Genomic DNA, 47,965 nt, shown 5'->3' with positions numbered 1-47,965 from the left:
TTTTACTTTGCAACAGAACCGAAAATAATCTCTTCAATTTATTTTTATATGAATCCTGTGACTCAATGATTGTAATATCTAAAGATTTCAGTTCATCATAGACAATGTTCTTTTCAACATTTTTTATAGCAAATTGATTAAATAAATTCTCTAATTTCTCCCGTTTGATTTCACTACCATAGATTATATTATCATTGATATAGTCAATGAATAATGACAAATTATCACTCATAACAGTCCCAACCCCTTTATTTTGATAGACTAATTATCTTCATCATTGTAAAACAAATTACACCCTTTAAATTTAACTCAACTTAAATATCGACAAATTAAAAAACAATAAAATTACTTGAATATTATTCATAATATATTAACAACTTTATTATACTGCTCTTTATATATAAAATCATTAATAATTAAACAAGCCTTAAAATATTTAACTTTTTTGTGATTATTACACATTATCTTATCTGCTCTTTATCACCATAAAAATAGAAAAAACAAGATTCCTAAAGAATATAGGAATCTTGTTTCAGACTGTGGACAAACTGATTTTTTATCAGTTAGCTTATTTAGAAAGTTTTATTTAAATTACAGTTTCTATTTTTATTAGATCACAATTTTATTTTAGCTCTTGTTCAAGTAATCATTTTTCGCCAAAAACTTTATACTGAATAGCTTCTACATTAAATACTTTGTCAATGAGATCATCTACATCTTTAAATTCAGAATAATTTGCATATGGATCTATAAAATAAAATTGTGGTTCTTTACCAGAAACATTAAATATTCTTAATATTAAATATTTCTGCTTATATTCTTTCATAGCAAACATTTCATTTAGCGACATAAAAAATGGTTCCTCAATACTAGAAGATGTAGATGTTTTAATTTCAATAAATTTTTCTACAGCTTTATCTGTATTTGTTGGATCAAAAGCTACTAAATCATAGCCATGACCGTGTTGAGAGCCTGGATTATCATTTAAAATATTCCTAAACTGTTCTTTCTTATCTTCGTCTATTTTATTATCAATTAGCTCATTAAAGTAATTTAGCGCTAATTTTTCTCCAACTTTACCGGTTAATTTATTCTCTTTATTTGATTTTTCAATTTCTGAATCATTTTTAGTAGTCTTTGATACACCTTTTTTATATTTTGGAATTATTCCTTTAGGTGCTTCCACTTCCTTGAGTGTCTTATCTTTTTGTGCTGTTCTAATTTCTTCAATTTCGCTGTCTTCCTGTATTTCGTCTATGCTATTGACCAAGCTATCATAGGATGTTTTTGTAACTTTTGAAGCTAATTCATTAAATAGTTCTAAAAATTTCTTTAAATCCTCTAGCATATCTTCTTCTGTGAATCCTTCATTCAAATCATAATATTTGAATCTTATTGATCCATGAGAATATCCTGATGGATAATCATTTTTTAAATCATAAGATGAATCTTTATTTTCTGCGTAATAAAATCTTCCAGTATTAAATTCATTTGATGTAATATATTTATTGAGTTCGGAAGATAAAGTTAATGCTCTTTGTTTTGCAGCATTTTTATCCCGCGGAAACATATCACTTATCTTTGACCATCCTTGATTCAAAGATAAGTGATATGCCTTCTCCTTCCGGATGAAAAAGATATACCAAATAATATCCATCCTTTGTTTCTTTTGTTATATTCTCATCATATATTGAAATCCAAGGAACTTTACTATAGTTCCCAGTAGCAACCTTCCCTACAACTGAATATTTATCTTCTTTTATATGCACTTTTAACTGCTTGGGTAACTTATCATGGACTAAAGTTTTATATAGATCACCTTTATCCCAATCAGATTTTTTAACTACATTATTGGTACGTTTCTCTTTAATTAATTTAAGGACCTGCATAAAGTTGTCTATCATTTGAAATTCCCTCCTATTATAAAATATATTATGTCTCATTTTCTTCAATATGTACTTATTTATATTTTACCGTAATTTACTATATTTAGTTGCAGAAAGAATTTTCTCAAAGCTAGAACTTTGCTTCACTATAAGTATTCAGTATAAAGAATATTTCGCTATTATTTACTTGAAATGAAAGACTGCGGAGGCTAACTATGTCAAAAATCATGAACCTCATTACTTATGATAAGCTTCTTAAAAACATAACAGCAATTCACATAAACCTCATATGTTCTGATACATTCAAAATCCCTTTATGAAGCGGCTGAAAAAACCGCATCATTTATGATATGCTTCACAAAAACATAACAGCAATTCTCATAAACCTCATACGTTCCGATACGTTCAAAATACCTTTAAGAAGCGGCTGAAAAAACCGCATCATTTATGATATGCTTCCCCTTATCAGTTATTTTGCTAAAAATTTTATGTTTCTCTGTTACCTTTATCATCAAGTATGATATTGAAACAACATATCATCATTTGATACTCGTATATATAAGAAATAAATAGCAATAAGTACATGCTTGCATGAATCTAGTAAACATCATGTATTCCTTTGAATAAGCTAATTGATATGAAATTATTACTATCTTAAACTAATAAATTCAAAAACACGGCAAAGCTAGAATTTGTACTAACTTTACCGTGTTTTTAGTACTGAAATACATAATGTTTTTCAGCACTTATTGAGGTCCTTGATAAATCACACTTCTTTAATAACATCTTTTTATTTATTAATTGTCTTTCTGTAAGATTCAATTTCATTTGTGAATCTAGCGGTATATTCAAAGTCATCAATATCCTTTGAATAAATTAAATTTCCATATAATTTATTAAAGATTAATACTTTACCAAATAATTTTAATAAACTGTTTGGTAATTTAATACTCATACTTTTCTTATTTTGCAATTCTCTCATTTTAAAAATTGCATGATTCGTATTTAAGTAATCATTGTTTTGAGGATGTAATATACCTGAACCTTCATTCTCAATAAGTTCATTAATATAAATCTCAAGATTTTCAATATATATGCTACTTCTTTGATTATCAATCCGAGGATATAGAGGTAAAATTTTAGATATTTTGATTAACTTACTAAAATTACCTGGTGCTGATTCACCATAAATCATTGGTGGTCTTAAAACAGCTACCTTAAATTCATTTGATTGAATTTCACGTAACATTTCTTCTGCACGTAGTTTTGATATTCCATAAGAAGTTGTCGGTTTAGTTAAAGTGTTATTATCTATAATAACTTGTTTACCTACTTCGCCATCAAGTCCAAATACTGACATTGTACTAAAGAATATAAACTGATTTACGCCTTCGGTTTTAGCTTTTTCAGCTAGCTCTTTAGTTAAATGGTAATTTACATTCATATAATCTACCATAGTAACATTTGGGTTATTATTGTGTACAATTGCTGCTAAATGTATAACGACGTTATATTTACTAAAATCTAATGCTTTCCACTGATTATCTCTAACATTAATTTGATCAACAACATGACCTTGTGCTTTTAAATAATCATTTATACGATTCCCAACATATCCATTCTTACCAGTGATTAAAATTGTTTTTCCCATTAATGTTTCACACCTTCAGATGTTATCGTGTTTCTAATCGTTTTGTATATAATAAACATATCTAAAATGAAAGTTTGGTTTTCAACGTAATATTTATCATATTGAACTTTTTGATCATCTGTAATATCATCTCTACCCATAACTTGCGCTAAACCTGTTAAACCTGGCTTTACCGTATGCACATTTTCATTTGTTCTTTTAGCAATCAAATCATATTGATTATATAAAGCTGGTCTTGGACCAACTACAGACATATCACCTTTAATAATATTAAATAATTGAGGCAATTCATCGATTGAAGTTCTTCTAATAAAACGTCCTGATTTAGTAATATACATATTTGCATCAATTTTATCAGTTGCTACATCTGGTGTTTCAATTTTCATAGATCTAAATTTATAAATATTAAAAATTTTATTATCTATACCAGGTCGTTTTTGTTTGAAAACGATTGGACCTTTAGATTCTAGTTTAATTGCTATAGATGTAAAGATTAATATTGGTGAAAAAATAAAAACTGCAAATAAAGAACTAGTAAAATCAAATAATTTTTTCAATTTTCCACCTCATTTGTACTTATTAAATATTTTTAATTGCTTCTTAATAACAAGTTCTTCATTATAGATAGAATGAGCTCTTTCAAAACTAAATTCTTTATAATCATTTAATAATTTAGGATTATTTGACAGAATTTCTATATATTTTGCTATTGCTTGGCTATCATTAATATCAAATAGATAACCATTTTTGCCATGTAACACTTCTTCCCTTGAACCTCTAATATTGGTTGCTAATATTGCATTTTTCATAGCCATCCCCTCAATAATAGATCTTGGCATTCCTTCTCTATATGATGGCAAACAGAACACATCGCTCATAAACAAATGTTCATTAATATTTTTAATGTGTCCTGTAAAAATTATATTTTTATTTGCTTTGTATTTTTCAAGTTTGTTTACTGTCTCAGTATCTCTTTCACCTTCAGGTAAACCACCGATAACTATAAATTTTACATTTTCAGTTTGTAAAAATTTATAACTATCTAAAAAATCTAGTATACCTTTTTCTTTCACTAATCTACCTATAAATGTGACTACAAGATCGTCTTCACTCAATCCATATTTTTTTCTTAAGTTTATGTTACTCTGTTTTTTAAATTTGCTGTAATTAAACTTATTAGTAATGTCTATACCATTGCTAATATGAACAAAATTATCACTGTTTTTCTTAGATAAAAACTTTCCTGATTTTGCAACTTCAAAATCTTCTTCACTTTGTGTGAATATATAATCCGTGCAGAATTTCCCTACATACTTCTCAATTTTATAAAAAAAATTATACTGCTTATTTGACATACCTTCGTGAAAATAAAAACCATGTGCCGTGTAAATTATTACTGGAACTTTAGCTATTTTAGCAGCAATTCTTCCTAAGACAGAAGCTACAGGAGTATGCACATGCACTATTGTCGGTTTGATGTTTCTAAATAATTTCACTAGTGAGATTATCGATTTCAAGTTATTAATTAGACTAATTTTTCTATCAATTTTAACCTCATGAAAATAAAAATCATTATCTATTAATTCATTATAATAAGGACCTTTATTTGATACACAATGAGTTTCAATCCCTTTATTTTGAGTAGCTTTAATTAAGGGCTTTAGCAAAGTTTCTAAAGTTACATCGACCGCCACTACTTGAACAATCTTCATATTATAATCTCCAAATAGTTTGATTTACTTTTAAATCATTATCTTTAATTAGTCCTTTTATATCAATTATAATACCATTGTCATTTAATAAATTTAAATATTCATTTTTATTTTCAACATAATCATTATGTGAAACTGCAAATATTAGTGCATCAGATTTTGTCATTTCATTTTTATCTATTAAATCAATATCGTATAATATTTTTGCAGTTGCTTTATCTGCTTCTACATCATTAACTTTAACACTCATCCCATACTCTTCTAGTTCTCTAATGATATCAATAACTTTAGTATTTCTTAAATCAGGACAGTTCTCTTTGAATGTTAAGCCTAATAAGTTAATCGTCATACCTTGAACTTCGATACCTTTTTTCAATAATTCTTTAATAATATTAGCTGCTACATGTTTAGCCATATTATCATTGATACGTCTTCCAGCTAATATTACTTCTGGATGATGTCCTAGTTCTTGTGCTTTATAAGTTAAGTAATATGGATCTACACCTATACAATGTCCGCCAACTAATCCAGGCTTGAAGTTTAAGAAGTTCCATTTTGTGCTTGAAGCTTCTAATACTTCTGTAGTATCAATTCCAACTTTATTAAATATAATTGCGATTTCATTCATTAATGCAATATTTACATCACGTTGTGTATTTTCAATAACCTTTGCAGCTTCTGCTACTTTGATTGATGACGCTTTATGAACTCCAGCTTTAATTGCCATACTGTATACTTCAGCAACTACATCTAACACCTCTGGCGTTTGACCAGAAACAACTTTTGTAATAGTTTCAAATGTATGTACTTTATCTCCTGGATTAATACGCTCAGGTGAATAGCCAACAAAGAAATCTTTTCCACTAGTTAAACCAGAGAATTTTTCAAGTACTGGTACACAATCTTCTTCTGTTGCGCCAGGATATACAGTTGATTCATACACTACTATAGTATCTTTTGTTAAAGCTTTACCAACTGTTTCGCTAGCTTTGATCAACGGAGTTAAATCAGGTTGATTATTTTTATTAATTGGCGTAGGCACTGCTACAATAATAAAATCAGCTTTACTTAATTCTTCAGGTTCATTAGTAAACTTAATATTACTTTTCTTTAAATCTTCATCATTCACTTCATTCGTGCGATCATAACCATTTTTCAATTCATTAATTCTTGTTTCATTAATATCAAACCCCACAACTTGTTGTTGCTTCCCGAAAGCAACAGCTACAGGTAACCCTACATAACCCAATCCAACTACAGCTATTTTTCTATTCATGTCATAATCTCCCTTAAACTATATTATTAATAGTAAATCTTGTCTTCCCGCCCGAAGTTTTAGCAATTGAATCTACATATTTAAATTTAAATTTAGTATTTTCTCCAAAGCGAATTTTTAATTTTGAAACCAATAATTTTTCTAATTTTTCTTTATTAATCTCTCCTTCAGTAACAAGATATATATCAACTTCATCACTTTTATTTTGTACAAATTGAGAGTATTTTATTGAAGGCCCTGCATCTCTTATTACAGTAGATAAATTAACGTTAGTAACTATCCCTCTTTCATTCGAAATTAAAAAATCATTATTTCTTCCAATAATTCTTTTGATTTTTATATCTTTTTGTGAATAATTATTCGGTAATTTCTCATACAATTCAACAGAATCTCCAATTTTATATCTAAATAATGGCGTTGTTGTTGTATAAAACCCTGTTACAATTAATTCATAAATATTTCCTTGAATATGTTCTAATTCAAATACTCCCGTTTATCGTTCTTCTTATTATATATATTCCTTGTCAGAAATCTTTTTTTTTTATTTTTTCTAATCTCACTAAGCTTTTCATATATTCCCTTATAAATCCCTTTATAAAAAAGCTTCCTCACTATCTTTTTTATTTTGAAACCCGTATTATAGCCTCCATAATTTTTGAGTACTTCTCAATTCATTATTATTGACTATTCCTTTGACATCAAAAATAACACCATCTTCTTTGGCAAATTTCAAATACTCTTGCTTATTATCTATATATTCTTTATGTGATACTGTAAATAACACTACATCAGCTTTTCTTAACTCACTTTTATCTTTTAAATTTAAGTTAAATAATTTCTCAGCTTCATTTTTATCCGCTTCAACATCATTCACTGTTACATTTAATCCATATTCCTTTAATTCTTCAATGATGTGAATAACTTTTGTATTTCGTAGGTCTGGACAATTTTCTTTAAATGTAAGACCTAACACATTGACTGATGCGCCTTGTACTTCTAAACCTTGTTTCAATAACTCTTTAATTACATTAGAAGCAATATGTTTAGCCATATTATCATTTATTCTTCTACCTGCTAAGATTACTTCAGGATGGTGACCAACTTCTTGGGCTTTATGTGTTAAATAATATGGATCTATACCAATACAATGCCCACCTACTAAGCCAGGTTTAAAATTCAAAAAGTTCCATTTTGTTCCTGAAGCTTTTAACACCTCGTTAGTATCTATATCTAATTTATCAAAAATAATTGCTAATTCATTCATTAGGGCAATATTTACATCACGTTGTGTGTTTTCAATGACTTTTGCTGCTTCTGCTACTTTAATAGAAGATGCTTTATGAACTCCCGCTGTGACTACTGAACTATATACGTCTGCGACTATTTCTAATACTTCAAGCGTTTGGCCAGATACAACCTTAGTAATGGTTTCAAAAGTATGCACCTTATCCCCAGGATTAATTCTTTCAGGTGAGTAACCAACAAAAAAATCTTTACCACAAACGAGTCCAGAATATTTTTCTAATACAGGTACACATTCTTCTTCTGTTGCGCCAGGATAAACTGTAGATTCATATACAACTATTGTGTCTGGAGTAATTACCTTTCCAACAGTTTCACTGGCTTTTAATAATGGTAATAAATCAGGTTTATTATGCTTATCGATTGGTGTTGGCACAGCTATAATAATAAAATCAGCCTTTTTCAAATCTTCTGCATTTGAAGTATATTCCATATTCGTGTTTTTTAATTTATCTTCTGTTACTTCATTTGTTCTATCATAATTATTTTTTAATTCTTGAATTCGTGATTCATTAATATCAAATCCGATTACTTTATGTTTATTCCCAAAAGTCACAGCTACTGGTAAACCTACATAACCTAAACCTACAACTGCAATATTTCTATTCATTTTCTTATCCCCCTACTTAATGTTATTAATTGCAAATCTTTTTTTTCCACCAGATGTTGATGGTATCTTACTAACAAATTCAAAATGGAAATTAGTACTTGTACCAAACCTGAATTCCAACTCATATTTTAATTTTTTTATAATATTATTTTTATCCGCATCATTACTAATTACTAAATACACAATAATATTATCAATTTCATTCTGTACAAATTGCGATTCAATAACATCATTCTCAACAAATCTTATTGCTGTTGACAAATTCACATTAGTTACAATTCCTTTTTCTCTAGACTGTAAAAAATCGTTATTACGACCGATAATTCTTTTGATTTTTATATCTTTTTGTTGATAATTTACAGGAAGCTCATTTTCTAATTCTACTGAATCTCCGATTTTATACCTCAATAATGGTGTAGTAGTAGTATAAAAACCTGTCACTATTAATTCATAGATATTACCATGAATTTTTTTAAACTCAAACACTCCAGTTGCTACATTAATTTCTAGTTCATCTTCTTTGTTTTCTGTAATAAAAGGTGCTCCTTCAGAAGAAGCATATTGATTACGCACTGGACAATTAAAAGCTTTTTCAATATCATCCCTCATTAAATCAGTTAAAGTTTCTGCACTAGGAAAAATAGCAATTGGTGTGAAATTTAATTCTATATTGTTATCTAAAATATATTTCGCAATCCTATGAATAACTGTAGTATATCCATCCAAAGTTTCAGGCTGAAATTTGTTTAATTTTTTAATGTAGTATTTAAGATTTTCACCATCAGCATGATAAGCAGATATCATTAATTGATTCAGTGGTTTATTATATCGCCAAAATACTTTCTTTTTTTGTTTAATTGGTACAATTTTTCTGCCACCTACACTAACTCTTTTCATACCTTTATAAACCCCATGTTGTTCTTTAAAGTAGTCAAGATAAGCTATTTTTCTAGACATATCATATGCATTAGTATAAAAAACCATACTTTTACCTGTCGAACCACCAGTACCCATTTTTATAAGTTTATTTTTCTTTTTAGTAATAATATTATCAACATTTTTTCTAATATCATCTTTCGTAATTTCAGGTAATTGGTTTATATTTGCCACAGTGATTTTTTTATCGCTTAGATTATTTTTTTTAATTATTTCAGAATAAAATTCACTATTTTTTTGATATAATTATAAAATTCTTCAAATCTTTGATTTTGAAGTTCAAATAAATCATTACACTCTCTAAGTCTCTTTATTTCTTCAAAATAATGTTTAGTATATCTTTGTTTCATGAATATTTTACCCTTTATTGAAACCATTAAATTTTGGAAAATTATTGGTGAATGATTATATATATAATTAAGCATTTTTATTTATTCCTTTCGCTAAATAAAAATTATTTATTATTTTTTTATAATTAAGCAGTGCTTTTTCTCTTTCTATTTGAATGTTTTTCAGGTTGTAACCTGAAATATTTTTTTTGTTTTCTAAAGTGTTTTTTTTTCGATATTGCTTAGACAAAATAGATCTTTTAATTAGTTTTGTTAATTTAACTACGTCTTTTGGTTTAAACAAATATTCTTTATTAACACTATCCGAATTACCACCAGCTTTAGACGCTAATGTAGGCACTCCATTTCCTATTGCTTCCACAATTGCACGAGAATGTCCCTCTGTTAAGCTTGGTTGAATATACAAATCTAGATTTCTAAACCAGTTATTTAACTCTGTCTTGTCATAAATTTTACCTTTAAAAATAACATTATTTTCAATATTGTATTTTTTAGCCATTTCCATAAATTTCTTACTGGGCCCATCACCCACAAACTCTAATTCAATGTTATAACCTTCATTCACCAAATTACTTACTGCTTTTATAGCTACGTTATGTCCTTTATAATCAACAAATGTGGATCCAATAAGTCCAATTTTAATATTATTCCCTATATCTAAATTCTTATTAAATTTTTCTACAGATTGTACGTTTGAAATTCCTTTAAACTCTTCGCCATTACACGGATATTTATTACTCAAATATTTCTTAGTCACATAAATCGCTATGCTAGCATTTTTCACTGCATTTTTTTGTAAATATTCCATAGGTAACGATAAAATTTTCCCAAATATTGATCCATGAAACCAATATGCGTCAAATGCTGCACCAACTACTTCCACCATATAAGGTTTATTGAGTTTTTTACATATTAGAGCTGCAATAAATCCTAAAACACTTGGTAGTCTAATTAAAACACCATCACTTTTCTTGATAGAAATTGTAAGGGTTTCAATTATTTCCTTATGTTTAAAAATTAGAGATTTAGGTGATTTATAGCTATCTATTGTTTCGAAATTCACTTTTTCTCCATTCGATTTATTAATAATTTCCCCATTATCTACATTTTTCACTCTTGAATTTATGAGCATTTTATCAAAAATTGTTAAATATCGATTCCAAATTTTGTGAGAGAAACCTATTGAGTAATAATTATCTTTATATTTTTCAACTGGGAAATCATGTACAAAGAGTAATTGCATATTAAAACACCCTTTTTCTTCATTTTTTATAATATTCTAAGTACCAATCAACAAATTTATTTACACCATCTTGAATTGTAGTTTCTGGTTTAAAATCAATATCTCTAAACAAGTCATCTACATTTGCATAAGTTTCAGGTACATCTCCTGGTTGTAAATCCATGTAGTTTTTCCTAGCTTCTTTGCCTAATTTATTCTCTATAGCCTCTACAAATTCCATCAATCTAACTGGACTGTTGTTCCCAATATTGTAGACTTTATATGGTGCATATGAGGTACCAGGGTCGGGATCTGCCCCTGACCATTCTTTATTAGGTGACGCTGGTTTCTTAACAAGCCTACTAATTGCTTCAACAATATCATCCACGTAAGTAAAGTCTCTCATCATATTTCCGTGATTATAGACGTCTATAACTTCATCATTTACGATTGCTTTTGTAAATTTAAATAGCGCCATATCTGGTCTCCCCCATGGACCATATACTGTAAAAAATCTCAATCCTGTTGTGGGTAAATTGTATAAATGACTATATGTATGTGCCATTAACTCATTTGATTTTTTAGTTGCTGCATATAAACTTAACGGATGATCAATATTATCCGAAGTGCTAAATGGTTTAGAAGTATTTGCACCATAAACCGAACTAGATGAAGCATAAATTAAATTTTGAATATTAAAATGTCTACTGCATTCTAAAATGTTCATAAAACCTACAATATTAGAATCAATATACGCCCTTGGATTGTCAATACTGTATCTAACACCAGCTTGAGCCGCTAAATTAACTACTACTTCTGGTTGTTCATCTCCAAATACTTTAGATAAATCGTCATAATTTTCTAATTTCAACTTATAAAAAGTGAAATTCACTTTGCCTATTGATTTTAATCTATCTTCTTTCAAAGAAACTGAATAATAATCATTTATGCTATCTACGCCTATAACTTGATGCCCTTGTTTAATTAATTTTTTCGCAAGATGTGACCCAATAAAACCTGCTGCACCTGTGATTAAAATTTTCATGAAAATCGATCCCTTCATCTATAAATTTTTACTCATATAAATTTCTTTTAATTTTTGTGTAGTCATATTGATATCAAAAACATTAGAATCATTAAAACTAATATGCTTTTTCCTAGAAATTAGCTTTTCGATAGTAGAGGCCCAAGTTTTTGGATTTAATTCTAATTCAAATGAAGAGTCTTTAAAATATTGATTGACTTCAGAATTTTCTTTTATATTCGAAGATATAACGATACAATTGTGAAGATGCGCTTCTATCAATCCTCCTGGTAATCCCTCTAATTCACTAGGAAATAAAAAATACTCACTTGTTTTTAAATAATCTAATGGATTATTTACTTCTCCAATAACCTTAATATTTTTATTTAAATCCCTTTCATTTGCTATATTCAAAAATTTTTTTCCATAATCAGTTTCAATATTGCCAACAAAAGTAATTTCAATGTTAGTATTGTATTCTTTTTTTAAAATTTCTATTACATCTAACAAAAACCATTGATTCTTAGTATGAATAAACCTACCGACATAAATAAAACTATTTTCTTCTTTTTCAAAATTTTTGCTTAAATTACTTATTTCAAATCCATTGTAAATAGTTTTATGTTTTTTTGGAAAAAGTTTCATTGAAATTAAATTCCTATTTGCTATATCACTTACATATAAGATTTTCGTACTAAAGATTTCTATAATGGTTTTCAGTACTTTATTTCTAGCTTTTCTTATTTTACTATATTGTTCTTTACTATCTTTGGAAGTTCTAAAGTGTGTTATTCTATTTCTTACTTTTGATGAAAAAGAAAGTAACTGAATCAATCCACTCATAAAAAGTATATGACTATGTACAACATCTATATTTTTCTTTTTCAATAACTTTATAAACTTGAAAGGAAAACTAAATTTTTTAATATCTAAATAATGCACCGTAATACCCATAGACTCTAATTCATCATCTAATTCGCCCTTTTTCCCTGATGTAGCACATACATGAAACTCAAACTCCCTATTTAATAGTTTCATTGTATCCATAGTTCTTAATTCTGCACCGCCACGATTCATTCTGCTAAATATATGCATAACTTTAATCATTAATTATACCTGTTCTCTTTGAATTTATTTAATAAATACATTTTCTTTTCATTGTAATTAAGTTTTTTTGTATAATCCGCGTTTTTTAATATTTTAGTTTCATAGTCCTCTATACTTTTAATTTTTTTGGCAGGATTACCACCAATAATTACATTATCAGGCACATCTTTTGTTACCACACTCCCAGCGCCTACTACAACATTATTTCCTATTGTTATTCCTGGTAAAATTATTGAATTAATACCTATGAAAACATTATTACCGATAAATATTCTATGAAAATTATCTATCTCAGGATATTCTTTTCTAAAAATCCATACCCCGCCATCATGGGTAGCAAATTTTACACCACTAGTTATTGTTACATGATTTCCTATTTGAATCAGATAAGGTTCAGATCCAAATGTTGATTTATCAACACTTAAAAACCTACAGTCATCTCCAACTTGTACGCCCAATTTCCTTATTTCACCTTCAGACAGATTCTTTTTAATTAACTTTAAAAATAATTTTTTCATTATTTACCACCTCTAAATATTCTTTTGTAAAAATAGTAATAGCTTATTAAAGCAACGAATTGTGAAATAGTAATAGTTAAAGCAGCACCTAATAATGAATATTTTGGTATTAATAAGAAACTCAATATCAAAATACAAAATAATAGTATTAGAGAAATTTTGTAATTCACATTATACTTTCCAGTAGCTATTATAGTTGTCCCTAAAAAAATACCACTGAGTATAAAAAGCAAACCAAAAGAAAGAATGATTAATATTGTATTATTCTCACCATATTCTTTCCCAAATAACAATGATAACAATGCCTCACCTAAAAACAAACTCAATATTACCGAGCACATACCAATAACAATTCCAATAAAAACCATTTTTCTAGTTAACTTTTCAAACTCAATTTTATTTTCATCTTTATATAATTTTCTTAGTTTGGGTAAAAAAACTTGACTGATTGAATTTGCAAATAACCCACCAATTATCAGAACATACGCAATTGTAGAAAATATACCTAATGTATATTTCCCAAATAGATTTTCTAATACTATTCTAGGAATTCCTGTATTTAATGATCCTAACGCACTTGAAAAAGCAAGAGGTATTGCAAGAATAAAGATCTCCTTAAACTTTGCAATGTTATTATTATAGTGTAGCTTTATATTGTAATACTTACTTAGATACCATCTATCGATAATAGCAAATGAGGATATACAGGATATTACTAAAAATAAAAGTGCCATATTCAAGTTGTGTGAAAAAGAATATATAATATAAAAGAAAATTAAACTTAGTATATTATAAATACCCATTGAAATTCCGAGTAATTTGAGATTCTCATTTTTTTGATATATTCCATAAGGTACTTCTTTCATATTTTCAAATAATTTTATTAACGATACTATTAATATAGTAGTTAAGTCACCATTTCCTAATACATAAACAAAAATTGCAACAAATATTAAAGTAATAATATTTAATGAAAAAATTGCTGATATATATTCATTTGGACTATATTTATCATTCGTAACAATTACAGACCTTATTTTCAGGGATACAAATAAAAAAATGGGAGCAGTTATAACTAAAGCATAATTATAACGTCCTACATCCTCAGGTGTTCCTAATCTAACTATTACTAGTAAAATTAAAAATTTGCATAATGCAGACAGTATATTAGCAACAAACATATAATTAAAATTTTTAACCAATTCAATCAGCCTTCATTTCTTTTTTTATATAACTATCTATAAACAGTAGTATAATCACTATTACAATGATAATTAATATGTATGCAGGTACGAATGAAAATGCGTTTCTTATATTATTAATTAATACACTTACAATTGCAGTAGCCATTGATAGCATTTCAAAAGATTTAAAATTTGTAAATTTCCAAAGTAAAAGCACTAATAATACCATTACAATCAATACTCCAACAATTGCTCCGTTGTAATATGCTTCTGCTATTACATTAAAACCCATACCTGGTAATCTATACCTAAAACCGTAACCAACCATTTCATAGTTTACAGGTTGTAACCCAGGTATAATATATGAAAATATATTTTGAATAGGTGCTAAGTAACTTTTGCCATAAACTATACTTTCCCCTCCATCGATCCACCTAGTTACATAACCTAAAGGGCGCAGTGTGTAACCTATTTCAACAAGTGAAGAAAACCAATTTATATCAATCTTTTCAATCGAGCTACTATCCATATTTCTAAAGACTTTAATAAATGGTATTACAAAAAACAATGTAAAAACAATTGTAATTATCATCCACCATTTAATTTTATAATTCCTTACTATTAACACTCCAAGTGCAGATAGAATTGGATAAAATACTTCTCCCCTATTTCCGGTCATTAAAAAAAGTAACACCTGGGGAGTTAATATAATTACTAGATATTTGATATGTGTTTTTTTTACATTAGAAAATGCAAATGCAATCCCAATTGAAAAAAAGAATAAACCGTAAGTATACATTGGTAATTCTTGAATACTACTTACATAATCTCCATAAGTATTAATTGCTAATCGACCAGTTAGAATATAAAAAAGAAATTGTATAGTAAATCCAATGATAAATAATATTCCTGTGTAGTAGAATAAGTTATTTCCTTTACTTTTTATATCCACCTTTATACTAGGAGTTTTTTTGCTAAAAACACTAATAAAATTACTTAAAATTGTAAAAGTTAATATCGCGAAGGTAGCAATGCTAAACAAATTAGATGTATTTATATGGTACCAAGATAAATCACCATGATACTCCACTAAAGGATTGACTAAAAATATATTTGTTACAAACACACCAAAATTAGTTAAAAATAAATATACTAAATAAACTAATAAAAAGCCTTTTCTTTTTTTGTAAAGTAAATACACAGTCGTAACTATAGTTATACATAATGAAATTGTAACAACCCTAAAACCTATCAAGTTATTTAAATAACCGATAAATGTAAATATACTAAATAATACTGTAACAAAATTTATAATTAAAATTGCTTTATCCTTTAGTTTCATTTTAAAACCCCAATATACATATTTATATTTATCTATTTGCTATCTTTAAGAGTTTCTCTTTTGAAAAATTACTTATTAAATCTCCCACAATTAAATCAATTTCCGCTTTGGTATAGAAATCAACCTTGCCTCTATAAATTTTTTCATATACCTGCTGCGGATGAATTTCATTTTTATTTAATAATTCTTCATATAATTTTTCTCCTGGTCTAACCCCTGAAAATTCAATACCAATATCTTCTTCTTTTTTACCGCTCAACCGTATTAAATTCTTAGCTAAATCAATTATTTTAACTGGTTTGCCCATGTCTAGAACGAATACCTCGCCACCTCGTGCCAACGCCCCGGCCTGTAATACAAGTCTTGATGCTTCTGGTATTGTCATGAAATATCTTGTCATTTCTGGGTGAGTTACTGTTACCGGACCGCCTGCTTCAATTTGATTTTTAAATAGAGGTATGACCGATCCTCTTGATCCAAGCACATTTCCAAATCTTACTGCTACAAAACTTGTCTTAGAATTCTCTTCATTTAAACTTTGTATTACCATTTCAGCAATGCGTTTTGTTGCTCCCATTACATTAGGTGGATTTACAGCTTTATCTGTCGAAATCATTACAAACTTACTTACTTCTACTTCTTTTGCAGACTCAGCTGTATTTTTAGTACCTAAAATATTATTTCTAATAGCTTCATGAGGATTGTATTCCATTAATGGTACATGCTTATGTGCTGCAGCATGATAAACAGCATATGGCTTAAATTCATTCATGACTTCTAAAATACGTGTTTTATTTTGTACATCAGCGATAACAGGAACAAATTCAATTCCATCTCCATGAGTTTTGCTTAATTCTTGATGAATTAAATAAATACTGTTCTCTCCATGTCCTAACAAAATAATTTTTTGAGGATCAAATTTACTTACTTGTCTACAAATTTCTGAACCTATTGATCCTCCCGCCCCCGTGACCAATATTGTTTTATTCGTTAATTCTCTTGAAATTAATGCCATGTCTAGTTCAACTGGATCTCTTCCAAGTAAATCTTCTACTTCTACTTTTTTCAAATTATTAACTTCTAATTCTCCAGATAATACATCTTCTATATTAGGCATTTTAAATAATTCAACGCCCTCAATATTACATATTTTATTAATTTCATTTAATCTTTTTTGGCTTAATGTCGGTATAGCAATAATAATCTTTTTTATTCTAAATTTTTTTACTAGTTCCGGTATATCTTCAACATACCCTTGAACTTTAACACCTTCAGTAATAGTCATTTTTTGTTTGTTTTTATCGTCATCAACAGCTAAAACTGGTTGCATACGCATATCTTGACTTCTTAACATTTGACGAATTAACACAGATCCGCCTTGTCCAGCCCCTACTACTAATGTGGCTTTTTTTTCTACAGCGTTACCAATAAAATACCTTCTATAAACCCGCCAAAACAATCTAGAACCACCAATCAATAGCAAATGCATCATCCACGTTATAAAATATAACCTTAGAAATGGACTTTCACTTGTAATTAATGAAACTAATAAAAGCGTTACCACTATTGAACTTGTAACCGCTTTTAAAACTGACATCAATTCACTTACACTTGCATACTCCCACGCTCGATGATACAAATTAAATACATATGCGAATATGTGATGTGATATTAACAATATAACAGATGATAATACTAATAAATCTATTGAATATCCTTTAAAATATGGTTCTAATATTGCATATCCTAAAAATACTGAAAATGTAACAATAAGCGAATCTATAATAATTAATATTAAAAATCGCAATTTCGCAGAAATACTTGTCACTTTTAATCCCCTCATTCATTTTTTCTATAAAAGACCAAACCATTTTTTCTGCTTATAATCTTGAGTTGGTATCTGTTTGGAAATTCTTTCATCTGTTAAAACTAACTCTCCGTTTTTTAAATAACTTTTTAATTCCTCATAATAAGCTTTTAACTTTCTATCATTAAACAACTGTTTTAGCATAAAAGGTCGATTTGTTGCACTATGTGCATCTGAAGCAATAAAATGTATTAAATTACTATCTATCATTTTTAATGATAATTTTCTTACGTTATTCCCAAAATCTCCCAATAATGAAGAAGCCGTAATCTGACTTAATGCACCACCATTTATTAATTCAAATAGTAAATCTAAATTTTGAACTATCGTTTTATTCCGTTCTGGATGCGCAATAATTGGAATATATCCCATTGTTTGTAACTCATAGAATAATTGAGTGGTATAATAAGGAATCTCATTGCTTGGAAATTCTATTAACAAATACCTAGATTCATTAATTCCTTCAATCTCTTTATTTTTTATACCTTCTATAATTTGATCCGTTATACGAATCTCTTGTCCAACATATAAATGAAGTCCTAATTTTTTTATTTCCGGGTTATTTTTCAATTCATTTAATTTTATTTTTACTTTTTCAATATCATTACTATATCTCTTATGAAGATGGTGAGGTGTTGCAACTATATCTGTTACATTTTCACTTTGTGCTTGTTTAAGCAACTCAATTGCTTCATTAATGCTTTTTGGTCCATCATCCACATCAACTAAAATATGATTATGTATATCAACCATTCTTAATCTTCTCCATAGTAGTAATAATAGCTAGAATTTTTATCAATTGGCATTTTATTTAAAACTGCACCTAATAATTTACCATCGGCTTTAGTCAGTAAATCTTTCGCTTTCTTAACTTCATTCTTATTATTTTTTTCAGTATCTATGACAAGCACACAATTTTTTACTATTCGCGCATATACTTGAGCATCCGTTACTGTATTAATCGGAGGTGTGTCCATCACAATGAAGTCATAATGATCCAAAAGTTTATTAAATATAGTTTCAAATTTGCTAGAAGCAATTAATTCTGAGGGATTAGGTGGTGTTGGTCCTGCTGTTAAAACGGTTAAATTCTCTACTTTAGTTTCTTTAATTGACTCACTATATGTAGTTTTATTAATAATTAAATTAGATAGTCCACTATTATTAGGCAAATCAAAGATATAATGTTGTGTAGGCTTTCTCATATCTCCATCTATAATTAATGTTTTGTAACCTGCCTGTGCATATGTTGCTGCAATGTTTGCGGAGAGTATGGACTTCCCAGATGTGGGTTTTTCAGAAGTTATCAACAAGCTTTTTATTTCATTTTCAGCATTTGAAAACATGATATTTGATCGAATACCTCTAAATTTTTCACTTATCGTCGATTTTGGTTTTTCATGAACATATAGTGGTAATATAGTACTTTTCTTTTTTGCCATAGATAAAACCTTCCTTAATTAAATTTTTGGATTGAACCCAGTATAGGTATCTCCAATTCGTTTTCAACATCTTCTTCTGTTTTAATACGTTTATCGAACATTTCTTTTATAAAAATTATTAATAATGCGATAACCAATCCTATTACTAAACCAACAACTAAATTAACCATAGATTTTGGTGCAACTTGAGTTCCTGTATTATCCGCTGTAGATAAAACAGAAACATTATCAACATTCATAATATCAGGCACTTCATCACTAAATACTGCTGCTATTTTATTAGCAATTTTTTCTGAATTAGTAGCACTTTTACTTTCGACATCAATATTTAATACTTGAGACTCTGCTTGGTTGGTAACTGTTAACATACTAGATATCTCACTGCTAGAATATTTATCATCTAATTCTTTAGAAACTTTATCTAGAATACGTGGACTTTTAACTATATCTGAATATGTATTTACTAGTTGAATATTACTTTGAACTTCTTGTGCCATCATTTGTGAGTCATTTTCTTTTTGATTCACTAATATTTGAGTAGAAGCTTGGTATTTTACATCTAAAAAGAAAAAAGAAATTATTGCACTAATTAGCAGACCTAAAAGTGGTAATATTATTAATAATTTCATGTTTTTTCTTAATTTTCCTAATAATTTAGATAAATCAATTGTATTTTCCATATAATCCTCCTATTTTCTTTTATTTCTTTCAATTATATATAATTCTCCCTATATTTTACAATCCCTTTTAAACTTTTTACTTATAAATGTTTATTTTATATCAAAAGGCTGTGCGACAAATAATTTAACTATACTTTCCTCAATTATTACTTCATATCTTTAAAGATTTCAAAAATTATATAAGTATACTAGTCTACTTTATGCTGTGAATCGATTTGTTTATTGTGTATCACTATTTTCATTTTATTAATGTCTTTGATACAAATCTCATCATACATTCGTTAAATTAATTGAAAACTAAACATTTTATAGTAAATCGATATAGATATTAAGGTTTTTGATTGTCTTAGAATTTGTATTTAATGCTCGTGCGACGATTGATATGTTAGTTATTATTTAATAATTTTCATTAATTTCAAAGTGATAGAAATACTTTAATAACTTACTTCGTTTATTTGAATGATATTTTATGATTAAAAATTTTAAGATATTGATAAAAATAATGGTTTAATTTTGATGCATATAATAGAGAGCAGTCAAAAATATCATACATAAAATACATATTTTTCACTTTTATCTTGTTCAAGCTTATAACTTTCTGATTTATAAACGTATTTAATTCTTTGGGTGTACTTATCCATATTTTGCTTTCGTACAAGAATTTTCTGATATCGTCGATATCATTTTTTTATATCGTTCTTGGGCTTGTTTCAAATTCTCTGGTGATTTTTTGTTGACGCCTTTATTTTGTAGTAGCCGATGGTATATTGTTAGTATTCGGAATGCACGATTCAATATATCACCTCCTTTAAGTTATATATTACAAAATAGATTTGTCACAATAAGTCAATCCTTCATATATTTAATATAATTTGTAAAAAATATTTTACAGATAAAGCATTTATATGAAAGGAGTTTGTAAATAATGAAAAGTGACAAATACAGCTTTACTTCTACTTATGTTAAGTAAGTTATCAAAATAGATGTATTCTAGTTTCGTTAGAAAAAATATAAATTAAATAGAGCCTTTCCTACCTCTCAAGATAGGAAAGACTCTATTTTTAATAATTATTCTTTAATTTCTACAGGTTTACCAAAGTAATTTTCTATAATTCTTGTTAAATCTTTACCGAGTGGCCCTTTAATTGTGAAAGTTCTTTTAAAGTAAGATCCTAAAATTCCTAGACCTGCTGCTGCAAGTAGAAGACTACCTCCGGACATAGCAGTTAATCCTATTAAGGTTCCTAATGCAGCTTTACCCATTTGTTTAAAAGGTTTTTTATCAAAAATAACTGTTAAGCCTATGATATTAGGTGTTCCTGTTTCTCCAACAATAATTAAATAATTACTTTTATGACTCTTAAAATGATAAGTTGTTATCTGTGCATTATTTTTAAATACTTTTAATAGTTCACGCTCATGGCTATTCGATTTTTCAAGAATCTCTTCTTCTTTAAGAACTTCGGTTTCTTTACTAAATGTATATTTTTTATTTAAAGCAAGTGTTTTTAGTTCATTTTCAAAATCATTTAAAGATTTCGCTTCATAATATGCAAATTCCATTTATTTCACTCCCTGTTATTTTTCCCATTTGTTCGTTTCGTGATTATAAGTGAATCCTCTCTCTTGTAATAAGGATTTAGCCGCAATATAAGTATCATACTCCCCATCATCTTTCTTCTGTATCTCATATATTTCCATTAAGTCTTGGTTAGAGCTATCACTTAAAGCGTCTCTCATCAAACCTCTATCGCCTGTTGTTTCCCAAATCGCACCGATGGCTGCGCCAACGGTCGCAACTGAATAATATGCTGCTGCACCGACAGCTTTCCCAATTCCTTTGCCTAACGTTTTTATTATGTTACTCATAATCTCCATTCTTTTCATAATTATTAATTTTATTTATAAAGCGTTATGTTTGGTCTTGAACCAGTTGTTTTAAAAAGAATTGAATTACTATATAACTATTTTAATTTATTTTGAAAAGCTTGTATACTTAAATTTAATATAAAAATATTTCACAAGTTTTATTTTTTTAATTTGTTACGCTTTCAAAATCCATTTTTGACGTGCTTTCGGGTTAAGGGGATGCATGATTTCATTGGTTGCTGGGTTAATCAGTTGTTTCAATTTCTTTTTATGTGGTTTCAACATCTCTAATACTTCATTGACACGTGCTTCAACAACGGGCTTTTTAGCGTAAGCACCCCAAGCTAATATTACTTCATCCGATTCTTTCACTGCTTTCATAATTTGAATATCTGTATGCTTATCATAGGCATCTAAATGTTTGATATTGATATGTGTTGTAATATTAGAATATAGATTCACAAAATTGATGGAACCAAATGCTTCCATTTCTGAAAGTTTGTTCATAATGAGCTGAGTTGTTAGGTCGATGTTGAGAATGCCATCATAATGCGGATACATCGTGATTATCGTAATCGTTTGTTTTTCACTATCCCAGGTTTTCTTAAGTAAATAGCGATGTTGTTGCTCATCACTGAATATGGCTTCAGTTTCTAATGTGTTTTTTATTGTTTTCATGTAATATTCACTCCTCTAGTATTCTTCTGGTAGTAACATAACGTAATAAGAAAGGTCTACATCATCTTCTCGGATAATGTAGACCTTATTCATAATGATAGCTTTTGAATAATTAGCTTTATGAGTTTTGACGTACTCAGGACGTTCTTGCTTGTGTTTTATATATAATTGATTATTGTGCATGTTGAACTGGAAGACATGAAAGTAATCTATTTCTTCTAGTTCTTTGGACTGTTCGTTTTCACGTTGCGCTACAATTTGCCATAATTGTTTTTGTAAGGAGATAGGTAAGTTTTGGGCAATACCACGAGTAATATATCTATTCATAAGCGTTTTCCTTTCGTTCTGATTCTTTCATCCAAGTAATGATTTCACTTAGGATAGTGATTGCTAATTGTGTTAATTTGATATATTTATGCATTTTATTGTCCTCCTGTTAGTAAGTATCGTTGATCCAAAAGGGTCATGACTGTGTTGTGTAGATATAAGAAATCCATATCGTGATTTTCATCGATATAGCCGATGGCTATGAGCTGTTTCTGATAGTAGAGAATGAATGGGTAGATATTACTTTCGTGAAGTGTATCAGAGTAGTAGGTATAGGTTTGAAGTATTTTATTACTGAGTGGCCCAAGCCTTACATATTGGTCAGGTAGGATATCATCAGCGATTTCCTCGATAGATTCACATTCCCACTTTTCATTCTTTGGTAGGTTGAATAAATTGGTTATATAGTGTTTGAGTTGTAGTTCTAATGTCATTGTTATGACCTCCTAATGTATTTGGTTGATGTATACATGTGATACATCATTTAGATAATATATATTTGATTTTTATTTCATTTCTCTCACTTTTGTCACTAAGAACTAAGTGGTAAAAGTGGTAATTTGGTCGATGAAATAATTGTTTCGACCGTCTATTTCGAATTGGAATTTGGGCATAAAAAAAGACCCCCAATCTTTTTTCAAAGATTGAGGGATAAGACTTTCGTCAATTTTATACCTTACAAGTTTTACTTGTTTATCTGTCGTAATTTCAATTGAATCAATTAACATTTTCATAAGTTGATTTTTAGCTTCGGGTGTAGCCTTTCTTAAGTACACGCTGAATCGTGTTATCATCAAAATGAGTCGTCCTTTTAATTTATCAAAATTGGGTATTTCATCCTGTGATTGATTTGCTTGTTGCGCTTCTTTAATTTGTTGATCTAATACTTCTAACTGTTGATTCATTTGACTTTGTTTATCTTTTAACATTTCGCTATCCATTTGATCATCTAAGAACAATTCTAACAATCGTTCTTGTTGTGTTTTAAGCTTAGCTTTTTGTTTTTCTAAACTATCAATGTCATATTTTATTTCTGTTTGTTTACTATGCTTTTGTTTCAGTTCTTCTATCACATTTGACGCAATCTGCTTAATAACATCAGGTTGTGAAAGAATACGATTCAAATGAACATTGATTACGCGTTCGACGACTTCAGCATTAATCGCATTACTATGACAGGCAGAACTTCCTGAGCGATTGAATAATGAACAAATGTAATAGCGTTTGATTGTCCGTTCTTTCGACTTTTTCGTTTTATAATAAGTCCGTCGGCATACCATATTATTGCCGCACTCTGGACATTTAATGAGCCCACGAAGATAGAAATCTCCACCAATAGGTCTGCCCGGTTTAAAACTTTTAGAAGCTAATTTTTCATGCACTTGGTCAAATACTTCTTCACTTATAATGGCTTCATGTTTACCTTTGACCAATATCACATCATTTTTATCACTTTTGCCACTTCTTCGCTGTACAGCCCAGTTTTGATGGTTATTGAATCTGACATAGCCTTTATAGACTGGATTATTCAAAATGTATTTAACACCATACACTGAAAATGGCTTTTGATTAATAGTACGATACCCCTTTTGATTAAGTACAGTTGTAATGGCTTTGAGGCCTTTATTATGATTCAAATATAAATCGAAAATTTCACGTACAATATTAGCTTCATTTTCATCGATAACCAAATCATTTTTCTGAGTAAGTGGATTAAGTGATAACTTATAGCCTAGCACTCTGCCTGTAATAGCCTCTCCACTACGTGCTTTGGCATTCATCGACATTTTGACGTTACTGATCAGTGTTGAACGCTCAATTGACCCTATTAACCCAAACATTGTAACGAGTACTTCTCCAGAAGCATTGGATGTATCAATATTCTCAGAAATCGATTTATAACCTACGCCATGTTCTTTGAATTCATGAATGATATTAAAAACGTCTCTCATTGATCGTGAGATACGATTCAATTTCCAACTTAACACCATTTCGATTTTATTATCCTTAACATCTTGTAATAGACGTTTCATTGCTGGTCGACCTTCAATATTTTTACCTGATATACCAGAATCGATATAAGTTTCATAGTCATAACCTGGATAGTTGTTCACAACCTCTTTGATGAGTACTTGTTCTTGTTCATGGATTGAGTACCCATGCTCCGACTGCTCTGACGTACTAACGCGTGAATAAAGTGCAATTTTACCCTTCATATCATACCGCTCCTTTTATTAGATTATTGCTACAGACCATCGGTCTTGTAACATCATATGGATAATATATATTTATAATTTCGTTTCATTTTTATCACTTTTACCACTTAATCATATGAGTACTACAGGCAACTGCCTGTAGTACGTAATTAGATTACTTACCTTTATTGATACGTTCTTCTATGATAGGCACAAGCACTTCTACAAATGCTTCAATTTGTTCATTATTCATCGTCAAAGTCCTCCCAATCAAAGTCCAAATTCTCTTCATCTAATGTCTCATCGTCTGTTATATTTTCATTTTTATCTAATGAAATAATATTATCTTTTTTCGAAATATCATGAATCTCTTTTTTATCGGCTTCTTTCCAACCTAAATCAATCCAATAATCGTAGCCATTGTATAGTTTGGTTTGAGTATCAAAGTTTGCTTGAATTAACTGTTTAATAACCTGAGAACTCACCTTTATTTCTTCATTAATAACTTTATTTAACTCGGATACTTTGATTCGTGATCCTGGTTTGATTTCTATAAGTTTTCTGAGTAAATTAATACACGCTTTCTGATGTGCAATACTTGCTGATTTACTAGAAACAAATTCATATCCAAAATTTAACCAATCATGAGAAATTTCAGTAACACGACTATTTTCAAGATATTCGATATCTGCTTCTACAATTTTTTGATACACATACATCAAGTAAAGAAAGATTTCTTTCTTCTCACTCATGAGTTTATCAATTAATGAAGTATCCGCTTTTTCAACATAATATTCACATGGAATAACATTAATTCGACGCTCCAAAGCTTTCGCATGTTCAGCAGGAAAATTAAGTACCGCATTTGTACCAAAAACAAGTTTCAAATCCAAAGTGACCTCCACTTGAGTTTTTCCTTTACGATCAACATGCATTGATTCTACAGATAATAACTTTTTGAAGTCATTTACAGTCTTTTCTTGAATCCTAGATTTTCCAATTTCATGACTTGCCATTAGACTTTTGTCAATTAAACTTTCTTTGTCAAAGCGACCTTCAAGCTCATTAAGTGCCTTAGACACAATATCTTTACTATAGAAAAATGATTTAACTAGTTCAATATATACAGATTTACCATTCTTAGCTCCACCGTATAATATGAGACCTCGACGGTATTTAGTATCAGCTGTAAGTAACACTGCTGTATGTTGAAAAAGAAAGTATTGTAAATCATCGTCATAATTCGCAAGTTCTAACATATATTGATTGAAATGTTTGGGTATCTGGTCAGTAATCTCATCATTTTTATCTAACGCTAAATTTAATCGCGTTTTTGGAAAAATGTCGATTGAATTTTTAACGACTTTGAATGTATTAAGATCGAACATATTTTCACCACAACCAATATAGTGCTCGTTCTCGACAAGTTCTTCTACATCTGTTGATTTTTGCAGACCTTCAACCACATTATTCAGTGCACTTTGCGTAGGCGTATAACCGATTAACAGTACTTGTATCATTTTTGATACAAATCCTTTTAACTCGTCTTCACTTAGCTTTTGCCAACCGTTAATTTTGAATATATACAGTTCCGAATTGAAGCGTTTGATATGAAAAACTTTTATCATCATGTCTATTAATATTGTGTCACTTGGTTTCTTCTTAATACCGAAATAGCTATAGATGTTAGGTCGATAATCCGTATCTTTTGGGATATTAAGTCGTAACTGATCGATAAGTTCGTTATACACTGTTTCACCTTGTACCGTTTCTTCTATTTCATCATCATTGCCAATACTCATGGTTAGGATAGCAATCAGACCTTGACGGTCGACTGCCTCCTTAGCCACACTTATTATTGTTGTTAACATTTCGAATATATGTTTCATTATAATATGCCTCCAGTTTCATTTAATGGTGCTACATCGTGTACATAATAATTACCGTTATATTGACCAATAAAGATTAAATGCTTTCGGTCAATGTAAGGTTCATATGTTTTGTGACCCACGCTATAGTTGCTATGACGTTTAAGCCAATCATGAATTGACAACTGATTAGCGTTCGGTTTTGTTGGAATATTACGATTCGCATATACAATCTGATTGTTCACTTCAATTTCATACGTGAATTGGTGCTTTATTTCACCTGAGAAATCTGTTTGGATCACAGAATGTAACGTAGCTACATATATATTATTTTCTTTGATTGGTGTACTACTTGGGATGTGTAGGCTTTGTCCTCTATCATTATTCATGGTCTACGCCTCCTATTTCTTCCACTGTCACATGTGCAAATTCACCATTGAACAACTGGTTAGCCGTATCTTTCATTAACTGACCCACATTTTGTGCAATTTCTTCGTCTTCACATTCAATCATAATCGCATCGTGTATCGGCACTATAATCTTGAACGTTTTTTGTTCGCATTGTGCTCTGTACACTTCCAATAGAATGTGTTTGAAAATATAACTCGCTACAGTTTGTACATAAAATGCCATAATACTGCTACCTTGAAATGCGCTCATATCATGTTCAATGCCGTAGGGCATAGGCATGGTTTTATGCTCTTCGATTTGTTTCTTAAGTTCAATGACTTTTGTAAATTGGCTGACCGCATCCAACCATTGCACTTCACTTACATAATGTTTCAACTTGAATTTGGGGCTATCGAAGTTGCCGCCAAATAGAAACGAACCAATAAATGCACGTTTAACGAACTTTTTCTCCTTTTTGGACAGTGATAAATCTTCTAATAATGCGTCATATAAACCTTCTTTATGATTCAAATAGTCAATCAGTTTAGAATCTTGCGTCATGTATCCAACAACTGAAGGGTCAAATGACTTGAAATCGATTGTATACACCTTCTTAAATTTTGAAGGTAAAATCGTATGTTGGACTGCTTTAGGTAAGCCTTGAAGATTAAAATTTTTAGTTGTAATTCGATGTGTTCGTGTACCAATCAACGATAATTGCGTATATAATCGATTCGAACCATTTAATGCCTGTTCTAACCTATCAAATAGGTTTTCGATCTTATCAGAATGTTCATCAGTCTTGGCTCTTTCAAGCATTGTTGCTTTGATATCGGGTAATTTATCGATATTAAGCGTAATAGGTTCTGATTCAATCTCTTCCTTTAATGATTCCAATCTTTGATGTACTTCCACGTATTGGTCTAACTTAGCTTTTTCATCAGCTAAAAGTGCATTATATTGTTGATCAAGCTGCTGACTGAATTGTTGCTGCAATTGTTGAACATAAGTTTGGTTAGATGATTTGTCCATTAACCATTGTTGTGCTTTATTGCTTAGAGCCTGCGACATTATTTTATGTCTTGTCTCCATTTGAATCTTCTCCTTTATGGTTGAAAGTGGCGCGCTCACATCAACTGAAATTTTTATTTGTCTTGGCCTCGACAATGTTTAATTTAGCAAATCTAGTTAAAAAAATATCTGAGTATCTGAAAAAAAAGCAAAAATAAAAAACCCAACAACCACTGTTATAACAACGGTTGTTGGGTTGGAAAAATAATTTTACTGCTTCCATTTCTCTTAATTCACATATAAATGAATCTATTTTGTTTTCGATAAAAATTTGGGTTGTCTAATCGCCCTTCTAAAATTTTCCACTAGAGGGTCTACTATAAAATTACCAAAGTGAAAATCAGATCCTTCTACCTTTGACAATACATTCAAAGTTTGTGTTACGAAATAACTGCCTTGCTCCATTATTTCATTTCTTACGACCATTTGGGCATTTGAATAATTCAACTGCACTGCATCAGTGCTTATATATCTGTCAATTTTAATAATTGCATTATGTACATCTTCGATAGCATACCTTATAAAATCATCATTAATCTTATTTATATATGTTGGGTTTATGCTGTATTTCATCAATTCACTTTCTAGGTTCTCTAAATCAAATTTGGCTTGTAAAAAGTAGTTTAAATAGTTCGGCTGTTTATTAGCATCTTCTAAATTCGCCTCGATCGTTTTGATTTTCTTAATAATGTTGCTTTGATTTTCAATATTTAAAGTATCATTTTTGTAATATAAAACATTGTATTTTGGGATATCTCGATTCAGTTTGACATTACTCCAAAACTGATACTTTTTATAAAAAGATAATATATCCCATTTACGGTTGGTTTTTATCAATTCATGATCAATAAGCTTGGATATATTCTTAATGGATTCTTTATGGATATTTTTTCTGAATTTACTTTTCTTATCTAGACTTTCTTTAAATTTACCATCAGCTCTTTGTGAACGTTTCAACATATCTGCAATCAACCAATCAAGTTTAATATGTTCTGTTTCATCATAGTCCCATTCATCTTTAATTAGGCTAGCAACAGGCAATTGACTCTCCTCGTATAAAAGATGATTCAATTCATAATCATTTTTTGGATTCCTATCTTCTCTTATCGCTTTTATATACGTTTCCAATTCATTTTTTTCCTCAATTTGGTTCATTCTTTGTTCTTTTGCCATAAATTGAAAAATCGTTTCATCTATAGATTTTAATACCTCATTTTGTAGTTCAATTCTTTTATGTAATGATAATGTTGACATATATTGGTATAGCTCTTGTTCTTTTTTATTAATGGATTCACCTACACTTAGCCATACTTTAGTATTTTGATACACATCTTTCATATGTATATGTGAAACTAATCTCTTGTATTGAATTTCATTAATTGATTTCATTAATTGATGAATATACTTCATGTAACTAGAAGTATCAATATTATCAATCATTTCTTTTTTAATTTTTCCATTTTGTTTAAACCCTTTGGATGTGATATCTACTGGGTAATAATCAACACTTTTTAATAGTACTTTTATTAACTCTTTTGCGACACCATTAAATGTATATTGATTGTTCCTATCTTGACCTTTATAGTCATGAAATTTTTTCATATCAATTTTAAATAATTTTATAATCATATTCATATTTTTATTAAATTTATATGAAGTGAATCCTAATTCTGTACGTATATCTTCTTTTGAGTATAGTGTTTTTACAATATCATCTGATGACATAAATATTGGCTCCTTTTTTAAATTTAATAAATTATAGGTGTACGGCATTAGTTTTTCATTCTTCAAATCATTTGCAAACCTTTAACTTTTGGTTGTAGCTCCCTATAGTTATTATTTAAACCAATAATCCAAAATTCAACTACATTTGTCCTTTTAAAACCATACTTTGATTATAGCATCATGAATTATATATTTCTTTTCATTTGTAGGTTCCTAGGTGTGAAACTTATTTTTAGGAAAAGCATTTTCTATAGTTTTTATTTCCAACTCATACCATAAGATACTTGGTTAATATTCAAACATATTTCACTATTTCCGTTATCAATTCTATCAAAATAATATTTCCCGTTAACCCTAACCAAATACGTAACTCACAACTAATTATTAATTTTTATTTTGTTGAATTGAAAATAAATATGATGCTCCGCAATTTTTTATGTATAATAATTAATAGAATTTATTATTTCCAAAGGAGGATTTTTGTGAAATTAAAATATATGGTTGGTAGTGCACTCTTAGCAACAATGTTTTTATCAGCATGTGATATTAATATTAATACTGGATCAAACGATGGTTCCAAAGAATCAAAAGAAAGTGCTCAATCTAACGATAATAAGAAAAAGAATGACAACCAGACGTCAAATAATGACTCATCTTCTTCATCCAATAATGATAATAATAATAATGAAAGTACGAGTTCGAATGCACATTATGCTAAAGTTTGGGTTTCAGTCATAGAAGACAACGGAGGCTCTGTAGACCCTTCAAATACCGAAATCAATCACGAAGATGTTTCTGGTAAGGCTCTAAATCCATATAATAAAAGTGCTTCAGCCAAATTTCCAAACGGTACTCAAAGATTATCAGCCACACCAACAGCGGCTGGACAAGTAGTGTATCAAGATAATAACGATGGTACAGTAACTGTTTACGATGTTCCAAGTCATTTTCAAGATAAAGGTTGGATTGAAGATGAATATACGGAACGTGAATCTAATCGTATTCTCACTCATCCTAAAACAGTTAAACTTCAAGACCTTTCACAAAGCCAAATAAGTGATTGGGAAAATGTTATTTCAGAAACAAGTGGGTATGGAGAGATGGGGACGAACGATAGTGACAGTGATGATAACACCGATGATAATGATAGTGACGATAGCAGTGAGGAAGTTACAAGAGATAATGTTATAGATAAAGTGGAAGACTATGAAGGGCATACTTTAGATACTTCAAAATATAGTTATAAAGAACCTGAACAAAGTGATAACGGAGAATGGGGATTCTCTTTCACTGATAAAAATGGAGATCTTGCAGGATCCTATATTATAGACGAAGACGGTAATGTAACAAAATATGATGAAAATGGTGATCCTGAATAAAATATTAAACACCAATAAGTAAGGCATATAATTTTTAAATTTCAACATGTAAAGGGGTATTTATTTGAATAATATAATTAAAGGTATTATTTGTTTTATTACAGTTATTGTCTTAAGTGTAGTAGTTAGCGGTGAATCACATGCGGTTGGAAATTATTATTATAATGGTTTGCAGTCGCCAAATGATAGTAATGCTTTAAAAAAGCAAAGCAAATTAATAATAAAGACGTTACTATTCAAAGATATAATTATGCAAATAAAACAAAGTATAAAGCGGTCGGCCGTATTCGAAATAATGATGGATGGAAAGGCTACGGTAAAGACAGTATGGGGACCGGATTTGTGATTGATGACTATACTGTATTGACAAATGCTCATGTAATTGATCGAAGTAATGGACATAGTGCTTCACCAAAAGATATCGTTTTTCATATGAATCGTGATGGTAGAAAAATCCCTTACACTTTCCATGCATCAAAAATAATAAAAGTCCCTTCTTCAGATATTGCCATTATACACACGAAAGAAAAAATGTCTAAATATACGCAACCATTAAACTTGGCCTCAGAGTCACAAATTAAAAATTTGAAGTTTAAAGACAATTTATACTCTTTAGGTTATCCATGGCAATTCAATGGCACACGTGATGATAATACATTAGCTTATAGAAATAAATTGAAATTTTTACAATTTTCTTCCAATAAAACTGAAATTCAAACAAAAGATAAATTCCGTTCAGGTGCCTCTGGTTCACCAATGGTAAATGGAAATTATCAAGTATATGGATTAAGAACCTATGGTTACAATCTTAGAGGTGGTTCAACAGATTCATATGCGAAACAAGAAGTCGCAGGAGGAGAAGCATTAGTGGGTTACGCTAGAAATTATGTATTATCTCACTCAAAATAACTAAATCATTATATCTAGCATGTAACAAAACCAGATGAAATCTCAATAGAAGATTTCATCTGGTTTTCCTTATATATAAGACATTGGTTAATCTTCGTAATAAATAATTTTGCATAAAAAATATTATTTTCGTTTAAGAAATTAATGTACATTGTTCGCAACTTATTTTTTTAGTTTGAATTTTTCTACGGTTTCTGTAATTTGAATATTACATCATTCTTCTTAGGATAAGTTTGACTTAATTTCTGGAATAAATTTTCTTTCAATCTGTTTATCTTTTGTCACAGATGCGATTATCTTTTATTTACTTTCATATGTAAATTACAATTAAGTTTTATAATTTATAGGAAATTTACAAGCGGCACATAACTACTTTGTGCATAAATCAAACTTTTTCAGTTATTACTATCCCAGTATGTGTCGTTTCAATTTTCGATGATTTAGGTATTTGTGTCATTTTAACTACCCAGTAAAAATCTCCAACACAAGACATTCCATGCATCGTAGCCATTGTTACAAAAAATACTTTTGGTAAAATCCCTGTGTAAAGAGTGATAATAAATATTGTAGTAATAATCATAAATGGCGCTATTGCACTTATAGCAAAAGTTAATGGCGTAAAGGTGCCTCCTGGTATTGCACAATATATCATTCCTTCAGCAACTCCAAAATGCACCTTGTTTTCTGGAGAAAATAATTTGAAAAATAAACCGTGAATCAATTCATGCAAAATAAACATCCCTATTAGTACACCCACACCAACAATTATATTTTTTAACGTAGAATCAAAAACATCAATTGTGTTACTCATCTTTACCATAATGAAAAACAAGCTACCAAATATTATAAATAAAGCGATTTGATATTTAGATAATGATTTCATTAAGTCATCATTTCCGATTATATCAATTTTTTTCATAATAATTCCTCCCTATTTACATAAAAGATTACCTTTAACATATTATATATTTGTCAAAATAGCTATAATCAAATATATTTTTCCAAAAGTGTAGGTATCTCAAGAAAACTGTTTACTTAATAGAGCGAAATGATTTTACTCCTTCCATCCTTACAACTACAAAAATTGCTCGCATATTTAATGAACCTGTATAAATATATTTGTATTTGAAGAAAGCACCTCAAAAAACAAACAAACATCATCTTTTATACATATTAAGACAAGCCAGTGTATCAAACTATAGGAGATATTAAACAATTTGAAGTACATTAAAAGCATATAATTTCCTAATACCTATGACTTATATTTCGATGTATAACCCCAAATTTTTCACTACTTTCCTAGTGATTTGATTAATTTTTTCATCAATATTTTCTTTTTTATTTTTGCTCCGATTTAAATTATCAAGGTGGTATGTTGTAATTTTATATATTCCCGCAAGGTTTAATGGATATTTAAGTACATGGTATCCCATTCTCTTTTTTAATTTATGAAAAATTTCTGGGCCTCCCTGCGTGTACAAAATGATTGCTTTTTTATCTTTCCATAAACCCTTTTTAAAATATTGCTTTCTTTTAAAACTAAATGCATTTTCTGGCCAAAATGCTTGATCAATAAAACTTTTCATTATTGGTGGAACATTGAACCAATATAGTGGATAAATAAAAATTAATGTCTCTGATTCATTTAAAGTATTGATTATATACGTTTGCTGTTTTGTTGGTTCTGAATAGTAACCATTCTCCAATATTAATGAAAGATCCATTTGTTGCAAATTAAATATATGTAAATCATTTTTATCTAACTTCTTTAAAATTGTCTTATATAACTCAAAGCATACTCCTGACTGGTTACCTCCGTATATAATACTAATCATTATGTTCTCTCCTTTGATTGAGTTCTTTTAGAATTGTTTCTTTATTTAGTTCATATTGGTTATCTTTAGATAATTCATGAATTTTTTTAAGCTTATTCAGTATCAATATTTGATTATTCAACTCATCTTCTTTTTCTTGTATCACTTTATTTATATACTCCACAGAATTAATATTACAAGTCTGCGTTGTCGGCTTATGAAATAATTCAATGATGTACTTCATATCTTCTAACCCTATATCTAACGCTTTTAAGTCCATAATCATTTTCAAATCTATCATAGCCGTGTCATCGAAATACCTATATTGGTTCGTGTCTCTCGGTATTCTGAGTAAGCCAATTTTTTCATAATATCTGATTTTCGATTTAGCGATATTTAGTTTTTTGGAAACTTCATCAATTCTCATGTAACACAACCTCCTTATTTTCAAATCTACCATTAAACATTACTTTAAGGTCAATTGTTCTTTACTATCATCTATGTATTATTGGTCATTTATTATTGTAAAATAGTTTTAAAGATATAAAAAATGAAGGACACATCTACACGATATTGTGTCCTTCACTTAATTACATTAACTTATCGAATCCATTAGTTTATAAAAATATTTTGCTTTATGTGACTTATTCAACTCATACCATGCTTCCAATGTATCTGGTTCAAATACGTCTATCTTTTTCAATACTTCCATAGCAAATTCTAGCGGCGCAATACCTGACGCAGTAATTAAATTTTCATCAGACACAGCCGACTTCATTTCAAAATATTTTTCTCCTCTATAATTTGGACACGTCATTTTAGTATATTCTAAGTTATTACTCGTGTGTTTCCTAGTATCTATGTACCCACTATTAGCTAAAGCATCCACTGCACCACAAATTGCAGCAATAATTGTTCCTTCATCTAATGCAGTACCAACTCTTTCTAATATCGGTTTATGTACTTGGTCATTCCAATTCATTCCTCCAGGTAAAATTAGAAGATCATTGTGTTCTACCTTACATTTACCGAAAGTCATATCTGGCGCTATATGTAATCCACCCATTGTTTTTACTGATTCCTTAGTAGCACCTACAGTTATTACGTTTAATGGTTCTAACCCATTTTTAAAATATCTTCCTGAGTTCAATTCAGCAATTAAATAACCGTACTCCCAATCTGACATTGTATTAAATACATAAAGATATACTTTTGATATTTTCATAAAATCATTCTCCATTCACTATTCATATAACAAAATGTAACATAGCTTCCCTGACAACTAACGTCAAGGAAGCTATTATTTTTGATAGAATTCAATTAAATCGGACAAGTTCTTAATCATTTCTTCTTTTAAACTCAAAGGCTCTACAACTCGAACCCCTTTACCATATGACAACAATAATTGCGGTACGTATTTATTCATAATTGTTTCTTCAAGCTGAAAAACTGCTTGATTGAATGTTCTTTCTTTTAAGTAATGTCCTAGAAACCAATGGTGACAAATTTCATCTAATGTACTTACATCTCCATTAATTACTAAAGTTGTTGTTGCATCTTCATTTTCCTTAATTGGCAACAAATTCCCCATAAAAAAGTTTTCTGCTGAAAAGTCTTCGGGCTGTTCAAACGTTTCATCAGTTAATATGAGACTTTCTATTCTATCCACTCTAAATGTTCGAACATCATCTCTAAGATGGCAATATGCGACTAAATACCATTTGTTTTTCCAGTAAATAATTCTGTACGGATCCACCTGCCTGTCATTTGATGTGTCATCGCTTCTTTTCCAATATGAAATAATGACAGAATTTCTATTAACTACGCAATATTCTAATGCTTCTAAATGGCTATATGAAGGATATATGTTATTTTGCTTAATTACTTCAAGACTAGACATATGTTTCTCTATTTCACTTTCTTGATCCAATTTCGAATGGTTTCTTAACTTTCTAATAGCACTATTTAACGAATTTCCACCATAATAACCCGCTTCTTCTGCAAAATTTGCAGCATGACAAATTGCTGTTTGTTCCTCAGAATTAAAAAAAAGTGGCGCTTCAATAAAATCATTTAACAATGTATATCCACCATTATGTCCAGTATCTGAAATGATGGGCACGCCACTTTTTGAAAGTGTATCCATATAGCGATACACAGTTCTTATATTCATTTCTAGCTTGTCTGAAATTTGCTTGGCAGTAACTTTCTTATCTGAACTAAGCATCCATAGAATCGCAAGTATATTGTCTAATTTAGCCATAATGTTAACCTCTTTCATGTGGGTCTTATATCACTTTTCTCTCAACTTTACTTCTTCATTTGTATTTACTTTACTAAATTATCACTTTATTCCAATACTTCTTTATAGACACTCATTTTATGTTTAAATGAGTCAATTCCACCCTCTAAATGATTTACGATAGCTTTTTTAATTTTCTTTTCACTTGGATATCCTTGTTGTTCAATCCAAGCTCTTTCCCCATCACTTTTCATAATACAAACTAATTCTGCCATTGCATTAGTGACTATAGTTGCATTATGCGTTGCAATAATAATTTGCCTTTGGTTTTTTGTTTCAATTAACTTGTTCACTAAATTATGATAAATATATTGACTATCTAAATTATCCTCTGGTTGATCAATTATCAATGGGCGATAATCGTTAGCATATTCACTATACGCTAAGATAAAATTAAACATAACGACAACTTTTTGACCTAAGCTCAAATTTTTTACATTTTTAAACTGTAATTTATTATTATTAGCTACAGTGTTGGCGTTGACATTAAATTCTAAGTTGAATTTTTCATAACTAATTAGATAATTATTAAAGTAGTTCTTCATTTTATCTATATCTATATCTTTAAATAACATAATTAATTTCTTATTGAACTCACTTATGTTTGTTTCATCTATTTCGCATAATTCTAAATTTTCGTTGTTGACTTGACTATTTTGCGACATAGATTGAACTAATCGAACTTCTAAATTAATCTTCTCATCAATACACATTTTTATAAAAGAATTAATACCTACATTATCTATGATTTCATTTAACAAATCTACAACCTCTATTTTTGTAATTTTAAAATCATAAAATGAACGTTTTAGATTTCCTTCAGCAAAAAACCAATCTTTTAAAGGAAGACTTTTTAACTCAGACTGAACATACTCAATTTTTAAGTTCTTTAAATTTTTGTCGTTAAATTCTTTTAAAATTTCATTAACTTTGTTTTTTCGGTTAATTTTGTACTTTTCTATTTTACTCAAAAATTCTTCTAGTTTAGCAGGACTATCTATAACATCTATTAAGCTTTTCTTGTTATAATCACGTCGTATTTTTTTATTTTTACTTATAAATTCCAAAATAAAATCATTTATTCTGTCCGTACTAGCTATATTAACTAAGTCGTTCATGGAATATGATCTATCAAACATTTCTTCTAAGATTTTCGACTTATTTTTTGTCTTACTAATTTCACCCTTACTTGAAACTTCATATACCATCAAATCTTCTTTACTTATATATTCTTGTAATGCCTTTTCATTAAATTCATACCTATAATTGTACTTATTCTCATAATTTTGACCATAGTAATAAAGTATATTCTCTGCTTCTTCTCGGTTAAAAATGGGTAATCTTAATTGAATAATATATTCTTTATTATTTAATTCATATAAAACATACACGTTTGAATTCCGACTTAAAAACTCCAACTTGTCTACACTGTCACACCTCTGGCTCATCACTAAATTCAATAGATCTAATAATGTACTTTTACCAGTTCCTCTCCCTCCTACAAAACAATTTAGAGAAGGTGAAAAATTAACTTGAAAGTTATTTCTTTCACCTTTATCTATAAGGAAGTTCTTTTTATTCACATCATTATTTGAAATTATACACATAGAACGTATGTATTTTTTCCCTTCATTTATAGGCTTGTCTAATGAAACTGATAGCTTATAATCTTTGATAGAATCAATTATTATGTTCGTTGTCCTTTTACTAGCTTTTATCCATATATATTTAAACTTTAAATCTTCAATACAATGAGCGTCATTATCTAACAAAAAATACTTCTTTTCTTTACTATAATTACTTAAAAATGAAGAAATCTTGTCTATTTTATCTTTATTTGATACCCCTATATATTTTAAACTTTCACTACTCAATAGTTTACTTTTATAACCTCCAGACAAAAATTTAGATTCAGTGTATATGTTAGAACTATTTATATGAGCAATATAGTTAAATATTCCTATTTTATTCAATTCATTAATTAAATCTAATGATGTCTTATAAGTACCTTCTTTTTCACTTAATAAAGATCCACTCAATTTTTCATGGAAATATTCATTTAGTTCATCAATACTTGCTATAGCCACTAAATGTATTTTATCTGCACAGGATATCTCAATTCCAGGAATTACTTCAGGATAAATTGCATTAGGAAATTTACTACTCATTTTATTAATTGCTTTTTCTACTTTTTCGATACCAGAAATAGTATTGTGGTCTGTTACAACAACAATTGATACATGATTAATATAGATATAATAAGCTAAAATATAATACGAAAGCATTTCTTTAATGTTTTTATATCCATCTGAAGTACACAAATCCCTCAGAACATCTATTGATGAATAATCACCGTATAAAACACCTTTCTCATGAGCAATTTTTATCATCTTATCTTCACTAAGATTTTTGAAATATTCATTACCCCATTCTTCAAATAATTTATAATCATATGAAGCGGGAGTATGTATATGTAATAGTGTCTTATGGTATTCACCAAAATTTACTTTGTCACGTTCTTTCATCATACTATAGGCTTTTTCTACTTCTATGTCCCTCATTCAATACCCTCCAAATATATATTATTTACAACCTATTTTTTAGTTTTATTTGTGATACGCTTCGCCGCGCATAATCTTAAACGCACGATAAACTTGTTCTATCAATATCACGCGCATCATTTGGTGTGGGAAGGTCATTTTGCTGAATGATAGTGCGTAGTCGCTGCGGTCTAGTACGCCTTTATGCAGACCGTTGGATCCGCCAATAATGAATGTAAAGTCGCTTTGGCCACGTGTCATACGGCTTTCTATTTCTTTTGCCAGATCTTCAGACGTCAACATATTGCCTTTGATTTCTAATGTGATGACTGTGGACTGCTGTTTTACTTTTGCTAATAAACGCTGGCCTTCTTTTTCCTTAACTTGTTCTACTTCTTTATCGCTCATATTTTCTGGTGCTTTTTCATCGGGAACTTCGATGATTTCTACTTTCGAATAGGCACCTAAACGCTTTTCATATTCTGCAATGGCTTGTTTCCAGTATTTCTCTTTTAATTTACCTACTGTGAGTATTGTTATCTTCATTTTTATCCTCCGAGTTTAGTGAAAAGTATAAGTTATTAGACTTATCCACAAGTTATACACTTATTCACACTATTCCCTCTCATTATAACAGTAATGTATACTGCTTTTTAATAATTTTTACGTTTTATCAACAAAAAAGGAAGAAGATACTGTGTATTTGTGGATAAATCTGTGTATAATGTGGGTATTTCTATGTTAATTGTGCACATCTCTGGATAACTTTGGACAAAACAGTGGATAAGTTGACGGTTGTCTTACATACTTATTCACAAACTTAACCTTTTCTTCATAAAATCCTCGTCTAATCCTTACAAAATACCATGTTATCCCCTGGTTATATTTATTCGATTACTGTATATTTCATCTGTGTTAAAACATAGGTTGTATAACCATGTACGATTTATGATGACGGCTAACAAAAAACCTATACCTCCTTATGAGATATAGGTTAAATATGTATCTTAAATGATGTCTATTATGTGAGTTCCTTAAGTAGTCGCTAAACTTTTCCAGTTAAGTCTGTTCATATACCAACCAGTACATTAGCTTATGCATTAATAGTCCCTCTTCATACGCTATTCAACATGTCTATTGATGCGCAATAGATGACTGGTTTCTAAATACGCTTATATAAAGCTTTTAAAGCATTACTTCTTTATTTATAAAGATTAGTAGTGCTTATGCAAATGCTAGAGCAATTGCATTCTTTTAAAAAACTCATCCTTGCGAGGGTGGGACTACGAAAATATTGGATTACATTAGCTTATACTAATGCATTAAGAGTCCTTAAACATCATAGATGTTAGGGACTCTATACCTTATAACGTATATATTGGTGTGGCGTTGGCTTTGTCGGTATCGCACAGAAGTACTTCTTTTTCTGTGTCGATATCATTTTCGTTAAGTAATTGACCGACGCTCATGCGTGCGAGATCTTTCATATTATTGTCTTGTGATAAATGGGACAGGTAAATGCGTTTGGTACTACCCGTGATGACGTCTGTCATGGCACGACCTGCGTCTTCGTTGGAAACATGGCCCATATCGCTGAGGATACGTTGCTTGGTCTTCCAAGGGTAACCGCACATGCGTAGCATATCCACATCGTGATTGCTTTCAAAGACGAATGCATCGCTGCCTTGAATCATGCCTTTCATGCGATCTGAGACGTAACCTGTGTCTGTTAAAATCGTAAATTTCTTATAGTTATTATGGAAGATATAGAATTGTGGATCAATGGCATCGTGTGACACGTTAAACGATTCGATATCGAATCCGGCTAATGATTTTGTTTCGTATGGATTGAAGATAAATTTTTGGTCCATTGGAATTTTGCTGTCTTTCTTTTCGATGGCTGTCCATGTTTTTTCATTGGCGTAAATTGGCAACTTATATTTACGTGCTAACACCCCGAGTCCTTTAATATGATCCGAATGCTCGTGCGTCACCAAGATACCATTCAAATTTTGTATCTGTTTGTCTATTTGTCCAAATAGTTCTTCCATTTTCTTTCCTGTCAAACCTGCGTCGACAAGGATACTGCCTTTATCACTTTCCACATAAGTGGCGTTTCCTGTACTACCACTCGCTAATACACTCATACGTATCAAGCGATTCACCCTTTCTAATCTATAAACATTGTTTAACGTTATTATTGCTGGGCAGACTACGGTTTATGTGCCGTCAACTTGCCCTCTGTCTAATTGATGCTATTTGTAAAGTGCAATCAGCAACGCTATCATAACTTTTCCTTATATCGTTATAAAAGTTACAAGCATACTGCACTTTTCTAAAATATTAACCGTCTTATGATTATCTACTCAATGATAAATCAACATGATTTCGACTTTTTTATAATATCTTTTCGCGTTATTTAACTTTTCCATAACACGTTATTAACAGTATTTAATTTTAACATACTTTTGACTTCACTTCTGTGTATATTGTTTATTTTAACAAGCATCTTTTTCAAAAATTCTTAAATAAAACTCAAACAATCCAAAAAAGCACACCTTCAAAAGGTGTGCTTAAGTAATCCACATTATTCTTCAATAATTTTTGGACTGTCTGATACGGCTTCGACATAGTAGGTCTTAATCTTATCGCCGTGTTTGACTTTAATTTCCCAATTGGCTTCGAGTACTTGTACGTTCGGCTCTTTAACAACGGTATAGTAGCCAAGTCGTGCATTGGTTACTTCATCATTCCGCTTCAAGTAACGATTATAATACAGTGCTTCTATGGCGCTCTTAGCTGAGTTCACTTGTTTCTTATCGTTATTCGCACCTTCTGATGGCGCAATCGATTTCATTGCGGTTTGCTTATAGCTCGTTGCTTTACCTTCATTATTGACGTTAAATTCAAGTCTCGCTTTATTATTGTTCATAATTGGATAGTCATGATACGTTTGTTCAAAGGTCACTTTGTCGTTATCAATATTACTCATTTCGTAATTCTTACCTTTATAGACATTGTCTTTGACGTAGGATTTTAATGCGGTATATTGATCATTTCCGACATCGACCGCATTATTGATATCGCCTTTTGCTCTGGCACCGGAATCTTCACTTGAGATCTCAGAGCGTGATTTTGCATAAGATGAAAAATCAAATGACCGTGCAGTCAATAATTGCATTTTCAAACCTTTAACACTTGGAAGGTTATCAGGAATTGTTATTTCTTCTTGTTTAAAATTCACAGCATTTTCTTCTTCGCTATCATTGATATGCGATTTATTCACCTTATCAATATAAATAATCACTAAGCTAATATTGACTAGAATAAACACGAAAATAAATAAGGTTTTGGCTCGTTTCCAGTTCATTTATTCTAGCCTCCCATCTTCGTATGCACGCCATTCACCGTTATATTGTACATACCATTGTGGTTTAAATTCGCTATTGCGTTGAATTTCAATATCACTTTTATCTGGTTTTTCTTCCATTCTGTAACCAATCGTCATGTTCGTCACATCTTCAAAGTTAATTTCTGGGTTGTTGGCCAACTCTGAACGTACCGTTTCAGCACCAGGCAATTTCGTTTCGTCTCCGCCACTGTCAATTGTGACATTGGCTTTAAGCAATGCACGTGCATAGCTGAAGACGCCTTTATCTCCCCAAGATACTTTGATATTGTTTAAATTTTCATCGTTAAATGTTGGACGACCGTTTAAGAACATTTGATAGGTAAGTTCCCCATTTTTATTATCTATATTGAATAAACGATAATCATCAGTAAAACCACCGTGGTTATTAATATAGTCATAGGTACTTGGTATACTATCTTGCATGTTAGTTGAACGGTTTTCATCTTCTGAGAGGTTAGTATAACGATACTTTTCAGTTTCATCATTATAATTCGCCACACCTGTATTATTGTTATAGGTTGCAGTACTGCTCTTCGTACTACGTACAACGACAGAATCATTGAATAATATAGAGTTCATCGTATCAACACTGATGCGGTTGTAAATCGTATGATATGATTTCATCGCTTCTGGTGCTTTTGGTGCAAAGATATGTGTCGCTCTATCAATCGTATCTTTATTCGTTATGATTTCTGAGTATGGCTGCATTTTTTTATGTTGTGATTGCATCACTTTTTTTAAGTTATTTAATTTTGCGGAAGTGGTCATACGCACAACGTTATGTCTATCGCTACTAATCGCATAAAGTTTCACATTGCCATCTTTGTTATTGTCGATGATAAGTCGATCGAATTTAAAATTATTCGGAACTTTGGCATCGATATTCAGCGCTTGTCCTAAGTAGGTTGCTAATGGCATGTCATAGCTGAAATCAAGTACGAGAAACTCATCCGTTAAATCTGGAATGATTAAGTTGTGGTTGCTGTGCATTTGTTCAGCATGCAATACGCGATGGTTCTTTAATGGCTTTAATATGGTTTCGATATTTTGCTTTGTCGCTTCCATGCCTTCAGTCTGGTCACCTTTAGAGTGAACCACTTGATAGGGTGTAATGATTTGATCCATACCTTGATTCAACGGTTTGCCAATTGAATTGGGCTCATAATCTTTGCTGTTGCTACCTTGGTTATCTACATTGGCTAAATCAGGTGAGAAATTCCAAGTCATATAGGTTAACACGACGCTCATTAAGACAAGAAGGATGAGAATAATCGATTTAATTAATTCTTTACTCCGCATCCCAATCACCATCTTCTAGAACTTCACAAGGAAGTGTAATAAAGATTGACGTGCCTTGTCCTTCTACGCTGTTTGCCCATATACGACCGTTGTGTGCTTCAACGATTTCTTTAGAAATGGCTAAGCCTAAACCTGTACCACCCATTTTACGTGTACGTGCTTTATCTACACGATAGAAGCGGTCAAATATTTTATCTACTTTATTAATTGGAATACCAATCCCATTATCTTTCACACGAATGGTCATACGATTATATAACGTATTCTGTTTCACGTGAAACTCGACACGTTTATCGCCACGAGAGTATTTCATCGCGTTCGTTATGACGTTGTCAAACACTTGGGTCATCTTATCTGGATCGATTTCCGTAAAGATGGTTTCGGTTGGTACTTCACGCACAAATGTCGTATCTTTTGCTGACATTTCATGGCGGTTAATGATTTTATTAATAAACATATTAAAGTCGACAATTTCTTTGGTAATTTGCTCTGATTCATTGTCCATTTTAGATAATTGTAATAGGTCATTAACAAGACGAATCATACGTTCTGTTTCTTCACGTGTAACGGATAGGAATTGTGGTGCTAATTCGCCATCTTTCCAAGCACCACTTTCGAGTGCCTCGATATAACTGTTCATGGAAGTCAGTGGCGTACGTAATTCGTGTGACACGTTCGCAACGAATTCACGACGTTCGCGTTCTACTTGTTGTTGTTCTGTTACATCATGTAGCACGGCAATGTAACCTGTCACAAAACCAGTTTCTTGTACAATCGTACTAAAGTTAACCCGGGCAATAATACCTTCATTTTCATTAATATCTAATAAGAAGCTATCATTATTTTCTTGAATTTCATCTAATGAGAAATCTTCTTCGAGTTTAAGCACTTTAAGCATGTGGTCACCGATAATGTCTTCTTTCATTGTGCCCATCATAGTGAGTGCCATGTCATTGACAATGCGCACACGGCCACGACGGTCGGTTGCAATGATACCGTCACTCATATGTGTGATAACGGAATCGAGACGGCGTTTCTCACTTTCGGTATTCGCTTGTGCTTCTTGAACACGTTTGGACAGATTGTTAAAGGCGAGTGCGAGCTCACCGATTTCATCGTTACCATAGATTTTCACACGTTGTGTATAGTTACCTTTAGACATTTCAACGGTTTGGTTCCGCATGTCTGTAATCGGCTTTGTAATGGTACGCGCAATAAAGAAACCAAGTATCACGGTAATCAATAGTGATATCCCTGTACCAACGATAAAGATTTGATTGATATTGCTCAATTGGTTATACACATCATTGATGTCCGCTTCGATATAAACATCACCAATTGTGCCATCGTTTGATGTTTTCACAGGCAGGTTGTATACCCACACACGTTGTTTACCATTACCGTAGTCTTTTAATACGGTATGGCTATTGATTTCACCGAGTGACAGCGCCTTTTGAATGGAATTGTCATTCGCTTTTTGATTAATTAGACTACGCGTAGACTGCTTCGAAGTAGCCATGATAATCTGATCTTTATCTATAAAGCGGATTTCTTCTATTTCTTGTCTATTCGCATACTCATTAAGTAAGTTCTGAACTTCTTTTTGAGCATTAATTGCATTATCTTCGTCATAGACTTTTTCTATATTAATTTCAATTTGTTTCGCGTATTGCGAAATATTATTTTTAAATGTTTGTGTTAATTCTTTTTCTAGACTATTCGTAAAATATAAACCGATAATTTGCATACCGATTATAATGAGTAATACATAGACAATAACCAATTTCGTGTGTAAGGACTGAAAATGTTTAAGCCATTTCATTAATATGTGCCTCTATTCATGTTGTTGGAGGAAATATCCAACACCACGACGTGTCACAATATATTCTGGATGAGATGGATCATCCTCGATTTTTTCACGTAAACGACGAATTGTTACGTCTACTGTACGTACATCACCAAAATAGTCATAACCCCAAACAGTTTGTAATAAATGTTCACGTGTCATTACTTGTCCCATATGTTTAGATAAGTAATGGAATAATTCAAATTCACGGTGTGTTAATTCGATATCATCGCCACGTTTTTTAATAGAGTATGCATCTGGATAGATGACGATATCTTTAATTGTAATTTCATTGGACGCATCATTAACTTCTTGTGCTGGTTGTGAATAATGACGACGTAAGTTGGCTTTAACACGCGCGATTAATTCACGTGTGCTAAATGGTTTCGTCACATAGTCATCTGCACCTAGCTCAAGACCTAATACTTTATCAATTTCTGAGTCTTTCGCTGTTAACATGATAATTGGCATTTCGTATTTTTTACGTACTTCACGACAAACTTCCATGCCGTCGCGACCAGGTAACATAATGTCTAATAACACGATGTCTGGTTCTTCATCATAGATTAAATCGACTGCATCGTTACCATCATAGGCACAAAATACTTCGTAGCCTTCTTTTTTCAAATTAAATTCTAAAATATCAGCAATTGGTTTTTCATCATCGACTACAACAACTTTTCTAGCCATATTTATAAACCTCATTTCTATATTGTAGTACATTTACATTAAATTCTACGCATTTCCCTATAATACAATTTACCATTTATGGCGCGCTAATTCTATTTCTCCAAATAAAAATTTAAAATTGTATATTGTAAAATTATAACATTATACCGATTAAATGGGTATTCATCGGGTCATCATAGGTATTCCTAGTTTAAACAATCATCCTGTATCATTCGAATTTATTGCTTATAACACAAATAAGGGAGCGCACGCGTCACCTAATATGCATTAGATGACGTATGCTCCTCCCTCTGTGGTGCTTTATATTTATCTAAAACTGTATCATTCCGTTATTTATCACGTGCGTGTCGACGCAACGCTTGTTTCAATGTTGAAAAGCCTCATTGTCATAGCTTACTAATCACTGTAACGGATGCTTAGACACTTTTCTGTTTCTTAACGAATAATGAAAGTATAAAACCAATCACTGTTAATGCAGTGATAAAGAAAAAGGTAAACTGTACGCCATGAGAAAGTATGATTTCTTGGCTTGCATTCGGATTAGCAGCGCCAAATGATTTCATTGCTGTTGTATAAAGCGTAATGGCGATAGCTGTACCTGCTGAACCACCGACTTGTATTAATGTCGTAATGGTAGCTGAGCCATCTACGTATAAATCGTGTGGTAGTTGATTTAAAGCGTTCGTTTGTGCTGGCATCATTACCATTGTGATACCAAAGAAAAGTACCATAAACGTAAGAATAATGGCCCAAACTGGTGTGGATGCAGAAATAATAAGTGCAAACGTGATTGCAGCGATAAACATTAATAAATACCCGATAATGCCGAAGTGTCTCGCACCAAAGCGGTCAAACAATGAACCGACAATCGGAGACAATACTAAATTGACTGCGTTACCAGGTAATAACGTTAAACCAGCAATCACTGAACTAAATAGTAAGGCGCCTTTTAAATATAAGGGTAATAAGATGCCTGTTGATAAAATACATAAGATCGTAATAAATACCATAGCTGCCCCAAGGACGAACATAGGATATTTAAAGACATTTAAGTTAAGCATTGGTGAGTCAATTTTAAATTGACGTACAACAAAGATGATTAAGGCTAGGATACCGATGACTAATGGTAGCCAAACGATAACATTTGTGAAGGCCGCTTCTGCCATTGAACTTAATGCGAAGATTAATCCAGCAAATCCAATCGTTGATAAACAAATAGATAGGATGTCGATTTTAGGTTTCGAAATCTCTCCTACATTCTCAGTATTTGTAAAAGCTAAACCTAAGACGACTAAATATAACACTGCACTGATCCAGAAGATGTAGTGCCAACTAGATGCGGAAATAATGACACCTGAAAGTGTGGGGCCGAGTGCTGGTCCTGCTGTAATAACCAGTCCCATGATGCCCATAACCGCACCACGTTTTTCAATTGGGAAGATGAGCATCAAAACCGTAACCATAATAGGTAATAAAATACCTGTCCCTAACGCTTGAATCAAGCGTCCCAATAATAGTAAACCGAAGTTAGGTGCAAGCGCG

At 30.4% G+C, this 47,965-nt stretch carries 43 protein-coding genes and 3 pseudogenes (1 of these 46 running past the window's edge); 3 read left to right on the top strand and 43 right to left on the bottom strand.

The genetic code is table 11. From position 1 onward, the window contains the following. The 30 genes and pseudogenes from KA893_RS08205 to KA893_RS08060 all read right to left on the bottom strand — a co-directional run. Positions 1-232 (bottom strand): hypothetical protein (locus KA893_RS08205; RefSeq protein WP_033860009.1); only part of this gene is annotated, 232 nt, incomplete at its 3' end. Between the two features lie 414 nt (positions 233-646). Then, positions 647-1,904 (bottom strand): annotated as a pseudogene (locus KA893_RS14175) (MrcB family domain-containing protein). Between the two features lie 772 nt (positions 1,905-2,676). Next, positions 2,677-3,537, bottom strand: coding sequence for an NAD-dependent epimerase/dehydratase family protein (locus tag KA893_RS08195; protein WP_096807985.1), 861 nt, complete (start codon positions 3,535-3,537; stop codon positions 2,677-2,679). Further along, a complete protein-coding gene (locus KA893_RS08190; RefSeq protein WP_210125726.1) occupies positions 3,537-4,094 on the bottom strand; it encodes a sugar transferase in 558 nt (185 codons plus the stop codon). Before KA893_RS08190 ends, KA893_RS08195 begins: the two co-directional genes overlap by 1 nt. Before the next feature lie 9 nt (positions 4,095-4,103). Further along, entirely contained in the window at positions 4,104-5,249 is a 1,146-nt protein-coding gene (locus tag KA893_RS08185) for a glycosyltransferase family 4 protein (RefSeq protein WP_210125724.1), read from the bottom strand. A gap of 1 nt (position 5,250) precedes the next feature. Next, the gene (locus KA893_RS08180; protein ID WP_210125722.1) at positions 5,251-6,525 is read right to left on the bottom strand and encodes a nucleotide sugar dehydrogenase; all 1,275 of its coding nucleotides are present in this window, start codon (positions 6,523-6,525) and stop codon (positions 5,251-5,253) included. 13 nt (positions 6,526-6,538) lie between these two features. After that, on the bottom strand, positions 6,539-6,904 hold the full coding sequence (locus tag KA893_RS08175) for a hypothetical protein (protein WP_245336552.1): 366 nt from the start codon (positions 6,902-6,904) through the stop codon (positions 6,539-6,541). A 258-nt stretch (positions 6,905-7,162) separates the two neighbouring features. Next, positions 7,163-8,437 (bottom strand): nucleotide sugar dehydrogenase, encoded by a 1,275-nt coding sequence (locus KA893_RS08170; RefSeq protein ID WP_186330722.1) that lies wholly within the window; start codon positions 8,435-8,437, stop codon positions 7,163-7,165. 12 nt (positions 8,438-8,449) lie between these two features. After that, on the bottom strand, positions 8,450-9,547 hold the full coding sequence (locus KA893_RS08165; RefSeq protein WP_245336551.1) for a phenylacetate--CoA ligase family protein: 1,098 nt from the start codon (positions 9,545-9,547) through the stop codon (positions 8,450-8,452). Between the two features lie 243 nt (positions 9,548-9,790). Further along, on the bottom strand, positions 9,791-10,966 hold the full coding sequence (locus tag KA893_RS08160; protein ID WP_210125720.1) for a glycosyltransferase: 1,176 nt from the start codon (positions 10,964-10,966) through the stop codon (positions 9,791-9,793). 19 nt (positions 10,967-10,985) lie between these two features. Further along, positions 10,986-11,990, bottom strand: coding sequence for an NAD-dependent epimerase (locus tag KA893_RS08155; RefSeq protein WP_281064306.1), 1,005 nt, complete (start codon positions 11,988-11,990; stop codon positions 10,986-10,988). A gap of 18 nt (positions 11,991-12,008) precedes the next feature. After that, on the bottom strand, positions 12,009-13,046 hold the full coding sequence (locus tag KA893_RS08150; RefSeq protein ID WP_210125716.1) for a glycosyltransferase: 1,038 nt from the start codon (positions 13,044-13,046) through the stop codon (positions 12,009-12,011). A gap of 29 nt (positions 13,047-13,075) precedes the next feature. Beyond that, positions 13,076-13,594 carry an acyltransferase gene (locus KA893_RS14170; RefSeq protein WP_210125714.1) on the bottom strand — a complete coding sequence of 173 codons (519 nt, stop codon included), beginning with the start codon at positions 13,592-13,594 and terminating at the stop codon, positions 13,076-13,078. After that, the gene (locus tag KA893_RS08140; protein WP_210125712.1) at positions 13,594-14,796 is read right to left on the bottom strand and encodes a flippase; all 1,203 of its coding nucleotides are present in this window, start codon (positions 14,794-14,796) and stop codon (positions 13,594-13,596) included. Before KA893_RS08140 ends, KA893_RS14170 begins: the two co-directional genes overlap by 1 nt. A gap of 1 nt (position 14,797) precedes the next feature. Further along, positions 14,798-16,120, bottom strand: a complete 1,323-nt coding sequence (locus tag KA893_RS08135; protein ID WP_210125710.1) for an O-antigen polysaccharide polymerase Wzy family protein — start codon at positions 16,118-16,120, stop codon at positions 14,798-14,800. A gap of 28 nt (positions 16,121-16,148) precedes the next feature. Beyond that, entirely contained in the window at positions 16,149-17,963 is a 1,815-nt protein-coding gene (locus KA893_RS08130; RefSeq protein ID WP_245336550.1) for a nucleoside-diphosphate sugar epimerase/dehydratase, read from the bottom strand. A 9-nt stretch (positions 17,964-17,972) separates the two neighbouring features. Further along, positions 17,973-18,740, bottom strand: a complete 768-nt coding sequence (locus tag KA893_RS08125; protein WP_210125706.1) for a tyrosine-protein phosphatase — start codon at positions 18,738-18,740, stop codon at positions 17,973-17,975. A 2-nt stretch (positions 18,741-18,742) separates the two neighbouring features. Then, on the bottom strand, positions 18,743-19,429 hold the full coding sequence (locus KA893_RS08120; protein WP_210125704.1) for a tyrosine-protein kinase: 687 nt from the start codon (positions 19,427-19,429) through the stop codon (positions 18,743-18,745). Positions 19,430-19,443: 14 nt separating this feature from the next. After that, the gene (locus KA893_RS08115) at positions 19,444-20,109 is read right to left on the bottom strand and encodes a CspC family polysaccharide chain length determinant protein (protein ID WP_210125702.1); all 666 of its coding nucleotides are present in this window, start codon (positions 20,107-20,109) and stop codon (positions 19,444-19,446) included. 633 nt (positions 20,110-20,742) lie between these two features. Further along, on the bottom strand, positions 20,743-20,904 hold the full coding sequence (locus KA893_RS08110) for a hypothetical protein (RefSeq protein ID WP_210125700.1): 162 nt from the start codon (positions 20,902-20,904) through the stop codon (positions 20,743-20,745). Positions 20,905-21,177: 273 nt separating this feature from the next. Then, on the bottom strand, positions 21,178-21,672 hold the full coding sequence (locus KA893_RS08105; RefSeq protein ID WP_210125698.1) for a hypothetical protein: 495 nt from the start codon (positions 21,670-21,672) through the stop codon (positions 21,178-21,180). Positions 21,673-21,687: 15 nt separating this feature from the next. Next, complete coding sequence (locus KA893_RS08100; RefSeq protein ID WP_210125696.1) at positions 21,688-21,978, bottom strand: hypothetical protein; 291 nt, start codon at positions 21,976-21,978, stop codon at positions 21,688-21,690. A gap of 174 nt (positions 21,979-22,152) precedes the next feature. Continuing rightward, positions 22,153-22,656 carry a DUF1643 domain-containing protein gene (locus KA893_RS08095; RefSeq protein ID WP_210125694.1) on the bottom strand — a complete coding sequence of 168 codons (504 nt, stop codon included), beginning with the start codon at positions 22,654-22,656 and terminating at the stop codon, positions 22,153-22,155. 15 nt (positions 22,657-22,671) lie between these two features. Beyond that, positions 22,672-22,983 carry a DUF960 family protein gene (locus KA893_RS08090; RefSeq protein ID WP_107393052.1) on the bottom strand — a complete coding sequence of 104 codons (312 nt, stop codon included), beginning with the start codon at positions 22,981-22,983 and terminating at the stop codon, positions 22,672-22,674. Positions 22,984-23,078: 95 nt separating this feature from the next. Then, positions 23,079-23,417 (bottom strand): SAUGI family uracil-DNA glycosylase inhibitor, encoded by a 339-nt coding sequence (locus tag KA893_RS08085; RefSeq protein WP_210125692.1) that lies wholly within the window; start codon positions 23,415-23,417, stop codon positions 23,079-23,081. Positions 23,418-23,522: 105 nt separating this feature from the next. Beyond that, positions 23,523-25,199, bottom strand: a complete 1,677-nt coding sequence (ccrC, locus tag KA893_RS08080) for a cassette chromosome recombinase CcrC (protein WP_210125689.1) — start codon at positions 25,197-25,199, stop codon at positions 23,523-23,525. A 224-nt stretch (positions 25,200-25,423) separates the two neighbouring features. Further along, positions 25,424-27,067 carry a DUF5906 domain-containing protein gene (locus KA893_RS08075; protein WP_210125687.1) on the bottom strand — a complete coding sequence of 548 codons (1,644 nt, stop codon included), beginning with the start codon at positions 27,065-27,067 and terminating at the stop codon, positions 25,424-25,426. Further along, on the bottom strand, positions 27,067-27,435 hold the full coding sequence (locus tag KA893_RS08070; protein ID WP_194440944.1) for a hypothetical protein: 369 nt from the start codon (positions 27,433-27,435) through the stop codon (positions 27,067-27,069). Before KA893_RS08070 ends, KA893_RS08075 begins: the two co-directional genes overlap by 1 nt. After that, a complete protein-coding gene (locus KA893_RS08065; protein WP_210125685.1) occupies positions 27,428-28,528 on the bottom strand; it encodes a hypothetical protein in 1,101 nt (366 codons plus the stop codon). The genes KA893_RS08070 and KA893_RS08065 overlap by 8 nt, the downstream gene beginning before the upstream one ends. Before the next feature lie 228 nt (positions 28,529-28,756). After that, positions 28,757-30,232: a DUF6038 family protein gene (locus KA893_RS08060; RefSeq protein ID WP_210125683.1), complete on the bottom strand. Its 1,476-nt coding sequence runs from the start codon at positions 30,230-30,232 to the stop codon at positions 28,757-28,759. A gap of 482 nt (positions 30,233-30,714) precedes the next feature. On the opposite strand from KA893_RS08060, the gene KA893_RS08055 reads away from it, so the two are divergent. Next, positions 30,715-31,611 (top strand): hypothetical protein, encoded by an 897-nt coding sequence (locus tag KA893_RS08055; RefSeq protein ID WP_230620721.1) that lies wholly within the window; start codon positions 30,715-30,717, stop codon positions 31,609-31,611. An 85-nt stretch (positions 31,612-31,696) separates the two neighbouring features. Further along, positions 31,697-32,520 (top strand): annotated as a pseudogene (locus KA893_RS08050) (trypsin-like serine peptidase). Between the two features lie 385 nt (positions 32,521-32,905). Here KA893_RS08050 and KA893_RS08045 read toward each other — a convergent pair. Next, positions 32,906-33,439 (bottom strand): DUF3267 domain-containing protein, encoded by a 534-nt coding sequence (locus KA893_RS08045; protein WP_040030479.1) that lies wholly within the window; start codon positions 33,437-33,439, stop codon positions 32,906-32,908. 39 nt (positions 33,440-33,478) lie between these two features. Between KA893_RS08045 and KA893_RS14010 the strand changes: the two are divergent. Further along, positions 33,479-33,662: pseudogene (locus KA893_RS14010) on the top strand (helix-turn-helix transcriptional regulator); the annotation flags it as partial. A 117-nt stretch (positions 33,663-33,779) separates the two neighbouring features. On the opposite strand, the gene KA893_RS08040 reads toward KA893_RS14010, so the two are convergent. From KA893_RS08040 to KA893_RS07985, 12 genes are all read right to left on the bottom strand, one after another. Beyond that, positions 33,780-34,355, bottom strand: coding sequence for an NAD(P)H-dependent oxidoreductase (locus tag KA893_RS08040; RefSeq protein ID WP_210125681.1), 576 nt, complete (start codon positions 34,353-34,355; stop codon positions 33,780-33,782). Beyond that, positions 34,348-34,761, bottom strand: a complete 414-nt coding sequence (locus KA893_RS08035; protein ID WP_040030477.1) for a MerR family transcriptional regulator — start codon at positions 34,759-34,761, stop codon at positions 34,348-34,350. Before KA893_RS08035 ends, KA893_RS08040 begins: the two co-directional genes overlap by 8 nt. Positions 34,762-34,929: 168 nt before the next feature. Then, the gene (locus KA893_RS08030; RefSeq protein ID WP_040030476.1) at positions 34,930-35,559 is read right to left on the bottom strand and encodes a type 1 glutamine amidotransferase family protein; all 630 of its coding nucleotides are present in this window, start codon (positions 35,557-35,559) and stop codon (positions 34,930-34,932) included. A gap of 75 nt (positions 35,560-35,634) precedes the next feature. After that, positions 35,635-36,597, bottom strand: coding sequence for a helix-turn-helix transcriptional regulator (locus tag KA893_RS08025; RefSeq protein ID WP_210125676.1), 963 nt, complete (start codon positions 36,595-36,597; stop codon positions 35,635-35,637). Positions 36,598-36,683: 86 nt separating this feature from the next. Continuing rightward, positions 36,684-39,197: a Spaf_1101 family AAA-like ATPase gene (locus KA893_RS08020; protein ID WP_210125674.1), complete on the bottom strand. Its 2,514-nt coding sequence runs from the start codon at positions 39,195-39,197 to the stop codon at positions 36,684-36,686. Between the two features lie 45 nt (positions 39,198-39,242). Then, complete coding sequence (rlmH, locus tag KA893_RS08015) at positions 39,243-39,722, bottom strand: 23S rRNA (pseudouridine(1915)-N(3))-methyltransferase RlmH (RefSeq protein WP_069826013.1); 480 nt, start codon at positions 39,720-39,722, stop codon at positions 39,243-39,245. Between the two features lie 818 nt (positions 39,723-40,540). After that, positions 40,541-41,341, bottom strand: coding sequence for an MBL fold metallo-hydrolase (locus KA893_RS08010; RefSeq protein WP_002481989.1), 801 nt, complete (start codon positions 41,339-41,341; stop codon positions 40,541-40,543). Positions 41,342-41,763: 422 nt separating this feature from the next. Then, complete coding sequence (locus KA893_RS08005) at positions 41,764-42,546, bottom strand: two-component system regulatory protein YycI (protein WP_069822125.1); 783 nt, start codon at positions 42,544-42,546, stop codon at positions 41,764-41,766. After that, the gene (locus tag KA893_RS08000) at positions 42,547-43,887 is read right to left on the bottom strand and encodes a YycH family regulatory protein (RefSeq protein WP_037537344.1); all 1,341 of its coding nucleotides are present in this window, start codon (positions 43,885-43,887) and stop codon (positions 42,547-42,549) included. It lies immediately after the preceding gene. Further along, positions 43,877-45,709: a cell wall metabolism sensor histidine kinase WalK gene (gene walK, locus KA893_RS07995; protein ID WP_037537341.1), complete on the bottom strand. Its 1,833-nt coding sequence runs from the start codon at positions 45,707-45,709 to the stop codon at positions 43,877-43,879. The genes KA893_RS08000 and walK overlap by 11 nt, the downstream gene beginning before the upstream one ends. Before the next feature lie 12 nt (positions 45,710-45,721). Continuing rightward, positions 45,722-46,423: a response regulator YycF gene (gene yycF, locus KA893_RS07990; RefSeq protein ID WP_002481985.1), complete on the bottom strand. Its 702-nt coding sequence runs from the start codon at positions 46,421-46,423 to the stop codon at positions 45,722-45,724. A gap of 416 nt (positions 46,424-46,839) precedes the next feature. Next, positions 46,840-47,965: the 3' portion of a DHA2 family efflux MFS transporter permease subunit gene (locus KA893_RS07985; RefSeq protein WP_129334944.1), read on the bottom strand. It continues 281 nt past the right edge of the window; only the last 1,126 of its 1,407 coding nucleotides appear in the window; its start codon lies off the right edge, out of view — the gene reads right to left on this strand; the stop codon is at positions 46,840-46,842.

It is taken from the genome of Staphylococcus sp. GDY8P126P (genome assembly GCF_017891965.1).
GTDB lineage: Bacteria > Bacillota > Bacilli > Staphylococcales > Staphylococcaceae > Staphylococcus > Staphylococcus saprophyticus.
This window is presented reverse-complemented; position numbering and strand designations above follow the sequence as displayed.

What these genes read in the sequence shown, in the direction of transcription:
- KA893_RS08155 (WP_281064306.1), bottom strand. Translation starts at nt 11,990, where the DNA reads ATGAAAATTTTAATCACAGGTGCAGCAGGTTTTATTGGGTCACATCTT.
- KA893_RS08020 (WP_210125674.1), bottom strand. Translation starts at nt 39,197, where the DNA reads ATGAGGGACATAGAAGTAGAAAAAGCCTATAGTATGATGAAAGAACGT.
- KA893_RS08005 (WP_069822125.1), bottom strand. Translation starts at nt 42,546, where the DNA reads ATGAACTGGAAACGAGCCAAAACCTTATTTATTTTCGTGTTTATTCTA.
- KA893_RS08040 (WP_210125681.1), bottom strand. Translation starts at nt 34,355, where the DNA reads ATGATTAGTATTATATACGGAGGTAACCAGTCAGGAGTATGCTTTGAG.
- KA893_RS14170 (WP_210125714.1), bottom strand. Translation starts at nt 13,594, where the DNA reads ATGAAAAAATTATTTTTAAAGTTAATTAAAAAGAATCTGTCTGAAGGT.
- KA893_RS08065 (WP_210125685.1), bottom strand. Translation starts at nt 28,528, where the DNA reads ATGGAGACAAGACATAAAATAATGTCGCAGGCTCTAAGCAATAAAGCA.
- KA893_RS08180 (WP_210125722.1), bottom strand. Translation starts at nt 6,525, where the DNA reads ATGAATAGAAAAATAGCTGTAGTTGGATTGGGTTATGTAGGGTTACCT.
- ccrC (WP_210125689.1), bottom strand. Translation starts at nt 25,199, where the DNA reads ATGAAGGGTAAAATTGCACTTTATTCACGCGTTAGTACGTCAGAGCAG.
- KA893_RS08030 (WP_040030476.1), bottom strand. Translation starts at nt 35,559, where the DNA reads ATGAAAATATCAAAAGTATATCTTTATGTATTTAATACAATGTCAGAT.
- KA893_RS08115 (WP_210125702.1), bottom strand. Translation starts at nt 20,109, where the DNA reads ATGGAAAATACAATTGATTTATCTAAATTATTAGGAAAATTAAGAAAA.
- rlmH (WP_069826013.1), bottom strand. Translation starts at nt 39,722, where the DNA reads ATGAAGATAACAATACTCACAGTAGGTAAATTAAAAGAGAAATACTGG.
- KA893_RS08160 (WP_210125720.1), bottom strand. Translation starts at nt 10,966, where the DNA reads ATGCAATTACTCTTTGTACATGATTTCCCAGTTGAAAAATATAAAGAT.
- KA893_RS08060 (WP_210125683.1), bottom strand. Translation starts at nt 30,232, where the DNA reads ATGTCATCAGATGATATTGTAAAAACACTATACTCAAAAGAAGATATA.
- KA893_RS08135 (WP_210125710.1), bottom strand. Translation starts at nt 16,120, where the DNA reads ATGAAACTAAAGGATAAAGCAATTTTAATTATAAATTTTGTTACAGTA.
- KA893_RS08150 (WP_210125716.1), bottom strand. Translation starts at nt 13,046, where the DNA reads ATGAATCGTGGCGGTGCAGAATTAAGAACTATGGATACAATGAAACTA.
- KA893_RS08100 (WP_210125696.1), bottom strand. Translation starts at nt 21,978, where the DNA reads ATGAGTAACATAATAAAAACGTTAGGCAAAGGAATTGGGAAAGCTGTC.
- KA893_RS08000 (WP_037537344.1), bottom strand. Translation starts at nt 43,887, where the DNA reads ATGCGGAGTAAAGAATTAATTAAATCGATTATTCTCATCCTTCTTGTC.
- KA893_RS08185 (WP_210125724.1), bottom strand. Translation starts at nt 5,249, where the DNA reads ATGAAGATTGTTCAAGTAGTGGCGGTCGATGTAACTTTAGAAACTTTG.
- KA893_RS08085 (WP_210125692.1), bottom strand. Translation starts at nt 23,417, where the DNA reads ATGACATTAGAACTACAACTCAAACACTATATAACCAATTTATTCAAC.
- KA893_RS08195 (WP_096807985.1), bottom strand. Translation starts at nt 3,537, where the DNA reads ATGGGAAAAACAATTTTAATCACTGGTAAGAATGGATATGTTGGGAAT.
- KA893_RS08025 (WP_210125676.1), bottom strand. Translation starts at nt 36,597, where the DNA reads ATGGCTAAATTAGACAATATACTTGCGATTCTATGGATGCTTAGTTCA.
- KA893_RS08170 (WP_186330722.1), bottom strand. Translation starts at nt 8,437, where the DNA reads ATGAATAGAAATATTGCAGTTGTAGGTTTAGGTTATGTAGGTTTACCA.
- KA893_RS08125 (WP_210125706.1), bottom strand. Translation starts at nt 18,740, where the DNA reads ATGGTTGATATACATAATCATATTTTAGTTGATGTGGATGATGGACCA.
- KA893_RS08045 (WP_040030479.1), bottom strand. Translation starts at nt 33,439, where the DNA reads ATGAAAAAAATTGATATAATCGGAAATGATGACTTAATGAAATCATTA.
- KA893_RS08095 (WP_210125694.1), bottom strand. Translation starts at nt 22,656, where the DNA reads ATGAAAACAATAAAAAACACATTAGAAACTGAAGCCATATTCAGTGAT.
- KA893_RS08090 (WP_107393052.1), bottom strand. Translation starts at nt 22,983, where the DNA reads ATGAATAGATATATTACTCGTGGTATTGCCCAAAACTTACCTATCTCC.
- KA893_RS08035 (WP_040030477.1), bottom strand. Translation starts at nt 34,761, where the DNA reads ATGAGAATTGATGAAGTTTCCAAAAAACTAAATATCGCTAAATCGAAA.
- KA893_RS08120 (WP_210125704.1), bottom strand. Translation starts at nt 19,429, where the DNA reads ATGGCAAAAAAGAAAAGTACTATATTACCACTATATGTTCATGAAAAA.
- yycF (WP_002481985.1), bottom strand. Translation starts at nt 46,423, where the DNA reads ATGGCTAGAAAAGTTGTTGTAGTCGATGATGAAAAACCAATTGCTGAT.
- KA893_RS08130 (WP_245336550.1), bottom strand. Translation starts at nt 17,963, where the DNA reads ATGAGGGGATTAAAAGTGACAAGTATTTCTGCGAAATTGCGATTTTTA.
- KA893_RS08070 (WP_194440944.1), bottom strand. Translation starts at nt 27,435, where the DNA reads ATGAATAATGATAGAGGACAAAGCCTACACATCCCAAGTAGTACACCA.
- walK (WP_037537341.1), bottom strand. Translation starts at nt 45,709, where the DNA reads ATGAAATGGCTTAAACATTTTCAGTCCTTACACACGAAATTGGTTATT.
- KA893_RS08105 (WP_210125698.1), bottom strand. Translation starts at nt 21,672, where the DNA reads ATGGAATTTGCATATTATGAAGCGAAATCTTTAAATGATTTTGAAAAT.
- KA893_RS08075 (WP_210125687.1), bottom strand. Translation starts at nt 27,067, where the DNA reads ATGAAACATATATTCGAAATGTTAACAACAATAATAAGTGTGGCTAAG.